This is a genomic window from Gordonia rhizosphera NBRC 16068 (genome assembly GCF_000298195.1).
GTDB classification, from domain to species: Bacteria; Actinomycetota; Actinomycetes; order Mycobacteriales; family Mycobacteriaceae; genus Gordonia; species Gordonia rhizosphera.
In genome coordinates, this window is the sequence record NZ_BAHC01000168.1 from 1 (window position 1) to 51,433 (window position 51,433).

Here is a 51,433-nt window from a genome sequence, read left to right on the forward strand (position 1 = left end):
GATCCCGGCGGCACGAAGCTACCACCAGCAGATCACCGGTGTTCCCAGCGGGTTCGCGTTCGTGGTCGACGATTTCGGGTTCGACGGCCGCGACGCCGACGGTGCGTTGCTGATGACCGGCGGCCCGGGATACGACGCTCATGTGCTGCGCGACGGTACCTTCGACCCGGCGTGGGCGGGCACCGCACAGCTGACCGAACAGGTACGACAGGCGTCCGCTGCGGCGGCCGACCAACCGGTGCGCTGGGTCTTCGCCGAGCGTGCCGCGGCGGAAGCAATGTCGAAACTGTTGGCGGCCAACCGGATCAGCGGGATCGACGTGGTCACCGTACCCGCCGCCGGCTGACGGGACACCGGCTCGTCGTCGAACCGTCGCTGGCCGTTTACCGCTGTAGCATGCTGAGCACGGTGTCGAGCGCCGCGTCGACGTCGCTTGCCTCGATCCGCATCAGCGCCTGCTCGTCGAGTTCCTCGATGCCGATCTCGCCGCTGCTCAACCGGAACTCGCGTTCCTCCTCGGCGGCTTCGATGACGTTGCGGATGAAACGGCCGTTGCCGGCGAGATCGATGGCGCGCCGGACCGCGCCGCCCTGATCGATCCGGGTGGACTCATACAGTGGGACGAGACGTGCCAGCAGTGCCTCGAAAGCATCGTCGGAGATGATCGAATCACGTTTGCGCGCCATGAGTTTACCGATCGCTCCGAGTTCCTCCGGCGAGTAGGAGTCGAAGCGGATGCGGCGCGCGAAGCGCGATGCGAGGCCGTCGTTGGCGGCCAGGAAGCGGTCGATCTCACCGTCGTAACCGGCGATGATCACGACGAGGCGGTCGCGGTCGTTCTCCATCCGGGCCAACAGGGTGTCGACGGCTTCGCGGCCGAAGGCGTCGCCGTTGGCGAGCCCGGTCTGGATGAGCGTGTAGGCCTCGTCGATGAACAGCACACCGTCGAGGGCGCGGTCGATCAGCTCGCCGGTCTTGATCGCGGTGGAGCCCAGATGCTGGCCGACGAAGTCCCGACGACTCGCCTCGATCACCTCGTCGGTCTTCAAAATGCCCAGAGCGCAATAGATCTTGGCGACGATGCGGGCGATCGTGGTCTTGCCGGTACCGGGCGGACCGGTGAACGCGAGGTGCTGACTGCGGGTGGCGCTGGTGAGGCCGCGCTCGACGCGTAGCTTGGCGAGGGTGGCCGCCGACTCGAGTTTGGCGACCTGTTCCTTCACCGAACCCAGGCCGATCTGCTCATTCAGCTCGTCCTTCGCCTCTTTGAGCAGGTCCGGTTTCGCCTCCACCGCTTCGGGTTCCGGCGCGGGCACCGACTCGGGATCCCACCGGTCGGTGCGGGCGTCGATCTCCTCGGCAGTCGTCACCTTGATCCGGAACTTCGGGTCGTTGAGCGCCTTCGCGTTGTCGGTGAATCCGGGGTCTCGTGAGTAGACGGCTTCGAAGACTGCCCGGGCCTCGGGCTCGTTGCCCATCTCGCGCAGGCACAGTCCTCGGGTGAACATCGCGGGGGTCTGCACGGCGGGCAGCGGACCGGCCTCGGCCCCCTCCAGTCGTCGCACGGCTTCCCCGAACAGACCGAGTTGGGCACACGCCGTGCCGACCATCAGATCGGCGACCACTTTCAGGTACTCGTCGGTCCAACTCGCAGACCGGGCGAGCGAGGTGAGCACGTCCGGCCAGCGCTGGGTGCGGAAATGCAGGAAACCGCGGGCGAAGTCGACGATCGGCGGTTTGCCGGCGGTGTCGGCGGCGTCGATCGCCTCCTCGGCGCCGTCGAAATCACCCTCACGGACCATGGCACAGGCGTAAGCGGCGGCGGCCTCGAACGGGTCGGAGACCGGATAGTCGATGTAGAGGCCGGTCGGCACGCGACCGTAGAGGGTGCGTGGCTGCAACCCGAGCCGCCGCTGTTCGACGAACAGCGCCTCGCGGTACTTGTAGATGTTGAACAGCACGTCCGTGGACGTGTCGCCGGTGGCGAGACGTCCCAGCCAGGCGTCGGCCATGGCCGGCGCGTATTCGGTGGCGCGCTTGAACGCCAGCGAGGCGTAGCGTTGATCCCGCTGCGCCTCCTGTCCGTCGACGGGGATGCCCCACGCCAGGACCCCGGCGTCGAACACGCGCCGGGCTTGCATGAAATCTGCCATGGTGAGCGCCTTCTACTGGGGGAACCGGGCATCCGGTTCGGTCGTGAGCGCGAAGTCCTGGGCCGCGGTCGCGGCCAGCTCGACATAGGCGCGTCGAGTTGCCTTGTCCAGCAGGGCCAGATCGACCTCGGCGCCCTCGGCGAGATGATCGTCGTAGGGGATGATCTGTACGGCTCGGGTGCGGGCGAGGAAGTGCTGGGCGAGCTGATCGAGGTCGATCTTGACGTCGCTGCGGCGCGGACCGTTGAGGACCACCACCGCGCGTGACACCAGATGCCCGTGTCCATGCGCCTCGAGCCAGTCGAGGGTCGCGCTCGCACTGCGTGCGCCGTCGAGGGCGGGTGTGGACACCAGGATCAGCTCCTGGGCGAGGTCGAGCACGCCGCTCATCGCCGAGTGTGACAGTCCCGTCCCACAGTCGGTCAGGATGATGTTGTAGTAGCGCTGCAGGATCCGCATCACGTTGCGGTAGTCCTGGTCGGCGAAGGTCTCTGCCGTCGCCGGATCACGCTCGGAAGCAAGCACTTCGAGGCGACTTGCGGCCTGAGACGTGTGCCGTCTGATGTCGGAGTAGCGGAAGATCGAGTCGTCGTGGAGCACATCGCGAACGGTCGACCCGGTCTGTAGGCGTACACGCTGTGACAGGGTGCCGAGGTCGGGGTTGGCGTCCACGGCGATCACCCGGTCGCCGCGGAGATCGGCGAAGGTCGATCCGAGCCCGACGGTGGTGGTCGTCTTTCCGACCCCACCCTTCAGCGACAGCACCGCGATGCGGAAGTCGCCCCGCACGGGCGCGTTCACCTGGCGGACGAGTTCGTCGTAGTGCAAGGTGCGTTGGGAATCGCCCGGATTGATGGTGCCCCCGGACATCCGATGCACGGTGCGGCGCCATCCCGATCGGGGTGCGCGGCGGGCCTTACGCAGCAGCATGGCCGAGTCGAGGCCCGCGCCCGGCTGTCCCTGCTCGAAGTTCTGCGGTCCGAATTGCTGTGGGCCGGTGGGGAACTGTGTGGCCGGACCCGGCTGCGGCGGCAGTGGAGCCGGCGCCGGCGCTTGCGGCGGTTGTTGCACCGGATGCGCATGCGGCGGCTCTGTCAGATGATGCGGGGCCGGGTGCTGTGGGGCCGGGTGCTGAAGCGGCGGCAACTCCTGCGGCGCTCCGGGATACTGCTGTACCTGATGCTGAAGCGATGGGAACTGCTGCGGCGCCGCGGGATGCTGCTGTGGTGGGAAGTGTTGCGGCACTGAGGGATGCGTCGGTCCCGGTGCGGGCGCGGGGACGGCTGCCGACGCGTCCAGACGTGTGGATGGCTGCGCCTGGTCAGGGCGCGGCGGCATTGTCGGGGGTAGCGGGCCGGCCGGTCGAGGCGGCCACGGGGCTTCCTGCGGTGCGCCCGGATGCGGCATGGGCGATGGTGGCTGTGCTTGTGCCGGTACCTGCGCCGCCGGTACGGCGTCGGTCGGTGCGTCGGTGATCGGCAGCGCGCCGTCCTCGTCGGTCGGTACGACGTGCAACGCCGGTCGCGGCGGCGAAGCGGCCGCCATATCGGGCGCCGCCGATGTCATTCGGTCGACGGACGCTTCATCGCTCTGCTCCACCCCCGGTGGCGGTGGTATGTTGGGCATCCCCCCGGCCAACCACGGCGGTGCGGCAGGCATTCGATTGTTGTGCACCATTACGGTTTTCCTCGCATTTCCCCCAGTTTGCCCGCCCAGAATACGCCTGAACATCGCCTCGGAGAATCGTGATTCTCTCCGGCGGCGCTACGACGGTGCGGTGTCGATGTCTGTTGATGTCGCGTCGGCGCTGTGCGAGCATTCGTTCATCGCTGCGGTACTGGCACGTCATCGTGCCGTCGGGGAAGGGGGAGGAAGTGGCAACTGCAGCCAGTAGGGATGGTGCACTCAAGGTGACCACCACAGAGGCAGGTCTTCCGACCGCGGTGACGATCGACGACTCGCAGTTGCGGCGCGAACCCGATGTCCTGGCCAAGGACATCCTGCGGTTGTGTCGGCAGGCGGCACAGCGCGCCGGACTGGAGCGCCGCGCCCAGATGATCGCCGACGGCGTCCCCGCTCACGTCATCGACCTGATGAACCTCCCCAAGCCCGACGACGTCGCCCGCGAGGAGATCATCGCCGAGGTCGAGGACGGCTACGAGCAGACCAGCTGGATGAGGTCGATATGAGTTGGGCCATGGACGAACTGGAGGCACGGGCGCGTCGCCAGCTCGAAAGCCTGGCCGACGTCAACGAGCGGCTCGCGCGGATCATCGAGACCGAGACCTCCCCCGACGGTGAGGTTTGGGCCGAGGTCGACGGTAGCGGTGCCCTGACCGGACTGCGCCTGTCGGATCGGGTGGGCAAGGTGTCCGGCAAACAGCTCGAACAGCTGATTGTTGCAACCGCAAACGTCGCCTGTCAGAAGGCTTTCGCGCAGCGTGCGAAGATCATCGAGGACTTCTCCGAGGAGTTCGCCGGCCTGGTAGCCGTCCCGGGGTCGACCGATTCGCCGCCCTCCGATTCGCCGCCATCAGCTGGCAGCGGGTAGAGTATCTTCACCACAGTGCCGATGGGTGGGGATTCGTTCGGCACGACGACCAGGTGACGCCGACGACCTCGGATGACCACCGTGATGTCGGTCGGTCGACCTACATCACGCGCGAACTCGTCGGAGGGTGCGTTACGGTGTGGTCGGTACATGGACGAATTGGGGGGCGTCATGGACAACGTCATTGCTGATGCAGCGGCCATCTCGGTATTCGGTGACGCCGAGGCAGCCATCGCGGCGGAGATCGCCACCGCCGGAGCCGTCGACGTCGCCGCAGTCGCCGCTCTCATGACACCGGTATTCGGCCTGCTCGGCACCGAGCATCTCATCGCCACGATCGTCGCCATGACCACCAACCTCTTCGAGACCGGCCAGCTCGCTGCCATCCATGCCGGTCAGGCGGCTGCTGCCTACGGCTCGGCCGCCGCCTACACCGCGACCGACACGGGCCAGGAAACCGTGTTCGATTCGGTCGCACTGAATCTCTGACCGCGGAGCTGACTTTCGTCATGACGCACGGAGATCCGCCGTTCGCGAGTACCGATTCGTTGGTGCCCGCACCCATCGACCAGTCGGTCATCGACATGCTCCAGCACAGTGCGCTGGGTCCGATCCTCGACACGCCGGTGTCCGACGTGCTGGCCGGCATGGGTCTGCCACCCATGCCGCAGTTCCCGGCGGTGCTGCCGCCCGCGATGCCGGGTCTACCGCCGTTCCCCACGATCAATATCGAGCATCTTTTCAAGCCGCTGACCGATCTGGCACAGTCGTTCGGTTCGGGTGATCTGGGGGCGAGCGGCTTTGACCCGACGATGCTGTTCACCGGTCTCTCGTCGATCATGCAGTCGATGATCGGACTGTCCACAGGAGCATTGAAGGCCGCGGACCAGGTGTGGCAGGGGCAGGCCGCCACGGCCGCAGCAACCAAGTCCGCGACTGCCGCGGCCCAGGGTGGCATGGTCGCGCAGAAGTCGACCAGCATCGCAGCGAACACCCAGACCGGCGCCGTGGTGGTCGGGAACGGCAACGCGGCCATGCAGGCGGTCATCGCGAAGTTCCAGCTGCAGGCCGGAGTCGCGATCGCTGCGATCGGAACGCCGGCCGGGCTGCCGTTGCTCTTGACGGCGGCGGGCGAAGCGCTCGCCGAGGCCATCGCGATCGTCACCGGCACCAAGACCGCCCTGGCGCCCGAGACCGCGCAGCAAACCGCCAACGGCGCACAGATCCCGATCACCGGCGCCCCGACCAGTCCGTCACCGTTCGGCGTGGCCGCGACGGTCCTCGAATCGGTCGGCCAGCCCCTGAGCGGCTTCTCCAGCTCGGGTATGTCGATGATGGGATCGCTGACCAAGCAGCTCACCGCCGCCAGCAAGTCCAAGCACGATCAGTTCGGCGCCTCCGAGAAGGGCGCGACCACACCCGCCACCCTGCACGGCGGTGCGCTGGGTGCCGGTGGCATCGGCGGCGGCACAGGCGGCAAGAAGGGCGGTGCCGGCGGCGGCGGAGGTATCGGCGGGCTCGGTATGGCGGGCACACCGTTGCAGGGGCGGCCGGGTGCGCCGAATCTCGCTGTCGCGTCGGTCGAGGGAACGACAACCCCTTCATCTTCGTCACTTTCCGGCCGTACCGTCAGTACGACCACAGGGGGCGGGATGATGCCGATGGGCGGGGCGGCGGGCGCCGCCGGAGCCGCGGGTGCCCGCGGTGCCGACGACGGCCACGGCGCACCGGACTTCCTGGTCACCGCCGACCACGGCTCCGAGGTCGTCGGGGCGATGCCGCAGGCGGCGCCGCCCGTACTCGGTGGGGACGCCGACGTCGAGGTCGACTCACCGGACGTCGATCTCCGGCTCTGAGTATCGAACGACACGAGTATCGAACGACACGAGTACCGTACCGACACGAGACACAACCATCAGGGGGATGCAGGACCATGAGTGAGAACCAGCTCGCCGTCGACCCGAGTCAATTGCGCAGCTCCGCAGCGCAACTCGACGCGCTCGCCGAGCGACTCGAGACGACCCTGAGCACTCACGTGCCCGGTCTGCAGGTGCCGGCATCGGGGATCGACGAGGTGTCGGTGCGCGCTGCCGACACCTTCAACTCGGTCGCCGACGGCTTCGGCGCGGACGCCGGGGACGCAGCCCGCGAACTGCGCAAGATCGCGGCAGTGCTGCGTCTGCAGGCCAACAGCTTCGGGCGTGCCGAAGACACCAACACCACTACTTTCCTCGCCTGAACCCTGGCGTCGGGGGACAACTGAGACCAGGTTGGGGAGGAGTGCATGATCGTCGGATTCACCGGTGTGATCTGGGAGGCGCGGCCCGCTGAGCGGCTCGCGCACGACCTGCACCACGGCGTCGGTCCTGCGCGTCTGGCCGAGACCGGAGCAGCGTGGACTGCACTGGCCACCGAGCTCGTCGACATCGGGGTCGCATACGGCAAGATCCTCGCCGACCTCGGGCTGCACTGGGAATCCGGTTCGTACAACCACGCTTTCGAGAAGTTGACGCAGTTCGCTCCTTGGTTCGCCGACGCCGCCAACCAGGCGATGCAGACGGCGGCGAAGGCCGAGGCGCAGGCTGCGGCCAATGCGGTTGCGTTGACCGCGATGCCGAATCCGCTGGAGATCGCCGCCACCAAGGCGATCGCCGAGGCACTGTCGAAGGTGGAAGCAGCCGCGGGCTCGCCGATCATGGCCGCAGCCGCCAACAACGAGCGGGCACACCAGGATCAGGGACAACGCGCATCGCGGGTGATGGAGAGCTACGAACGCGCCGCCACCCCCGTCGCCGATCCGTGGAAGCTGCCGGCGCCGCCGCGCATCGTTTCCGACGCCGCGCTCAACGCCGAGGAGGCCGCCGCCCGCGAAGCGGCCGCACAGGCCAAGGCGGTCGCGCACGCGGCCGGTATCCACGGTGGGCTGGCGACGGCGCCGCTGATCGGCGGGATCGGTGGTTTCGGTGGCGGGTACGACATCCCGCGGGAGAAATCCAATTACGCCGCAACCGAACTGGCTGCCGACGGGCACCCGGTCAGCCCGCTCGTCGCGCCCGGCGGTCCCGCGGAACCGACGCGTGCCGCCGGGCATATGCCGATGGCCCCCATGGGAGCCGGTGCGGCGGCCGTCGGCAATTCGAACGACGACGAGCACCGACCGGCTCCTGTTGCACCAAACGTGAGCCGTGCCGCGGGCGCCGGTGCCGACGTCCATCTCCCCGCCGGATGGCTGCAAGCAGGCGAGCAGGACGCACCGGTGTCCTGGTCGGATATCGCCGACCGATACCAGCCGCCGGCCCTTCCGCCGCTCCCCGAAGGCGTGCTGGATCTCGGCGACGGTTCGGTCGCGCCGGCCGTGCTTGGCGCACCCGAGGAAGGAGACCAGGCCTGATGTGGGACACGATTCCGGATGTGCGGCACACCATCTCGGTCGACTCGTTGTGGCGTCTGGGCGAACTGGTCGATCTGCAGATCTGGCCGACCGTACTCGACATGTCCGCGCGGTTCGACACGATCGAGGCCTATCGTGCGGGTGTTGCCCGCGCCGATGCCGAGCTCCTCACCGCGGGCGTTCTCGGTCCGGAAGGCGTGGCGGAAAACCTACATATGGCACTGAGCATCGTCGGAGGACCCGAATCCGAGTTGCAGGTTCGGGTTTTCGGCGGCGACGGGGTCCGGCGGATCTCGCTGACGCGTCGCGGCCGTGACCACGTGCTGGTGCTGCGCTACGGCGACGAAGTGCGGATCGAGATCGTCTCGGTCGACGGAATCGACTCGGCGGCAAAGAAGATCGTTGACTGCCTGGGAGACGGTGCCGCCGCCGATGTCGCGTCGGTGAGCGTGCCGAGTGCCGAACTCGCCGCCCGCCTTGATGCTGCTACCACCGCGCCGGAGTACTCCGATACGCTCTACGCGCTCGGCGTCGACCAGCGGGAGTCCACACGACTCGGTGCGGCGTTGGCCGATTGCCAGGGCTACGCCGAGATCGTCGCGTACGAGTCCTTTCAGGGCCGTACTCACGAAGCTTCTGGTGCTGTCGCCATCTACGAGACCGCTCGCGGCCGCGTCGTCGGCAGTCCCAGTGTGTCCCCGGACGGCCAGATGTGGACCACATTGTCGGCCGGTTCGGGACATCGCATCAAGCAGGCCATCGGCCTGCTGGTGGAAACCTTGCCGAACCGACGGTGGATGGAATGACCGTGGCGGGGGGAGGCGATTCGGTGTGCCGCGGTGACCGAATCGAACACAGGACTGCGGTCGCACCGGGCGGTCGGAGAAACCACTCACAGATGGAGGAAAGCAGATGGCGGAAGGTAGCAACTTCGAACTCGACCTCGATGCCGGGTTCAAGCACACGGACACGGTCAACGAGGTCCTCGACAGCCTGCGTCAGACCTTGAAGGTCATCAGCAACGAGGTCGACGCGGCACGCTCGTCGTGGGTCGGTGACGCGTTCAACGCATTCCAGACCACCGCGAGCGAATGGGACGCCGAGGCGGCGCGCCTGAACGCGAAGCTCAACGATCTCGCGGAGACGCTGAGCGGCACGGTGTTCAAGGGTTCGGACACCGCGAACCAGGACATCGCATCGAGCTTCTCCGGCATCCACGCCGGCGGCCTGAACCTCTGATCGCCGACGCGTAAACCTGAAAGGAACCCAGAATCATGATGAAGTACAACTTCGGCCAGATCCACGCGCTCGCCGAGGCACTGCAGCAGAACGGCCGGAACCTGATCTCCCAGACCGAGACCCTCGAGTCGGCGGTCAAGCAGCTCAGCGGCACCTTCACCGGCGGCGCCTACGAGGCCTACGAGGTCAAGATGGCGTCGTGGAAGTCCGAGATGGGCGACACCCAGGAGATCCTGGCGCGTATCGCCAACGCGGTCCGCAGCGGCGCCGAGCACATGCAGCAGACCGACGCCGCGAACGCGCGCGCCGTCAGCGGTGCGTAGTCGTCGTCACCACGGTTGACCCACGAGCGCCTGTCCCCCGGCACCGGCCGGTTGTACGGGCGCTCGTGCGTTCACCTCAACGACGAGGCGTATCGGCTTGTCGTTCCGGTGCGTTGAGCGAGGAACCGACGTAGCGCATCTCGTCGTCGGTGGCGACCATGACCACCTGTGACGTCTCGCCGCCGCTGCGGACGGTGACCCACGGGTTGGCGTCGGCGCGCTGCAGAAGCGTGACATCGGCGCCGGTATCGGCGTCGAAACCGGGTGCGGTGACGGTGATGATCGTGGCCTCGGCGCTGATCGCCTCCTGGGCCACACCGTCGAACACCAGCACCGAATACCCCTGCCGCTGACCGGCGACCTGTGAGCCGGCCGCCGCACCGGCCACGGCGAGAATGCGCGGATCACCAACCGCGTGCGCCATCGGCATCCAGTGGGCCGGTCGGTCGGTGTTGACCATCACGCGGGCGCCGAGCGCGATGGCCCGCAGCACGACCTGCTGACACAGGTTCAGCGTGCCGGCGATCTCGACGGTGCGCACGTTCGAACCGACCAGCGACAGCGCGACCGCGCGGCTCTCGACGTCCGCGCCGACCAGCTGACCGCATCCCGCAGCCGGCAGGGCCAGCGCGGCAAGCGATTCGGTGCTGGTGAGGTACTCCATGACCGAGCGGTCGTGGAACGGGTCGGCCAAGGGCAGGCCGGCGACGAAGGCATCACGTTGGCGGCCATTGCACGAGTGGAAACCATCGGGAACCCGAACCGGTTCGGGCGTCAGCGTGTTGAAGCGAGCCAGGACACTGAGGAAGTACTCGCCGCTCTCGGCGGGGCGCAGGTGCAGGGTAAGCACCGTGCTGAGGCTCGGTACCGTCCACGGGGCGCCGAGATCGGTGTCCGACAGCGCGGTTTCGTCGAGGTAGTAGTTGTGCGCGTGCATGGACCCCACCTGCACGTGATCCCACGATTCGCTCATGTTGTCGGGATTCGTGCCCTCCATCAGCGCCGAGAACACCGAGTTGATCTCCGCCGCCGTCAGGATGGTGGCGGCATGGCCCTTGCCCGACAACCGGTTCGCCACCCGGCGCGTCGCCACCACCGCGGTCTTGAGCACACCGGTGGATCCGCCCCCGCGCCGTTCGATCGCGTCGGCGTTGTCGAGCGGGTTAAGCCGCAGCACCACCGTGACCGAACGGAATGCGGTGGCGGGCAACGGGCCCAGGATCTGGCTGTAGATCCGGGCGATGTGCCCGTTACCGTACGCGCGTGCGCCGTGACTGACGATGTCGGCGGATTCAAGCTCGATGTCGAACTGCTGCAGGCACTCGGCGATGAGGTCGAGGGGGACGACATCATCGGTGATGACGCGTCCCGGCACGAATCGGGTCAGCGCACGGGGATTCGCCTCGATGCGCACCATCGTGATCACGCGATCGCCGTCCCACCGCATACCGCAGCTGCCGCCCTCGGCGAGCGGGACGTCGAACGGTGCCTCGTACCAGAACTCCGGGTCGGCGACGCGGCGGCGCAGGAAGCCCATCCGGGCAGAGATCCTGGCGGCTACCGACTCCCCGCGCGAACGGACCAGAATGGGAACGGCGAGCACGACACCGACGATGACGCCGATGCACCAGGGCAGACCGACGATCGCGGCGATGACGGTGACGACCAGTACCACGAATTCGGCCATTAGCAGGACGGGCGTTGGTAACCAGCGGCCGGCCCAGAACGTATCGGGCGCATGCACGTCGAAGGACGATTGTTCGGTCACTCCGCGCAGCCTCCCCGTGCGTTCTACCAGCGCTTCGTCCCTAGTACACTACCGTGCAGCACAAATGCACGGGGACGAGGGGAGGATTTGTGCCGGCACAGTTGACGACGCGACAACAAGTCAACGGCTACCGCTTCCTGCTCCGTCGACTCGAACACGCGCTGATGCGCCGCGATGTGCGGATGCTGCAGGACCCGATGCGATCGCATTTCCGGGCGGTCATCGCCGGCGTGGCCATCTCGGTGGTGCTGACGGGCGGATTCTTCGTCTACGGACTCATCAAGCCGGCCGGTTCGGTCGGGGACAGCAAGATCATCGTCGGGAAGGATTCCGGCGCGCTGTACGTGATGATCGACGACACGCTGCATCCGGTGCTCAACCTGGCGTCTGCGCGACTCATCATCGCGAGTCCCGATAAGCCGGAGTCGGTCTCGGACTCGAAGCTGTCGGGTTACAGGCGTGGCCCCCTCGTCGGTATTCCCGGTGCGCCGCAGAGCCTTCCGGGACCGCAGGATGCCGGACACTCGTACTGGGCCGTGTGCGACACGGTCCTGGTACCGACCGGCTCGGGATCACTGAGCGGCGGCGTGCGCACCACCGTCATCGGTGCGGAACCCGAGGACACCGCTGCCGCCCAGGAACTCTCGGTCCGCGAGGCGTTGCTGGTGCGATCCGGGGATACAACCTATCTGCTCAACGACGGCAAACGCTTCGTCGTGGACACCGACGATCCGGCCGTCGTGCGGGCCTTCGGGATCGACGGTGCGACCGTGCGTCCGATCAGCGGAGGAATGCTCAACGCCTTCCCCGACGGCGACGAACTCACCACCCCGACGATCAGTAATCGGGGTAAGCCGTCGACGACGGGACTCGGGCCGGTCGGATCGATGATCGAGGTCGCCGGCGTCGGTGAGGGCTCGTCCACGTTGTATGTGGTTCTCGACGACGGCATCCAGCAGGTCGGTCAGGCTGCGGCCGACGTGATTCGCTACTCCGACCGGGCGCGGGGCGGACAGGTCGAGACCGTCGCGCCGGCCGCCATCACAAAAGCCGATCAGCTCCAGGACCTTCCGGTGGGCGACTTTCCGGCGGTCGCACCCGAGATCATCGCCCAGAAGGCCGCCCCGGTCGGCTGTCTCGCCTGGGACCGCTCGTCGGCCGACAACGCCCCCGCCACCCTGCGAGTGCTGGCCGGCACCGGACTGCCGCTCGCGGATGGGCAGGAGCCGGTCGATCTGGCCACCAGCGACGGTTCGGGTCCCAGTGTCGATGCCGCGTACATCCCGCCGAGCACCGGCAACTACGTCGCGACCACCGGCAGCGACCCGGAGTCGCCCCGGCGCGAGTCGCTCATCTACGTGAACGACGCCGGCGTGCGGTTCGAGGTCGCCGACGCCGACACCGGCAAGGCGCTGGGTTTGGTTGACGAGCCGCAGGTTTCGCCCTGGCCCATCGTCGGGCTGCTGCCCACCGGGCCGCGACTCTCGCAGCATGACGCACTCGTCGAACGGGACTCTGTCGCCGTCGGTGGGACGGGCTCGGATGTGGAGGCGTCGGGTGCGGGTGGGTAGGCCGGCCGTCGAGTTAAGGCAGGGCTCAGAGGGTGAGCGTGGACGGGTAGCCGGCGTTGTCGTCCGTCGTCTCGTGTCCGGGGCCGGATGTGGGCTGTAGGAGGCCGAGAAGCGCGCCGTGCGGGTCTCGAATCAACGCCGTTCTGCCGATGGCCGTCTCGACGGGCGGTGACACGACATGTCCGCCGATATCGGTGGCCTTTGCGAGGGCGGAGGTGAGATCCGGGACGGAGAAGTACGCGCGCCAGTGCGCCTTTGTAGCCGAGTGGACGACTCCTGCTACCGGAATACCGTCGGATAACAGGACCCGGTAGCGCCGGCCAGGGGTCCGAGTCATCGCCGCGTCGAGACCGATCGCGGCGCCGTAGAAACTCGGTATCGCTGCGAGTTCATCGGCGACGAGTTCGGCCCACGTCAGGGTGCCGGAAAGGTCTGTGAGGAGTCGGTCGGTTCGATGAGGCTGCCAGAGGCTGAACGTGGCGCCCACCGGATCCCGGACGGTGGCAACTGACGCCAGTCCGAGGTAGTCGCCGGGGCCCCACAGGATTGCACCATCTGTTCGGGCGGCTCTCCGGATGGCAGAACCGAGATCGGCGACGTGAAGATAGATGTGCCAGTACGACAGTCCCCGTCCGAGTTCGCCTGAGTCGGGCCATATTCCGCACACGGGTCGGCCATCGATCAGTGCGATCGATTCATGGTCCGAATCCGCGAATTCCCATGCGAACAGTTCATGGTAGAAGTGCTGCGTCTGGGCACGGTCAGGTGTCACCAAGTCGATCCACGCAGGCTCTCCCGCCGTCACGGGACCGCCCAGGAGGCCCCGCCAGATGCCGAAGGAGGCTTCGGGGCAGATTGTTCCGCAGTCGCAGTAGTGGGTGATCCGACTGTCGGCCTACCGTCGGAAATGGAAGCGCCGCCGCTCGACTCAGCGGTCGGCGCAGGAGCGACCGAGTGTGGGTTCTCCACACCGGGCTGCGAGCCCTGGTTCCAGGTCTGCTCGAACCCCGGTCCGATCACGACGTTCTCCGCGAACGTCGTGGCAGGGCCGGTTACCTTGCCGGGGAGAGTTTCTTTGCCCCACCAGTTTCCGGTCCTGACGCCGGCTTCAAGGCCCTCACGGAGGACTATGTTCAACATCCGTCTCGGCGTCGAGGGGTCTTCGGTGTTGATGCGGGCACGAATGATTGTCTGGAGATGGGTGGCCGTGCTGTCGCCTCTCTTGGAGATCAGGGTGTCGGCCTTGGCGGCGATCGGACTGAGTGCCGCGCCGGCGGTGGCGCTCACCAAGGTCTTGGAGATCAACTCACCGGGGTCCATGGGCTTGTCCCACAACGCATTGTCGCGGACCTGGGCGAGCAGCGTGAACCCGAGTTTCCTCGATCCCTCCACGATCGCGCCGTCGAAGGCCTTGGCGCCGAAGCCGGTGACGAGGTCCTTGCCGAGCAGTCTTGCCATGTCCTTCGTCGACGTCGCCGCGAACTCCTCGAGCCCCTTCTCCAGGAGTTTGGCGAGGATGCGCCGGACAACCATGTCGACGGCCTCGGCGAGGGTCATTCGTCCCTCGAAGACGGCCTGTGCGATCTCGATCGGCGCCGACCAGTTGATCTCTGCCGTCGCCAACAGGAACGTCACGTAGAGGGCGAGTGCCACCAACTCGACCACAAAGATCATCTTCAAGACGAAGATCTCGTTGGACATGGTGTTGCAGCAGTGGGCGATGTCGTCGGCCTGCGCGATCAGCCTCTCCAGGGACATGTCGCCCGAGAGGAGGGAATCAAGCTGGGCATCAATTGCTTTCTGCATATCGCCCTCGACGGAATGCCCGATTCCCGCCGACACCGAGTTGAGTTCGGACCGGATCAGCTCCACTCTGTGGGCGAATTGCTCCCAATCGTCGTTGAGTCGGTCCATCGCCGTTTCGTCGCCCTTGGGCCATTCCATCCCGACCAGACCAAGCGGCCAGCTGACGGCGGCGGGCATCTCGAATCCCATGGGGCCTACCGTCCCGCGTTCCGGTTGGCGTCGGCGTTGCCCTGTTCCTGGTTCTCGGCTCGCTTGGCGGATTCCACCAGCACCGCATGAAGGTTGTTGAGGTGTGTGGCGACGCTGTGCGCGTTCGTGAATGCGGTGTCGCCCTTCGGGCCGTAGGCTCCGGCGAAGGCCTTGCCCGGGTCGTCACCGCCCCAGCATTCGCCTTCGTGGTGCAGCGAGGAGGTGAGCATCAGTTCGGAGTCCTTCAGCTTCTCACCGAGCTCGCCGATGAGAGTGGCGTAGCGCTTGAAGTGTTCGGGCTCGAGGAGGAAATGATCTGACATGGTCGTATCCCTGTAGGTCGTGTGACGGCCGGTCACCAGGCGCGATCAGTGAAGCGGCCGCGGGTGGGGTCGGGTTCGCTGAGCTCCTCGTAGTGCGGCTCGTCATCGGCCGCTTTCGTTTCCTCGACTTCCATGTAGACCTCATCCGCTGAGCGGGAGGGTGTCTGCGGCGGCTCCGGCTTTGCGCCGAACAGCTTCCCGAAGTCGGTGAGACCATCGAGGATGTCGGTGGCGCGAGGCAGTGACTTCTGCTTCTCGATGATCGGGGCCCAGAGCTCGTGCGTCTTCTGGGCGACCTCCTGCGCGGCCCTCTGCGTCGCTGCTGTGAATGCGGCGCCGAGGCGGGCCGCGGTGACTTCGCCGAGGATCTCGTCGTCGAGAGCCGTCTCGACGACGAGACCCTGGGCATTGACGGTGACCCGCAGCCGGCCCTCGAGCTCGGTCGCAGTCGCGGTGAGCGTGGCCGCTCTCTCACGAATGACGCCCATCTCACTGATCAGCGAGTTCATGGTATCGAGCAACGGTTCGACGTCGTCGGCGGTGCGCGGAAAACCCATACCTGTCCCCCCACAGATGTTGGCTCCGACAAGCCTATCAACGCAGGTCGGCGACGCTCTGTCGAGCGGACCGAATGTCGATCGGGTGGATGACGGCCGAGTCGTCCACCCGATCGACTCTGTTGGGGATACGCACGACAATTCGGTATCGTGACATTCGGCATTGTCGGGGTGAGGATTGCTGATGTTGAATTTCGGGGGAGATTTCTGAGCGGTGACGTCGCTGCGGTCCGTCGGGGAGTGGGCCGCAGGCATGATCAGAAACCGCTGATCTGAGGAGTTCGTTGAGCTCGCGCGTGGTGCGGATGGCACCCACGTGTGTGCCCGGTCGGCCTACCTCACGTTCAGAACCCTTGGCACGCAGACATTCTCGGACTCGCACGAGGTCGCACACCAACTGCATGCCGCACGACGCGGCGTACTGACTCATGGACACGTGGCCCCCGGGGGAGGCCACGAATGAAAGGAAGTCGTCAGATCATGGCTCACCTACCGAAGCGGTCCCGCAACGACCACCCGGAATGCGCGGGGAGGCGCAGGCCGGTGCTGATGGGTATCACCTCGGCGGCTCTGGTCGCTTCCATCGCGACCGGTGTCGGCGCGGGTATGGCGCAGGCCGCCCCGGAACAGGGCGGCACCAGTCCTAGCGACACCGCCCCCCAGCAGGGCGGCACCACGCCGGCGCCGAGCCCGAGCGCACCCGAGCAGGGTGGCACCACGCCAACCCCCGAGCCGGTTCCGGTGGAGCCGGTGTACACGCCGGGTCCCGGCTCGATCCCCGGCCCGCCGCAGGAGGCGCCGTATCAGCCGTATGTGGCACCGAGTGTCTACACCGCGCCGACCTACGAAGAAAACTACGAGGTCACCCCGATCCAGACGCTGAACGCCCCGAAGCCTGCGGCGCCGGTGCGTCCGATCGCCCCGCCGCCAGAGAAGATCCGTGTCGGCAACTTCATCACCGACATCCCCGAGGGTATGTCCGACAAGGACGTCAACTCGATCAACGCCTGGGCCGCCTACGGCGAGGCCAAGATCGCCCAGGGTCTGATCTCGATGGGCGTGCCCGCCGATGAGGCGTCGCGGCAGGCGGCGTCGACGATCATCGGTGTGGCGACCGGTGGGACTGCGGGAGCTGTTGCAGGGGCCGCACTGGCTGCACCGGCTGGTGCGTTGACGGGGTTGATCGTGGGAGTACCGGTGGGTGCAATCGCCGGCCTCATCTACAACGCGGTCACTTTCGCACCCCTCATCATCACCTCAGCCGGAACGTTGACCCCGGCGGCGCCATTCTGGCTCGGTTTGGGTGCAGCCGGCGGTGCCGGCATCGGCCTCGTTGCCGGACCGGTCATCGGTGCAGCTGTATTCGGCGCTGCCGGCGCGGTCGCGGGTGCGGTGGCCGGTGGTACCGCCGGCGGTGCACTGGCCTACGCACTGGGCGCCGGCGACCCGGGCGCCAACCCAGAGGACCCATGGAAGCAGGGTGAGGCCGAGCCGATGCCGAACCCGGACGCCAACCAGTTCCAGGTCAACCTGCCGGCCGAGGAGGCCAAGCAGGTCGGTCTGCCGGCCGCGAACTATACGGTCAACGTGCGCGGTGATGTGTCCGTGCAGGTCGGCGACATGAAGACCGGCTGGACGGCCGAGCAGGCGCAGGCCCCGTACAACGCTCTGGGAGCCCTCGCCGGGTCGCAGGTGGAGAACGCGGCCCGCACGTTCGTCAAGGACAACGCCCCGAAGCTCGAGAACCTGATCCCGGGTGTCAAGGTCTCCTGGCCGCAGGAGATCGCACCGGTCAACTGAGGCGAACCCGGACCGATTGTCCCACACCGCCTCTCAAATGCGGTGCGGGACAATTTGTTCGTACCGACGTCAGACCGTGACGACGTCGACCAGGTCCTCGAGTCCGACGAAGTCCGCCGCATTGCGGGTGTACAGCCGCGCAGAGTGCGCGTGCGCGGTTGCCGCGATCAGCAGGTCCATCGATCGGGCTCGTGGCTGACGTCCTGCTTCGACGATGGCCGCCGCGACGCGCCCATAGCTTTCGGCGACTGCGTCATCCACGGGGAGAGCGTCAAAGGTGCGTTCGATGAACAGCAACCGCCGCAGCCGCTCTGCGCGTGGCGCTTGGTCCTTGGCGATGAGGACACCGAACTGAAGCTCTGCCAGAGTTATCGAGCTCAAGGCCAACTCGCCGGCCAGGGGCGGGACGTCGGTCGCCACGACGATGCTGGTGTCGAGTATGGCCCTCACGCTCGCGACCATGGGTCCTGCAACTCGTGGGAGATGGTCTCGCGGTCCTTCTCCCAGCCAGGGTCGGGCGTTCCGGAGAAGAGCGCGGCGACCTCATCCCAGTGCCGCCACGCGCGTGGCGTGGCAGGTACCAGCCGGGCGCTCGGACGTCCGGCGACGGTAATGGTGATCTCTTCGCCCGCTTCCACCCGGCGCACGAGGTCGGATGCATCTTGGCGGAGTTCCCGTAGTCCTACAGTCCGCATAACACAAGGTAGCACACGTGCTACCCCGGCCGCGGAGTTCGTTGGTTGTGGAGATTGTCAGTACTCGTCCTCGCCGAGCCGTCGTAGGCGTCGGCGCGGGATGGACACCGCCCACCACGAGACCGCGACGAGCAGGCACACCCCGGTCCCGGCGAGGGCGACGTTGCGGGCCGTCTGATCCGGTTCGCTGAGATCCGGTGGTGCGATCGGCCGACCGGCCGCCAGACCCGAATCGGCTCCGACGACGGTGTCGCCGAGTGCGGCGATCGGGTCGACGACCCCGAAGCCGATCACGTCGTTGCGGCCCGAGCCGGCCCCGTGCGCGGTCGTGGTGATCCGGCGCATCACGTCGGCCGCCGAGATGCCCGGGAAGCGTGCCTTGATCAGCGCGGCGAGTCCGGCGACATACGGACTTGCAAAGCTGGTGCCGTCCAACGTGACCGGGCCGTCGCGACCCTCCTGTCGGTTCACCGCCTGACCGCGCAGACCCACACTGACCAGTTCGGTGGCGGGTGCGGCGACCGAGACCCAGGGGCCGTGCACGGACAGCGACCACGGGGCGCCGGTCGTCGAATCCACACCCCCCACGGTGAGCACGTAGGGGGTGAACCAGGCCGGGCTGACAATCGTGTTGAGGGTGTCCCAGCCCCGCGCCGATGGGTTGGCGGGGTTGACGCCGGTGTTCTGCGTTTCGCACGGGTCGACGAGGTTGCCGGCAGCGGCGACCACCACCACGTTGCGCCGATAGGCGTACTGCAGCGCCGCGCCCAAGGCGTCGTCGCGCATGTCGCTGCCGGCCGGTGCGCAGGCGACCTCGGAGATATTGATGACGTCGGCGCCGCGCTGTACCGCGGCCACCACCGCGTACGCGAGTGTCTGCACCGATCCATAGCTGCTCGAAGCCATCTCGCCGACACCGCCGCCGGAGTTGGTGTCCTTGGGTCCGTAGGCCAACGAGGCCTGCCGGATGGAGATGATCTCGGCGTCGGGTGCGACGCCGGCGAACCCGTCGTCGTCGCCGGGTTGGGCGGCGATGATGCCGGCGACCATGGTGCCGTGGCCGTCGCAGTCGTCGAGACCGTCACCGGTGCTGACGAAGTCGCCGCCCCCGGTCACCTTCTTGAAGCGCTTCGACGGCTGCACGCCGGTGTCGATGACCGCGACCTTCACACCCTTGCCGGTGCTGTAGCGCCAGGCCGCGCGCACCTCCATCAGTTGCTGGGCGGCCGAGGGGTCGCGCACATCGGCCGCGCTGGACGCGAAGGGTTTGCCGCACAAGGCCTTTTGCTCGGTCGGTTCCGGCGGTCCCGGGGGCACCCGCAACACCAGATCCGACTTGGACGGCGTCGGCGGGGTGACCGCGGCGGCGGGCCCCGCCGAGGCCCACAGCGCACAACAGACGGCGGCCACGGCGCCGACCCGCAGCAGCCGCATCAGAGGTTGCGCACGGTGCTGTAGACGTCCATCACCCAGAAGGTCAGCGGCGCGATCACACCCACCAGCGTGTACTCGAGGATCTCCCCGGTCCGTTTGACCACCGGGGAGAACTCCTGTTGCGGTGCCACCACACCGCTCAGTAGTGCGAGTACCGCGAGGGCCACCAGCGCTCCGAAACCGATGTAGATCCAGACCGGGTCACCGACGGCGAGCCCGGTTGTCAGCAGTGTGAACACGATCGCCCCTGCGGCGATCAGGATCGCGGTCTGTGTGACGTCGCTGTGGGCGCGCCCGCGCAGCGCGAGGACGACGGCGATGATGACGGCGAGCGTGGCACTGCGCCAATCGAACCCGCCCAGTGGATCCGCGGCCAGCAACGCACCGATCCCGGCCAGTACGGCCGTGCCCAGCACGATGCCCGTCAGGTACTGGTTGGCGGTGTAGGCGCGGCGCTCAAGCGCGGCCGCCGACGGCAGAGCCATCGCACCGATTGCGCCGATGCCCTCGATGGACGGCCGCACCTCGGCGTCGATCGGATCGATGGGCCCACCCGACGTCGGGACCGGCGGCAGCGGAAGGCGCGCCAACGCGATGGTGAACCGCGGCGCCAGCAACACCAGGAGCACCGCCAGCGCGGCCATCGCGGCACCGACCTTCGCGACATCGGAACCGAAGATCGTCACCTCCCCGGCGGCGACGAGCCCACCGGCCGAGGCGAACAGGATCGCACTGTGCATCATCGGTCCGACCCCGGTCAGGCGGTACACGATCACCGCCGTGACCAGCGACGCGGCGCACCCGAAGGTCAGGTGCGGGGCGCCCAGCGGGTGCGGGGTCACCAGCATCGCGGCGGCGAAAACGAGCGGTTGGGCGCAGAACGCGAGCACCGTGGCCGCACCGTCGTCGCGGTAATAGCGGCTGACGACGGCCGCGGCCACCACGAAGCCGAGCGCGAGCAGCGCGCTGATCAGACCCGGCAGCCACGTGTCGGATTCCTGGCGGGAGGAGCAGAGGATCAGTGCGGCGACGACGCTGGCGACCATCGCGACGACAAAACCCATGATGCGGGCTGACCGAGCCGACCAACTCGTGAAACGAGATTCATTCAAACGACCGACGGCGTCGATGACGTCATCGAAAAGGGCAGGGGTCTCACGGGATACGACGGACTTGAGGATCAACAGGTCGCCGTCGAGGATCTGCGCTTCGCGCAGCGACCGGTGCGACTCGATCGGATCCTGGCCGACCTTGCTCAGCGTCCAGTGTTCCCGCTTCTCGTCGTCGGTGGGATCGGCCCTGTGCCGCTGCGGATTTCGCGATTCGATCAAGGTGACGAGGTCGGGGAGAAGTGCTGCGATCGGAATCGACGACGGCAGTGCGACATCGACTTGGGTGTTCCCGCCGAGGATCGAGATGCGCGTCAGGTCGGGTTCGCCGGTGTGCGCTTCCTGATCGAGATCGGCAAGCGGGTCTCCGATCGTCATAGTTGTGTTCCCCCAGGTCACGTGCGTTCGGGACTCCTGCTCGCGCCCCGGTCGTTTAGGCAATCTACCGGATTCTCGCTAGCATCCTGTCAAGGGTGTTGAGCCACCGTATCGGGAAGCGGTGTGTGAGGGGGACCATTGGCGACCACCGGCTTTGTGCGTAGGCCCCGCATTTCACCGCCTCGGGCTCCGGGTGGTGAGGTGGCCGTCCAGCCGCCGCCCGACGTCCCCCGGGTCATTCCCGGCAGCATGATGATGAAGATGCTGCCGATCGTCATGATCCTCGCGGTGGTCGGCATGATCGCGATGATGTTCGCCGTCGGCGGGCGGTCGTTCTTGACAAACCCGATGATGCTGATGTTCCCGATGATCCTGATCATGTCGACCGTCGGGATGTTCATGGGTGGTGGACGGTCCGGCGGCAAGAAGGCCGCCGAACTGAACGAGGAACGCAAGGATTACTTCCGCTACCTCGCGCAGTTGCGCGACGACGTGCAGGCGACCGGCGCGACCCAGCGGCAGGCACTCGAATGGAGCCATCCCGAGCCGAAGGCGCTGCAGGGTGTCGTCGGCAGTCGCCGGATGTGGGAGCGTCGGCCGGGTGACCACGACTTCGGCCACGTCCGCGTGGGTGTCGGCAGCCAGCGTCTCGCGTCGCGGCTGATGCCTCCCGAGACCGGACCGCTCGAGGACCTGGAACCGGTCTCGACCGTGGCGTTGCGACGGTTCGTCCGTACCTATTCGGTGGTGCACCGACTTCCGACCGCGGTGTCGTTGAGGGGCTTCCCGGCGATCAGCATCGAGGGCATCCGACAGGAGACCCGAGGGCTGCTGCGGTCGATGCTGATGGAACTGTGCGCCTTCCACGGACCCGACCACCTGCGGGTGGTGATCGTGTGTGCCGACCCGGAGACCGAGGCGTGGTCGTGGACTAAATGGCTGCCGCACGTGCATCACCCGACCCGACGCGATGCGGTGGGCGCCGAACGGATGCTGTACGGATCGGTCGCCGAGGCCGAGGAGTCGATCGCCTCCGATTTGCTTGACCGTGGACGTTTCTCACGCACCACCCCGCCGACGCCCGGCCGCCTGCACTACGTCATCGTCATCGACGACGGTTACGTCAACGGCGACGAGCGCTTGATCAGCGACGCCGGTATGGACGGTGTCACCGTGCTGGACCTGACCGCGGCCCCGGACGGGCTCGCCGTGCGGCGTGGTCTGCAACTGGTGGTGCACGATGGAACCATCGCGGCCCGCAGTGCCGTGGGAGTGGAGACCTTCGCCGACATCGACACCGCCTCGGTCCCGGACGCGGAGGTCTTCGCACGGGCGATGTCGCGCTATCGCATCGCCACCGCCGCGCAGATCGTCAGTCTCGAACAGGATTCCACGCCGACCGATCCCGGTCTGATGGCGTTGCTGAAGATCGCGGACGCGAATCTGATCGATCCGAACGTGGTGTGGCGTCCGCGTACTCCGCGGGAACGGCTGCGGGTGCCGATCGGGATCTCCCAGACCGGCAGTCCCGTCGAACTCGACATCAAGGAGGCCGCCGAGAACGGGATGGGCCCCCACGGACTCTGCATCGGTGCCACGGGTTCGGGAAAGAGTGAATTCCTTCGTACCCTGGTGCTTTCGCTGATCACGACCCACTCGCCGGATGCGTTGAACCTGGTCCTCGTCGACTTCAAGGGTGGCGCCACATTCCTGGGGCTCGACTCGGCGCCGCATGTCGCGGCCGTCATCACCAACCTCGAAGATGAACTGGCGATGGTGGACCGGATGAAGGACGCGCTCTCGGGCGAGATGAATCGCCGCCAGGAGTTGCTGCGTTCGGCCGGCAACTTCGCCAATGTAGGCGACTACGAACGGGCCCGCGCGGCCGGCAAACCGCTCGACCCGCTGTCGGCCCTGTTCATCGTCGTCGACGAGTTCTCCGAACTCCTCGCGCAGAAACCGGATTTCGCCGAACTCTTCGTCGCGATCGGCCGTCTCGGACGGTCGCTGCACATGCATCTGCTGCTTGCCTCGCAGCGCCTCGAGGAGGGCAAGCTCCGCGGGCTCGACAGCCACCTCTCCTATCGGATCGGTCTGAAGACCTTCTCGGCCAACGAGTCCCGCACCGTGCTGGGCGTCCCGGACGCCTACCATCTGCCGAGCGTGCCGGGGTCGGCGTACCTGAAATGTGACTCGGCCGACCCGGTGCGGTTCAACGCCTGTTACGTGTCGGGTCCCTACATCACCCCGGACACGGTGGAATCGACGTCGCACGAGCATCGCGGTCAGGGCCGCATGAAGATGTTCACCGCCGGCCCGGTTCCGATCGACTGTGGTTCCGAACCGCCGGCGTCGTCGACGCCGACCGGTCTGCCATCGCTGGAGGAACTCGAGGTGCCGATCGCTGCGAAATCCGCGGTCGGTCCGACCCTTCTCGACGTCGTGGTGTCGCGACTCGCCGGGCGCGGCCGCGCCGCCCACGAGGTGTGGCTACCTCCGCTCGACCAGTCACCGACGGTGGACATGCTGGTGCCGCAAGCGGATTGGCGGGAGGGTGTCAACCGTCTCGGTGACCTGCGGTTCCACATCGGTGTCGTCGACCGGCCCTACGATCAGCGTCGCGACGTGTTGATCCTCGACGTCGGCGGCGCCGCGGGTAACGCCGCGGTGGTCGGCGGACCGCAGTCGGGCAAGTCGACCGCCCTGCGCACGATGATCATGTCTGCCGCGGTCACCCATGTGCCCGAACAGGTCCAGTTCTACTGCCTCGACCTCGGCGGCGGCACCCTCGCCGGCCTCGCCGGGCTACCTCATGTCGGCACGGTCGCAACGCGATCCGATGCAGACGGGGTCCGACGGACCATCGCCGAAATGGCCACACTGCTGCGGGAACGCGAGGAGAACTTTCGCGCGCTCGGTATCGAGAGCATGCGCGACTTCCGTAAACGCAAGGGTGCGATCCTCACGAACGGTGCTGCGCAGAACCAGGATCCGGTGGCGCGTGACGAGTTCGGCGACGTCTTCCTGGTGATCGACGGGTGGGCCGCCTTCCGCGCCGACTTCGAGGCGCTGGAGGGTACCGTCACCACCCTGATCAACCAGGGCCTCACCTACGGCATCCATGTGGTGCTCACCGCGAACCGCTGGGGCGAGATCCGTCCGGCCATCAAGGATCTCATCGGCTCGCGGCTCGAGCTGCGACTCGGTGACCCGATGGAGTCGGATATGGCCCGCAAGGTCGCCGCCCAGGTGCCGCAGGCCCGGCCGGGCCGTGGCATCTCCCCAGAGGCCCTGCATCTGCTCGTGGGACTTCCGCGACTCGACGGCACGAGCAATCCCGAGACCCTCACCGAGGCGGTGGCGTGGTCGGTCGAGCAGATCCGTGAGGCGTATCCGGGGCGTGCGGCACGGCAGGTCCGCAAACTGGACCTGGGACTCACCCGGGCCGACATGTATCGGCGCGCACAGGAACTCGGCCTGTCGTTCTCCTCGCAGCAGATCCCGATCGGGCTCGGCGAGAACGAACTCGTGCCGCTGGTGCTCGATTTCGATGTCCAGCCGCTGCTGTTCGCGTTCGGCGACAACGAATGCGGCAAGACCACCCTGTTGCGCAACATCGCCATGGGGCTGATGGAACAGGGGCCCGGGACGCAGAACAAGATCGTCCTCGTCGACTACCGGCGCACCATGCTCGGCGCCGTCGAGGGCGAGCACCTGGCCGGCTACGCCACCTCGGCCCAGGCACTCGGTCCGATGATGCAGCAGCTCCACCAGGTCCTCTCCGGGCGTCTGCCCGGACCCGACCTCACCCAGCAGCAATTGCGTGACCGCAGCTGGTGGAGCGGACCGAATGTGCACCTGCTGATCGACGACTACGACATGGTGGCGTCGGCGTCGTCGGGCAACCCGCTCAGTGTCCTCGGTGAGCTGCTCCCGTCGGCCCGCGACATCGGTTTGCGCGTGGTGATCTGCCGTCGCTCCGGCGGCGCGAGTCGTGCGCTGTTCGATCCGGTGATCGGCAAGCTCAAGGACCTGTCCGCCGACATCCTGCTGATGAGCGGCGACCGCGACGAGGGCAACATCGTGGGCCGCACCAAGATGCAGAAGCTGCCGCCCGGGCGTGGCGAGTTCATCTCCCGGGTCCGCGGGCACGAGATGGTGCAGATCTGCCGGCTGCCGGCCCTGTTCGACTGACGACTCGTCGGCTCAGAGGTTGCCCCCGGCCGCGGGCGGTGCGGTGGAGTCGCCGGCCTCGGCGCCGCCCAGTTCGCGTTCGACAAAGTTCTCCACGTCGAACAGGTTGCCGCGGGCGCGTTCGGTGATGGTCTTGAGCGTCGTCATCGTCGCGACCTCCTCGACCTGCTCCTTGAGGAACCACTGCATGAACTGCTCACCGAGATAGTCGCCGCAGTCGCGTGCCGACCGCGCGAGCTCGACGACCTGCTCGGTGACGGCCTTCTCCTGCGCGAGCGCGAGTTCGATCGGCGCCTGGTGGTCGGCGAAATCGTTGCGCGGACCACCGACCCCGGGGATCTCCACGGCGATGTCGCGGTCGAGGAAGTACTGCACGATCATCATCGCGTGATTGCGTTCCTCGACGGCCTGCCGATAGAAGTGCCCGGCCATCTGGGGCATGTCGAGGCTGTCGTAGTAGATCGCGACGGCGATGTACTGCTGGGAGGCGGCGAACTCGTTGCCGATCTGCGCGTGCAGCAGTTTGTGGAAGACGGATTCGTCGGTGATGTCGGGCATGTCTCCATGGTAAGAGGCACGCACGACATCCGCCGGGCTCAGTCTCGGCTAACTGAGTTGAGCCTCACCATATTTCGGGCGCCGGGCAGCCGGGCTCAGCCGACCACACCCCCCGAATCCGACAGCAGATCGTCGGGCACCGCGGTGCCGGCACGGATGTGGGCGAAGAACTCCTCGGTGTTGTCGCCCACGGCCAGCGAGTCCCCGTCGTCGGTGTACACGTTTCCTGCGTTGGGTACGGTCGTGGTGATCGGGTTGCCGCTCAACGCGAATGCGAGCCCGGCGAGATTCCAGATGTGATCGCCCGAGTCCACGGTCAGCGCGTCGACCGACCCGTTGGCGAACGGGATCGCGCGGAACGGGTTGGCGAGGACCGACGCGCTCGTCGCCTTGTCCATCAGGGCACTGAGGATCTTGCGCTGGTTCACCACACGCGCGAGGTCTGCGTTCGGAAAGGCCCGCGTGCGGACCAGACCCAGCGTCTGCTGCCCGTTGAGTTTCTGACACCCAGCGCGCAGGTTCAGACCGGCCTTGGGATCGTTGACCGGTTGATCGAGGCAGATCGTGATCCCGCCGACGGCGTCGACGACCTCGGCGAAACCGCCGAAGCCGATCTCGGCGTAGTGGTCGATGTGCACGTCACTGAGCTGTTCGACGGTCTGGACGAGCAGCTGCGGGCCGCCCAGGCTGTAGGCGGCGTTGATCTTGTGCGACCCCTGCCCGGGGATCGGGACATAGAGATCACGGGGGATGCTGATGAGCATCGCCGACCCGCTCGGCGGTTTGTGCACCAGCATGATGGTGTCGGTGCGCGACCCCTCGCTGTCGCCGGTGGACAGTTCGGCACGTTGCTCCTCGGACAGGTCGGCGCGGGAGTCGGTGCCGACGACGAGCCAGTTCGTCCCCGGGGTGTCCGCCGGTCGTCCCGCATAGGCGACGAGCGCGTCGGTGCGATGCAGTTGGCCGTCGTAGTAGAACACCAGCCCGATCGACCCGACGACGAACAGCAGCAACACCACCAGCAGGATGCGTCCGATCCGCAGCTTGCGGCGCCGTCTGGGCCTCGTCGGCGGCTGTGTTTGTGGAGGGGGCGGGGGTGGCGTCGTGGTTCGGGGGGTCGACCGCCCACGCGGTGGGGCGCCGCCCGCCCCACGGTCGCGGGGCGGGTCATCGCGACGCGTCGGAGGGGGCGGGGACGGACGGGGCGGGGATTGACGGGGCGGCGGAGCGGCCGCGGTGTTCGACCATGCCTTCGGCGGCTGATAGCCCGGATTCGGACGACGATCCCGCAGGTGCGCGGTGGCCTCGGGCGGGGGAGGCGTCGGCGCAGGTCGCCGCGGTCCGGCGCGCCGGGTCGGATCGTCGGCGCCGGGTGGTGGCGTTGGTGGGGGTGGCGGCGGGGGTCGCCGCCGGGCAGGGTCCACCCGGCGAGTCGGGTCGCCCGGGCCCGGAGCGGGTCCCGGGGGGACACCGCGCCGGTGCATCATCGGCGGCTCGGGCTCATGCATCTCATCCAATGTACGCATGACAGGTGCGCAAATGACCGCTCCGAGTGTGGCCACCTGCCGCACTGCGTTCCGCGGAACGCGGTGCGGTGTGTTCCGTGAGACCGGGCGAGCGTACGCGACCAGCGCCGAATGTGACATTGTTTGTTGACATATATCGGCACCCGTCCTAGTGTCGTAGGCCACAGACAGTCGAAGCTCGGAGGTCTCCGATGAGCGTGACATCCACGAAGAACGACGGCGGCCGCGCAGCGATCGCCCAGCGGCTGATCACGGGTTCGGTGAAACGGTCGTACGCGCCCGTCGTCGACCTCGACTGGGACCGGGCCCCGGAACCGGACCGCTACTTCCTGCCGCCGCGGGTGTTGACCCTGGTCGGCACCGACATCTGGGACCGGATGTCGCCCGAGCAGCGGATCGAACTCTCGCGACAGGAGATGGCGAACATCCTGTCCGTCGGGATCTGGTTCGAGAACCTGCTGAACCGGACGCTGCTGGCCCGGCTGATGCGTGCCGATCCGGCCGCGGCGACGACACACTACACCCTGACCGAGGTGGGCGACGAGTGTCGGCACATGGTCATGTTCGGCCGCGCGATCGAATGGTCCGGCGCCCGGCCCTTCCGAATGCACTGGTACGACCGTGCCACTGCGGCGATGCTCCCGTTCCTGTTGCGCCGCAGCGTGTTATGGGTCGAGGCCCTCGTGGGTGAGGAGATCTTCGACGCCCTGCAGCGCGAGATGCTCGACGATCCGGCACTGCAGCCCCTGATCGCGCGACTCATGCAGGTGCATGTGGCCGAGGAGGCCCGGCACATCGCGTTCGCCCGCGACGGCATCATGCGGCGCAAGGTGTTTCGGGGTCGATGGGAGAGGTTCGTCGCGGCCAACGGGCACGCTCTCGACGGCATGCTGATGCGCCGGCTCTTCACCAATCCGGAGATGTACCGTCGCGCCGGACTCGACGGCCGCGCGGCCGCACGTACCGCACGGGCCAATCCGCATTTCCGGGATGCGCAGGTCCGCGGATTCGCCTCGCTCGCCGCCTTCCTCGAGGAGGCCGGGCTGATGAGCCGACTGTCCCGGCGAGGCTGGCGCAAGGCCGGGTTCCTCCCGTGACCGCCGCGGTCGCGGTGATCGGCACGGGGCCCGGTGCTGCTGCGCTGCGGGAACGGATAACACGCTCGCCGCTGGCGATCCGGATCGTCGGTGCGCCGGAGGGGGCCGCGCTGGTGATTCGGGAGGGACCGCCCGCACCCCGAAGCTATCTGGGACTTGCCGATGCCGCGCGGCCCGACGAGTTCGTTCTGCACGATGCGCGTGCCGTCGGGTATCTCGCGGATCTGATCGAGCACTTCGTGGTGTCGGCGGCCACGTCGGTGGCGGTGCGCCGCCCGATCCAGGCGGAGTGGGCGCGGATCGGGTCGGACCGTCGGCAACGCAGGCGATTGCGGCACTTCCGGGAGAGTGACTACGACTGGGTCGGACCGGAGTCGATCGAGGAGGGCGTCTTCTCCGGCGAGGGTGTGCTCACCGGCGACGATGCGCCGTTGCGGGTGCGGCTGCGTCTCCTCGGGCATGTCGATCCGCTCGACGGTCACTATCACTGGGGTGGAACCGCTTTCGGCCCGCAGGTGCGCGACTGGAAACAGCGCCGGATCTCGTGGGTCGAGGTATCGATCGACGGCCGCGAACCCGTGCCGGCACGGCTCACCGAGATCACTCCCCTCGGCGACGTGCGCATCGTCGGGGAGGGGGCACCGCCGTACGCGCTCGAGCCCCTGCTGGTCTGAGGCTCAGCCGACCCAACTCAGGTGATCGTGCAGCAACGCGTAGCCGACGAAGGCGACGATGTCCATCACCGCGTGGGCGACGACCAGCGGCCACAGCCGCGAGGTCACCTGGTAGTAGCGGCCGAAGACCAGCCCCATCACGAGGTTGCCGACACCGGCGCCGACACCCTGATAGAGGTGATAGCCGCCCCGCAGCGCGGCGGATGCGGCCAGCGAACCGTTCTCCGACGCACCGAGTTGCCGCAGCCGCGTGACGAAGTAGGCGACCACGACGATCTCCTCGGCGGCGGCGTTGCCGACCGCGATCAGGATGAGAATCGGCCAGCGCCACCACGCACCGTCGGCCTCGGCGGGGACCAGATGCGCGTTCAGGCCGAACGCGCGGGCCACCGCGACCAGCGCCAGCCCGGGCAGCCCGATGAGCGCCGCCAGGCCGAGCCCGGCGGGGACGTCGCGTCGGGGCACCCAGCGACCCAATCCGACGCGGCCCAGTCCGATCCCGCTGCGCCACAACAGGTAGATGCCGAGAGCGCCGATCGCCAGCAGCCGCATGGCGCTCATCAGCTGCCGGGTGAAATCGATCCACCCCACATCGGAGCGGCTCGGGTTGAGCGCGACCGTCGAGTTGCCGATGCCGCCGGTCAGCTGCGCCTCGATCAGTGACAAGACCGCGGCGAGCGCGGAAAAGGCGAAGGTCAGCACCCCGACGATGACGAGTTCGACGACGATCGCGCGGCGCTCGGTCGGGTCGGTGACCACCTCGATCCCCTCCGGCCGGGACGGGCGTAGGAGGGTGTGCAGGCGGCCGTTCATGACCGACAGCCTACGAGGCGCGCGGACCCCGGTCGGGCAGGCTGTTGAGGAACGGGCACCCGGCCAGGCTGCGCAGGGCGTGCGACAGCTCGGACACGTCGGTCACCGGCCGGGGAAAGGACAGTCGTACGTCGGAATCGCCGGCCGGCCCCTCGATGCGGAAACGGATGCCGAAGCGGTCGAGGCCCAGCGGGCGGATGCGCCCGGCGTGCAGATGCCCGGGGATGCGGCGGGCGAGTCGGCCGACGGTGTCGCCGTGCTCGGCGTCGAGGTGCGCGATCCAGTCGCCCTCGTAGGGCCAGAACGGATCGGGGAGGGCGTCGGCCAGCTCTGTCACCGACACCGCCGAGGCACCCGACGACGTCGCGATGACCGCGGAGTCGAGCGCCAGACGCAGCATCGACGATCCGTGCCCGAGGTCGAGCAACCCGTCGTCGGGATGCTCGGTGGCGATCTCGATCGCCAGCGCGCGCTCGAGGGTCGCCGGCACGGCATGCAGGCGACCGGACAGCCAGATCAGCGACCGGACCCGTTCGCGCAGGTCGATCGGTGCGCAGTCGGTGACCTCGACCATCGCGGACAGCCCGTCGGAGCATTCGCCGGCGAGCACCGTCGCGACGCCGTCGGTCGGGACCAGCAGGAAGGCCTCGGACTCGAACAGATGCACGACGCCGACCGGCGTCGTCTCGGTACCGTCGACGGCCAGTGTCGCGGCGCGGACGCGTCGGCAGGCGGTCTGGATGATCTCCGCGTCCGTGGGGCGGTCGGTGATTGCGCGGGTCATGCGGCCTCGCTCTCTGCTCGGGACGATCCATAAACATGGGAAATAAAGGTAACCCTAACCTAATTTCGGAGCGTATGTCCGGACCGTGTCCTGCGTCAACGATTCGTTCATCGGATCGCCTGCCGAGGACGGCCGAGGGGGACAGTCGTCTCGACTAGGATTTGTTCGTGACTGTGTTCGCGTATTTCGGCCCGTCGGGGACCTTCACGGAGATGGCGCTCGACAAGATGTTGGCGTCGTGGCTCGGCGGAGATCGATTGCCCGTCGACGGGGACGTGCACAAGGTCGCGGCGAACAGTCCGGCGGCGACGATCGCGATGGTGCGCTCGGGGGCGGCCGACTACGGCTGCGTGCCCGTCGAGAGTTCGGTGGAGGGTTCGGTGCCCGCGACCGCCGACGCCCTGGCGCCGCCGGGTGACGGAACCGACGGACGGGTTCAGGTCTTCGGTGAGGTGACGCTCGACATCGCGTTCACCATCGCGGCGCGTGCGCCGATCCCGGCAGGCGAGGTCCGGACCGTCGCAGCGTATCCGGTGGCCGCCGCGCAGGTGCGGGAGTCGGTCGAGAAACTCTACCCCGGCGCCTCGTTCCAGACCGCGTCGTCGAATGCGGCGGCCGCGCAGGATGTTGTCGCCGGGCGCGCGGACGTCGCGGTCACGACGGCCCTCGCGGTGCAACTCGCCGGACTCGTCGTCGTGGCCGACGGGGTGGCCGATGTCGAGGAGGCCGCCACCCGTTTCCTGCTCGTCGGGCCGCCCGCGCCGCCGCTGCCGCGGACCGGCGCGGACCGGACCTCGGTGATCCTCGATCTGCCCAACGTGCCGGGCAGCCTGATGTCGGCGATGAACGAATTCGCCTCCCGTGGTATCGATCTGACTCGAATCGAGTCCCGACCGCGGCGGGGGATGCCGGGGTCGTACCGGTTCTATCTCGACGCGGTCGGGCATCTCGACGACGACGCCGTCGGCGAGGCGTTGCGTGCGCTGCACCGTCGCTGCGAACGTGTCGTGTTCCTGGGTTCCTGGCCGGCCGCACGGTCCTCCGGGGCGGTGCCGCCCGATACCTCGGCGAGCAGATCCTGGTTCGAGGCCCTGAAGCGGGGCGAGGGCTGATGGCGCGGCTGCACCTCGTCCGGCACGGTGAGACGACGTCTAATGTCATGCGCCGCCTCGATACCGCCCTGCCCGGTGCGGCCCTCACCGATTTCGGTGTGCGCCAGGGTGTTCGGTTCGCCCTGGAAAACCCGCCGTCGCAACCGATGGTGCTGCTGAGCTCGGTGGCGCTGCGGGCTCAGCAGACCGCCGAATTGATGGCGTCGGTGTGGGGTGTGGAAACCGTTGCCACCGAAGGCATTCATGAGGTCCAGGTCGGAGAGCTCGAGGACCGGTTCGACGACGACGCGCACGGCGTGTTCAAAGACATCATCGACCGGTGGCATCGCGGGGAACTCGACGCGCGCATCCCCGGCGGGGAGTCCCTCGCCATGGTCTACGACCGTTACCTACCCGTCGTCGACGACCTCATGCGGCGGTACCTGATCGGACCCGATCAGCGGGACGTCTACGTGGTCAGCCACGGGGCGGCGATCCGGCTGATCGCCGCGCGGCTCAGTGGCATCGACCAATCCTTCGCGGCCAGTACACATCTCCGCAACACCGGCAGCATCGAACTCGAGTACTCCGACGGGACGTGGACCTGCCATCGCTGGGGTGCGGTCACCGGCCCGTTCGGACCGCGGATCGACGAACCGTTGGTCTCCGACCCCATGGGCTGATCCGGCTCGTCCCCGCACGTCAGTTCGTCCCCCGGAATTCGGGTCGTCCGACCTCTGCAGCCGGGGGAGGACCCGAGACGTGGGGGAAGAACCGACAACCGGGCCGGCGCGACCGGGCCGGGCGGGTCAGCCCCAGCCGTTGGCGTGCAGCCAGGCGTCACTGATGCCGAAGTGGTGGGCGATCTCGTGGATCACCGTGACCGCCACCTCGTGGACCACCTGGTCGCGGGTGTGGCACATACCCAGGATCGGCTCGCGATAGATGGTGATGGTGTCCGGGAGATAACCGCCGTACTCGTGGTCGCGCATGGTCAGCGCGATACCGCTGTAGAGGCCGAGGATCGACGGTTCCTCCTCGTTGTGCGGCTCGACGAGGATGACCACATTCGACATGTTATCGGTGAGCTCGGAGGGGATGGTGTCGAGTGCGTCGGACACCAGACCGTCGAACTCGTCATCGGACATGCGTACTGCCATTACATCACCCGGCCGGGGCGGGGACTTCGGCCGGATTCGGTGCGATACCCGGAGGCAGTGGCACCGGCGTCGGCAGCGCGCGCCCCGGCGGGGCCGCGGGCGGGGGGACGGGCAGCTTGCCGTTGATGAGCAGCGTGGAGCGTGCGTCGCCGACGAGGGTGGCGAAACCGCCACCATCGGGCAGGCCGAGATAGCACACGACGGTACGGCTGCCGGCCAGCCAGCTCGGTTCCGACAACACCGACCACTGGACGTTGAGCGTCGTGGCGTCGAGTTTCTCCTTGCCGCCCATGAAGCGTTGCGCCTGCACCGGGCAGATGGACTTCAGGTAGTCGTTCTGCGCGGCGACCGCCGGCCACGGCTGGCCCGACGCCCGGTCACCGAACTTGTGACTGAGATCGACCGTGCCGGTGGTCTGGAAGGCGTGCGGCTCGGTGCAGTTGACGGCGAACCCGGTCGGCTTCTTCGTCGCGGGGTCGATACCGATGCAGGTGCCGGCCGACCAGTGGAACGACTGGTCCTGGTCGGCGACCCGTCCGACGACCTGGTCGGGCGAACCGTCCGGACCGGTCTGCTGCAGGCCGCACCGCAGTTCGCGGGCGCCCTTGTCCCACTGCACCTGCGACGGGTACATCATGCCGATCGAGAACCGGCCCTGCGGGTCGAGGCCGCCGGTGAGGTAGCCCTCGACGATGACCGGGCACTGTTCGTCGCGGATGGCGGTGAAGCGCTCCGCACCCGGCCAGGTGGCGGATTCGCCGAACTCGGAGCCGGGGAGCAGCCCGGTGTCGAGCGGTCCGGCGACCTCGAACCGGTGCTGTGCGGTGCAGGCGACCTTGGTGGGATTGCCCGGATCGCCGGCCGCCCAGTCCAGGCAGTCGCCGGTCACCGACTGGGTGAAGGCGTTCTCGGCGAGTCTCTCGTTCTCGCCGATCTCGGTGGTGCCGACGCTGCCACTGTCGTTGAAGACGCCGGTGGCCAGGGCGATCGCCCCGGCCACGATCGCGCCGATGACCACGGCGGACAGCACCAGGCGCATCGGATGGGCGAGCAGGGACTGCCGCCAGCCGCCGCCGTCGGTGGGGTAGGGCTGTTCGGCGGCCGCGTCGTCGGTCGTCGGGAGTGCCTCGTCGACTTCCCTGACCGGCGCGATCCGGGCGGTGTCGTCGTCAGCAGAGGTGTCCGTCTCACGGGTGTCGATCTCGCCGGTGTCGTTTTGACCGGTGTCGTGTTCACCCGTGGCGTCGGACTCCACCGCGTCGGTGTCGGTTCCGGCGTCGTGAGCCGTGTCGTCGGCGGCGGAGTCGCGGGTCTCGCCGCCGTCCTCGTCGGTACCTGCTTCATCCACCGGCGGGGCGGCGTCGTCGGGCAGGTCCACCCAGTCGCCGTCGTCCCGCGTGGTGTCGTCGTCGTTCATCGGGATCCATCATGCCTGCTCCCGCGCGGGAGCAACGCCACGATGTCCGTCGCACCCGCCGGCCCGGCGCCCCGAACGCACAACCCGAGCGGACGTGATCGGCTCCGATGCCCTCCAGTAGGGTTTCAACCGTGATCGACCTGAAGATTCTTCGTGATAACCCCGACCTCGTGCGGACCTCGCAGCGGACCCGTGGTGAGGATCCGGGCATGGTCGACGCCCTGCTCGACGCCGACGCTGCACGCCGCGCCGCCATCGTCGAGGCCGATGCCTTGCGTTCGGAACAGAAGGCACTCGGCAAGCAGGTCGGTCAGGCGCAGGGCGACGAGAAGACCGCGCTGCTCGCCAAGGGCAAGGAACTCGCCGAACAGGTGAAGGCCGCGGTCGCGCGTCAGGGGGCGGCCGACGAGGCGGCGGCGACCGCGCACCGGGCGATCGGCAACATCGTCGAGGACGGGGCTCCGGCCGGCGGTGAGTCCGATTTCGTGGTGCTCGAGCACGTCGGCGAGCCGCGGTCCATCGAGAACCCGAAAGACCACCTCGAACTGGGCGAATTGCTGGGCCTGATCGATATGGAACGCGGCGCGAAGGTCTCGGGCTCGCGTTTCTACTTTCTCACCGGTCCGGGCGCGATGCTGCAGCTCGGTCTGCTCACCATGGCGGCGCAGAAGGCGGTGGCCAACGGCTTCACCCTGATGGTCCCGCCGGTGCTGGTCCGTCCGGAGATCATGAGCGGCACCGGGTTCCTCGGCGCGCATTCCGACGAGATCTACCACCTCGAGGAGGACGACCTCTACCTCGTGGGCACCTCCGAGGTGCCGTTGGCCGGGTATCACTCCGACGAGATCCTCGACCTCTCCTCCGGCCCGCTGCGCTACGCCGGTTGGTCGAGCTGCTTCCGGCGCGAGGCCGGCAGCTACGGCAAGGACACCCGCGGCATCATCCGCGTCCACCAGTTCGACAAGGTCGAGGGCTTCATCTACTGCAAGCCCGAGGACGCCCACACCGAACACCAGAAGCTGCTCGCCTGGGAGAAGGAGATGCTGGCCGCCATCGACGTGCCGTATCGGGTCATCGATGTCGCCGGCGGTGACCTCGGGTCGTCGGCGGCCCGCAAGTTCGACTGCGAGGCGTGGGTGCCGACACAGAACACCTACCGGGAGCTGACCTCGACGTCGAACTGCACGACCTTCCAGGCGCGTCGCCTGTCCATCCGGTACCGCGACGAGTCGGGCAAGCCGCAGGTCGCGGCGACGCTCAACGGCACCCTGGCCACCACGCGGTGGCTCGTGGCCATCCTCGAGAACCACCAGCAGCCCGACGGCTCGGTGAAGCTGCCGCCGGAACTCGCCCGGTTCGTCGGTACCGAAGTCCTCGAGCCGAAGTAATCCGGCGCCGGCGATGACCGTGACGCGATGACCGCAATGACGATGACCGGAACCCGATGACCACCGGCATCGTCATCGCCGTGATCGGCTCGTTCGCCTTCGCCGCGGCCGCGGTGTTGCAGGCCCTCGGCGCCGATCAGGTCGCGCAGCGTGCCGCGACCCGCGACGAGCGTCGCCGGTCGCGCCGCGCGCATCCGTCGCTGCGCTCGACGATCGCGACGATGCTCACCCGCGCCTTCCTGATCGGCTTCGCCTTCGACATCGTCGGGTTCGTCGCAACCATTCTCTCGGCGCGGCTGATCCCGCTGTTCCTGTCGCAGACCATCATCTCCGCACGCCTGGTCGCGACCGCACTGCTCGCGATGGTCGTGCTGCACGTGCGGCTGGCCGTGCGCGACTGGATCGCCGGTACGGTCGTCGTCGCCTCGCTGGTGTTGCTCGCCGTGTCCGCCGGCCACGAGGGCACCGTGAACGACTGGTGGATGCACTGGGCGGTGCTGGTGGCCGGGCCGGCGCTCTTCGCGCTCGGCATCGTCGTCATGCGGCGCATACGCCGGCACCTCGCGGCCGCGACGGGTTTGATCGCCGGCACCGTCTTCGGTGTCATGGCCGTGGCATCGAGAATCCTCGACGGCCTCGACCCCGTCGACCTCGGATCACTGTTCACCGATCCCGCGCTGTACGCGCTGCTGTTCAGCGGGATCGGCGGGTTCTACCTGTTCACCGTCGCGCTGCAGACGGGTTCGGTCAACGGCGCCGCCGCCGCGCTGGTCGTCGGGCAGACGGTGCTTCCCGGTGCGGTGGGGATCATCTTCCTCGGCGACGTGACCCGCGCCGGCTGGGGCCCGGTGGCCATCGTCGCGTTCGTGGCGGCCGTCGTCGGCGGGGTCGTGCTCGCGTCGTCGGGGGCGGTCACCGCGGTGGAGAGCGCGGACGCGACCAACATGCCGACCGGTTTCGGCCATTCCCCGCACGAATCGAGTCCCTGACTCCGGCCGGTGGCGGATCGTATGAAGGTGGCACCGTTTCGCGGAGCCGACTTCATACGATTTCAGGATCTGGTCGGAAGGAGACACACCATGGCTGTCATGAGGGGACCGCGACAGCAACGCATGCTCGGCGCCGACGCCGTGGGCGACTACTTGCTCGGCCTGCCGTTGCTGATCGCTCCTCGCCGCTGTGCCCAGCTGCTGGCACTGCCGGATGCCGGCTCAACCTTCTATCCGAGGGTGCTCGGTGGCGTGCTCGCCGGGACCGCCACCGCGTCGGTCATCGAGCGAGTGCGGAAGGTCGACAGCTCGGCGGGACTCGGTGTCGCCGGGGCGGCTGCCGTCAACACACTCGGCGGGGGTGCCGTCGCGTTCTGGCTCACCACGCCCGAGGCGGCGGGGCTTCCGCGGCGGGGCCGAGCCCTCCTCTGGGGCATCGCTTCCGGAGTCCTCGCGCTCGGGGCCGTCGAGGCCTGGGCCCTGCGACGGTAGTACGGGATTGGTCATCGGGCTCGTCGCGGCTGTCTTCGCGGCACTCGCCTACGGCACCGCGTCGGTCCTGCAGGCCCACGGGGCGCGGAGCGTGGCCGATAGCCACGGCCCCGACGACCGCGCAGCATCACATCCACCGCCGATGCGATCAACGCTGACCGCGATGGTGACGGTGCCCTTCCTGGCCGGCGTGGTGCTCGACGGCTGCGGTTTCGTCGGCAACCTCGTCGCGGCCCGGCTGCTCCCGTTGTTCCTCGCACAGCCGATCGTCAGTGCCAACCTCGTGGTGACCGCCGTGCTGGCGTCGCTGTTTCTGCACGTGCGTTTGCGTGTGCGCGATCGGGTGGCGATCGGGGTGGTGGTCGTCTCGCTGGTGATCCTCTCCGTCGCGTCGGCGACGGAGGGGCACGGCCACGACGGCGTCTGGCTGCACTGGACGGTGCTGGTGCTCGGGGTGGCCCTGATCGTCGGCGGGCTGGGACTGCTCCAGATGACGGGGGCGCACATCGCGGTGATCGCGGGTCTCCTCGCGGGCGTCGACTTCGGTGTCATGGCCGTCGCGGTGCGGATCGTGCATGGTCTGGACCCGATGTCACTGTCCTCGATGCTCGCCGACCCCGCGTGCTACGCCATCGTCGTGTGCGGCGTCGGCGGGTTCTACCTGTTCACCGTCGCGCTGCAGACCGGCTCGGTGAACGGCGCGGCGGCCGCACTGATCGTGGGGGAGACGGTCGTCCCCGGTGCCGTCGGAATCGCACTGCTCGGGGACGTCACGCGGACCGGATGGGGACCCATCGCGTTGATCGCGTTCGTCGCGGCCGTCGGCGGCGCCGCGACGGTGGCGACGTCACCCGAGGTCCCGCGGGGCTGAGTGGAGGGCTTGATCGTGGCACCGGAGCGGTGCGTACGAATCCGCTGCCGCTCCGGTGACCTCGACCCACCTGCCTCCTCCCCTCCAGGAGACAGATGTGTGAGAACCATCAGTTCCACATCGACTGCGAACTTAGCAGTGCTACGGACATGTGTCAATGCGCGTTGTCGAGTAGTCGAGGAAGTCTTCGACGCCGCCGTCAGGGCTAGTCCCGAATGCCGCACACCCGGAGAATGGTTGATTTGAGTTCGGCGTAGCTGGTCTCGAATTGTCGGCGAACATTACCGCGGTCAACGGCTGGTAGACCACCCCATCGACTCAGCTTGCTCACTCCTATCCCTCACTCGCCTGCCGAACCGCATGCCCCGCCGTCGATCATCGGTGTGGCGCCCGCCGATGCTCATTCAGCGGTGGGAGCGTCGCTCCAGCCGGGCGTTGAGGTAGGTAACGAGGATCGTCACACCGGACAGCAGGTACCCCACCGTGAAGAGCTTGGCCGCGTCACTGGTCGGCGTGAGGTCACCGAACCCCACGGTGGTCAGTGCGACCGTGCTGAAGTAGAGCGAGTCCACCCAACTCCACTTCTCCAGAATGTGGTAGACGACGGTGCCCGCCACGAGCAGCGCGATCGCGGCGATCTGGAGGCGGTAGTAGGCGTGAGGCTGGGGCGACCGGGACGGATCGGGGGTGGTCGGCTGGGGCATGGAACCTCCGGTGGCGGTGTGGGACGAGTTAGGAGACGGGTGCCTGGTGCGCCCCCAGTCTTGCGTGCGGAGAGCCGACGGGCGAGTGTCTGCGCCACGGCGGCGGCGACCAGGCCGCCACCGACGACGATAGGCACCGCGCAGACCGCAACCCACCGCCAGTTCGAGAGGTCCGGACCGGGGCCGGAGAACGTGACCAGCAGCGCAGTCACCGACGTCGTCGCGCCGAGTGTCGACACGGAACCGGACACCGCCGCCACCAGGGGCGATAGGACCACACCCGGCAGCAGCCGCACCGTCAGGTCCCACCTCAACGCCGCCGCAAAGGGGGTCGAGGACTACCGAATTTCAGGACCCTTAGCGCGAATCCCAGCCCGGTCATCGAATGCCCGTCTCCCGCCCCTCGAAATCCGGGCCGGGGCCGTCCTGAGAGCGCGGGGCCGAGGACTCACCGCGCGCCGGCCTCTGACGTCTCCGGCCCATCGCAGTTCGTCAGGGTCCATGGACCCTAGCCTGTGCACGCGATCAGTGACACCGTGTTTATGTATCGGTCGCCACTGGGAGGTGCACCGACGTGAACGCTCAGAGTTCCACCGCGGCGGCTGTCCACGGACTGAGTCGGGCCGAGCGGTACGCGGCAGGCGCCGCACTCCGCCACGGGGTTCCCCTCGAACAGCATGCCGAGGTACCACGCGAAGCCGATCGGCCGGACCCGGTGGAACTGCTGGTGCAGCAGGACGCGGCACGCCTGTCCGAACTCGTCCCGATCCGGCACGGGCGGATGAGCGCCTCACCCTTCACGTTCTACCGCGGCTCGGCGGCGGTGATGGCCTCTGACCTCTCGCGGGTGCCTAACTCCGGTCTGCGGGTTCAGTTGTGTGGCGATGCCCACGTGTCGAACTTCGGGTTGTTCAACGGCCCGGATCGGCGTTTGGTGTTCGACCTCAACGACTTCGACGAGACACTCCCCGGTCCGTTCGAGTGGGACCTCAAGCGCCTCGCGTGCAGCGTGACTGTCGCCGGGCGCAACAACGGACTCAAGCAGGCCAAAATCAGGTCAGCCACACGGTCGGCGGTGTCCGGGTACCGCTCGGTGCTCGCCGAACTCGCCCACCAGGACCCACTGTCGATCCACTACTACCGCATCGAGATGGACGCGATCATCGAGGCGACGCCCGAGAAGTACCTGAGACAGGTCGACAAGGCACAGCGCAAAGCGCTCGGTCGCACCAGTCTGCGAGCGTTTGACAAGCTGACCGCCACGATCAACGGCAAGCGGCGGATCGTCGACGACCCTCCGCGGGTGTTCCACCTCGACGTAGCCAGCGACGAGAAGAAACAAGTCGAGGCGTTCTTCCACGCCTACCTGTCCACCTTGCCGCTCAACCGGCGACACCTGCTGGAGAGATACCACCTGATCGACCTCGCGGTCAAGGTCGTCGGCGTCGGGAGCGTGGGCACACGCTGCCTCATCATCCTGCTGGAAACCGGCGACGGAGAGCCACTATTCCTTCAGTTCAAGGAGGCGACCACGTCCGTGCTCGAGCCCTACCTCGGGCCCAGCCAGTTCGCCCAGGCCGGCGAACGCGTCGTTCAGGGACAGCGACTCATGCAGGCAACCGGCGACGTCTTCCTCGGGTGGGCGCGGTTCACCTCCCCGCAGCAAGACCATCGCGTCGACTTCTACTTCCGCCAGTTGTGGGATGGCAAGGGCTCTTTGGTCGTGGAGGAGATGGGCGCGAGGCTCCTCGCCGGGTACGCCCGCATGTGCGGCGCGACGTTGGCGTTGGCCCACGCCCGCAGCGGCGACGCCGCGTCGATCCAGGGCTACCTCGGCGACGACGACATCTTCGACGATGCCGTCGCCGATTTCGCCTCGGCCTACGCCGACATCACCGAACGAGACCACGCCGCACACCTGGCCGCGATCGCGGCAGATCGAGTCCATGCCGTCAGCGATGTGTGACCGACGCGGCAGGACCCGCCCGATCACAAACAACTCGTGCAAGGCGACGACGTCGGCCATGTCTGCAACTCCAGTCGCCAGAACTCGATCGGGGTACCTCCGTGCCGCTCCACTGATGGGTCGAACCCGGAAAACCACACGGCAGGAACAGCCGACTTACGATCGTGGCGGGTACCAGCAACCACTTCATACTGCATCAGATGAATCCCTACTCGCGCTCGGGCAGGCCACCGCTCCCACTGTCGTCTTCGCCTGTCGCTGAAGAAGTCCGATACCGGGATCGGCGATCGAACGTCGATGGTCTACTCGGGAACAATCGTGGCCAGCGGCACGGCCGTCGGCGTCGTGACGGCGACCGAAACCACCACCGAGATCGGCCGGAGGCCAAGGCCCCATCACGGTGGCCGCGCTGGCGGACCTCGCGGCGCTGCCGGAGGCGCCGACGGTGGAGACGCCGAGCCTCAAGCATCTGCTGGTTCCCCTGGTACATGACGCCCGCGTGCCCTAGTCCGGACTCGACCGCCCGGCGGCGAGCGCGAGGATGATGCGCAGCAGCATGTCGACGACGACGTCGCGATCGGGCCGGGGATCGCTCGAGGTCCACAGGTGTCCGGCCGCGGTCAGCGCCCCGATGAACGCGGACGCCTCGTAGTCGAAACCGAACTCCGAGGACGACAGGCCGGTGAACTCGGCCGCCGCGGCCGAGAAGAACGCGGTCCACTCCGCGCGGGTGTTGATGCGGTGCTGTTCGACACGCGCGCTGACCCCGCCGACCTCGACGAAGGCGATGCGCATCCGTCGCGGATCGACCGCCACGGAGTCGAAGAACGCAGCGATGGCCGGCCGGGTTCGGTCTTCGATGCCGGCGGTGCCGTCGACCTCGGTGAACGCGCGCAGCACCGCGTCGCGGGCCTCCGCATGGATCCGGTCGTAGACCGCGATCAGCAGGTCTTCGCGACCGCCGAACAGTTCGTAGAACTGTCGGCGGGACAGGCCCGCCTCGGCGCAGATCGCCGAGACGGTACCGCCGGCGTAACCCCGGGTGCCGAACACCTCGAGTGCGGCGTCCATGAACCGGTGGTGCCGGTCGGCTTGGCGGTCCTCGATCGACAGGCCGCGGTAAACACGTTGTGACACAGGAGCTTCCGGTCCTGTCGTTCAGGATCCGAGCTGCTTGGCGCGCAGCTCGTGCCCCCTGGAGGTCAGGCACCGTCCGGTCGGCAGGTCCCATTGCCAACCGTGCAGGTTACAGGTCAGCTTCTCTCCCTCGATCACGCCGAACTTGGAGAGGTCTGCCTTCAGGTGCGGGCATCGCCGCTGCAGTTCCCAGCCGTCCTTGTTGATCGAGGCCGAGTCGTCGTGGGCCTCGGCGAACCAGCCGTCGGCATAGGCGATCCGCTCGTCGGTCAGGCACTTGAAAAACGTGTACAGGTACTCGTTGTAGCCGCCGATGCGCCACGTGGTGAACCGGGTGGACAGGAAAATCGTGTTCACCCAGTCGGGCTCGTCGTCGCGCAAAACGGTGCGCACCAGCTCGGGTGCGATCCGGAATCCGTAGCGGTACTTGCCCTCTCCCTCCTTCGGCTCGCGCACGATGCGGTTGGGGAAGTCGAGTACCACCGTCTGGTCGCCCAGGACCAGTCCGACCGGGTAGCCGATGCCGTCGCAGATCAGATCCGACTGCGCCATGATCGGCTCGAACAGTTGCTTGAGCGGTTCGAGGAGCGGCTCGCCGTCGTCGACCGCCCAGGTCGCCTTCTGCGCGGCGATGACCGGCGCGAACTTCTCCTTCATCCGTTCGAGGTAGGCGCGCTTGTGCTCGCCGAAGACCTGCTCGGGCGGATACGGGTGGGAGACCTCGTTGAGGGTCGAGCCGGTGAAATCGGCCACCGATCCCGACACCATCATCAACCCGCGATGCCGCTCGCCGTCGTCGGTGCCATGGATCGTCATCTGCTCCAGGAAGGTCTCCTGGTCGGGGAAGATCGAGGTCACCTCGCCCGGCACCGGATGCGAGCCGTCGTCGATCCCGGAGCCGAAGTCGTTGAGCGCGAACAGGTCCTCGTCGAGGAACATCGGGGGACCCGCCGACGGCACGACCCAGGTCGCGCCCACCTGCTCGATGTAGGAGCGGGCCCGGTCCATGCCGCGCTGCCGTTTCTGCGCGGCGAAGTTCGCCTTCGACTTGCGCGGGATGTCGTAGACCATCGGGTACCAGATTGCGCCCGAGTACTGCAGCAGGTGCACGTCGACGTGCCCGAAGGCCTCGGAGATGACGTCGAGGTCGATGGGCCGCGCGTCGTTCATGTTGAACACGGTCGTCTCGCCGTCGGAGACGACGAGGCCGCTGTCGCCGATCGGGCCGTCGGCCGGGGCGCGCAGCGCGATGATCATCACGTCCAGCGAGCCCTTGTCGCCGGTGATCGTGGTCTTCACCGAGTCCGTGGTCTCGACGAACTTGCGGAAGCCGAGCTTCTCGAGTTCGCCCTGCAGGTCGGGCACCGGGTAGTCGGGCAGCAGGACGGTGGCGTCCTTGTTGACGTTGTCGCGCAGATTCTGCTCGTCGAAGTGGTCTCGGTGCAGATGCGACACGTAGAGGTAGTCGCAGTCACCGAGTGCCTTCCAATCCAGTTCCGAATTGTCCGGGAACGGCACCCACGAGGAGAAGTAGGCGGGATTCACCCAGGGATCGCAGAGGATGGAACCGGCGCTGGTCTGGATGTGAAAGCCGGCATGTCCGATGCTGGTGATCTGCACGTGGGGCCTTTCGTGGGCGTGCGCGCGCTGCGCGGGTGGAGCACTCGGCATACCAATCTATCGACCCGATGTCGGACGCGTCGTGTGCCGTTGGTCCATTGACGCGACGGAGTGGGTCCACAGCTGTCACCGGCCGGTCCCAGATCGGTCACGTCAGTTGTGAGATGCCTCCTGCGCCGGGCGTGAGAATGCCTCCAGCAGGGTGGGAACGAGGAGGCGTTCCAGCAGCTTGGGGCCTGTGGCGGTGCGCTCCACGTAGGCCTGCGCGCCTGCGCCCTCGCGTACCGCGATCGCCATCCGGGCCAGGAGCACGGCGTCGATGACCGGTTCCCTGCCTGTTGCCGCGAGGAGCTCGGCGAAGACGGTGGCCAGCTCGTCGCGCAGCCGCGCGTCGTACGCCGCCAGTGTTTCGGCGGCCCGGGGCTCGCGGATGGCGTAGAGGGTGAACTCGGTGGTCACCAGGTACCACCTGCGTTCCTCCTCGTCATCGGCTCGCGAGTTCACGGCCTCGATGAACCGGGCGAGGGGATGCTGGTCTGCCATCGCCAGGGCGAGCGCGTCGCGCAGGCGGGTGAGGATCAGATCGGTGTGCTCCTCGAAAAGCGCGTAGAAGAGTTCGTCCTTGCTGCCGAAGTTGGAATAGAACGCGCCGCGCGTGAAGCCCGCCCGTTCACAGATGTCCTCGATGCTCGCACCGTAGTAGCCGCGTTCGGCGAACGCGTCCATGGCGCTGTCGAGGAGCCGCCGACGGGTGATGGACCGCTTCTCGGTGGGGCCTTTCGGCACGATGAATCCTTCCGTCTGGTTGACAAACCGTTGTGGGTTAGCTCACCATAATCCGCATCGGATACAGATCTGTATCTGATGTCGACGACACCATGGCGTCGACGCAAGTGTAATAGCGGTCGATATCCGTTACCGACTGCCGTCTGATATTTCATCCACACCTCGATCAAATACATGTCTGTATCCAAACATCTCTGTATCCACAAGGGGAAGAACATGACCACCGCACCGATCGCCCCCGAGGTCCTTGATCTCATCCGCTCCGCCGTCGGCCCCATCCCCGACGACTTCGATCTGCCCCTGCCCCCGATGAACCTCACGGTCTCCGAGGAGCGTGAGCGCCGCAAGCGTGAGCTCGTCGCGGCCTTCCGGATCTTCGGCAAGTTCGGATTCTCCGAGGGTGTCGCCGGCCACATCACGGCGCGCGACCCGGAGTTCCCCGACACCTTCTGGGTGAACCCGTTCGCCATGAGCTTCAATCAGATCAAGGTCTCCGACCTGATCCGCGTCGACCACGACGGCAACCTCCTCGACGGCCGCCGGCCGGTCAACCGGGCCGCCTTCTGCATCCACGCGGAGGTGCACCGTGCGCGGCCGGACGCCGTCGCCGCGGCGCATGCCCACTCCCTCAACGGCAAGGCGTTCGCCGGCTTCGGTATCCCGCTGCCGGCGATCACCCAGGACGCCTGCGCGTTCTACGAGGACCAGGGGCTCTACACCGACTTCCGCGGCATCGTGTCCGACAAGGAGGAGGGCCAGCGGATCGCCGCTGCCATCGGCAGCAACAAGGCCGTCATCCTCAAGAACCACGGCCTCCTGACGGTCGGCCAGTCGGTCGCCGCCGCGGCCTGGTGGTTCATCACGATGGAGCGCTCCTGCGAGGCGCAGCTGCTGGCGATGGCGGCCGGCACCCCCGACGAGATCGACCACGAAACGGCCACGATGGTGCGCGGGCAGCTCGGCGGTGAGCTGGCCGGCTGGTTCCAGTTCCGCCCGCTCTGGGATCAGATCGTGGCGCAGTCGCCCGAGATGTTCGACTGATCCAACACCGGCGACTCCAACACCGGCGACTCCAACACCGGCGACGGTCGGCACCCGGCTCGGCCCGGGCGCACACCTTCCGACCGTAATCAGAGGTGGAAGCCGCGCATCTCCTGCATCCCCAGGAACATGTAGGCCATCGACAGGGCCATGTAGGCCATCGTGGCCCGGTCGAGCCATCCGGGCGCGACGTGGATGGCGCCCGGATCGGACTCGGTGTCCCCGTCGGGATTGCCGCACGCGGCCTCGTCGGGGGCGTCGATGACCGCCGTGCCGGTGCGGGTCTCGCTGACGGCCGCGTCGGCGAGCGTGTCGGTGACGGCTGTGCCGGTGCGGCCCGCGGCGACCGCTGTGCCGGCGTGGGTGTCGGTAATCGCCGTCGTGCCCGGGGTGATCTGGTAGCCGCGATAGGCATCGGTCAGCCAACCGAGCATCTCCAGCAGGAACCACACGGTCACCAGGGCGGTGATCAAGCCACTCCACGACCGCATCGGCAACCACATGTAGACCATCCCGGCCTGCTGCGCGAACAACAGGAACCACAGGATCGAGAAGCTGCGGCGCCGGATGAGCAGACTGATCAGGTAGATCAGCACGAGTGCGCTGGTCGCGACGAAAAACCACATCTGGGCGCGGGCCACGGTCGGCCCCCACGAGCTCGGCGGCCGATACGACATGTTCAGGTACATGTAAATCATCGAGGCGCTCATCGCGATATGACCGAGGTGGAACCACCGGTTTCCGTGACCGCGGATGACACACGGCAGGTGATGCAGGATCGCGCCGAGCAGCAGCACGGACGCGATGATGGTGAGCCAGCCGGGAAACCAGGGCCCGCCCTGGGTGAGGAAATTGTCTCCGCCGCCGGTGTGGGACTGGTGATCCATCGGCATCGCAAGGGTCATTGTCGCGCTGGTGAGCATTCCTAGGCTTTCGTCGATCGTCGCGGTGGCGCGGGAAGGCAATCCCGCAGGCACCCGGAGAGCGGTGATGTCCCCCGATTCAGTGGTCGGTGGCGATCACCGATCGGTTCCCGGAGCCTGGTTCGCCGGTGCGTGGGCCCGAAGGGGCGCGGCTAAGCTCGACCCATGGAACCCGTCTACTCCACCGTGATCACCGCCGCGCGCATGCTCTGGCTGGCCGAGGGACTCAAGTTCGAGATCTCGGGCGTGGAGAACGTGCCGCAGTCCGGCTCCGGGGTCATCGCGATCAACCACACCGGTTATCTCGACTTCACCTATGCCGGAATCCCGGCATACCTGCAGGGCAAACGCTATGTTCGCTTCATGGCCAAGAAGGAGGTCTTCGACTCCAAGGCCACCGGGCCGATCATGCGTTCACTCAAGCACATCCCGGTGGATCGGACCCAGGGTGCGGAGAGCTACCGCGCGGCCGTCGAGTACCTCAAGCGCGGCGAACTGGTGGGTGTGTACCCGGAGGCGACGATCAGTCGGAGCTTCGAACTGAAGGCGTTCAAGTCCGGTGCCGCGCGTATGGCGCTGGAGTCCGGCGCCCCGATCATCCCGACGGTCATCTGGGGCGCGCAGCGCGTGTGGACCAAGGGTCACCCCAAACGGCTCGGGCGCAGCGGCTACAAGATCAAGATCGGCGTCACCGAACCCATCGAACCGGTCGGTGACGCCGAGGCTCTGACCGCGAAGTTGCACGCGGTGATGAGCGAGAAGCTCCTCGAGCTGCAGGACGCCTACGGGCCGCATCCCACGGGCGAGTTCTGGGTGCCGGCCCGGCTCGGCGGCTCTGCGCCCACTCTCGAGGAGGCCAACCGCATGGATGCCGAGGAACAGGCCGCGCGCGCGGCGAAGCGGGCCGAACGCGAGGCCCGGGAGACAGACTGAGGAGCACCATGGAACCGGTTTACCGGACCCTGGAGATCATCGCGAAAGGCCTCACGAGGGCACAGGGAACCGACCTGCGATTCCGCGGTCTGCACAACATCCCACGCACCGGCGGGGCCGTCCTCACCGTCAATCACACCGGTTACGTAGATTTCCTGCCCGTCGCACTCGGCCTCTACCGGGTGGGTCGCCGGGCCCGGTTCATGATCAAGTCCGAGGTGATGGACGTGGCGATCATGCGGTTCCTGGTCAACCACACCAAGACGGTGCCCGTCGATCGATCCGCCGGCGCGGATGCGTACCGGGCGGCCGTCGCGGAACTGCGCGACGGGGAGATCGTGATCGTCTACCCGGAGACGACGATCAGCCGCAGCTTCGAACTCAAGGAATTCAAGACCGGTGCGGTCCGGATGGCGGCGGAGGCCACGGTGCCCATCGTGCCCGCGATCGTCTGGGGTGCACATCGGCAATGGACCAAGACCGCGACCGGGAAACGCGACATGGGCCGGAGCCACATCCCGGTCGCGGTGTGTTACGGGCGACCGATCACCGTCGGGGCCGACGTGCCCGCGGAGGAGGCCACCGCGCGGCTGCGGGAAACGATGCAGGACCTGCTGCACGGGGTGCAGGACGACTACGGTCCGCACCCGACGGGTGCGTTCTGGGTGCCGTCACGGCTGGGCGGAGGCGCACCGACGCCGGAGGAGGCGCGCGTGATCGAGGATGCGGAGGCCGCACAGAAGGCCCAGGCACGGGCCCGTCGGAAGGCGAACAGGTGACCCAGACCGACAGCGCACCCGGTACGCCGGGTGCGGCGGTGTTCGGTCCGCCGACGCTCATCGCGAGCGACGTGGACGGCACCCTCATCGATGATGCGAACCGGGTCAGCGCACGCACGATCGGCGTTCTGGCCGCAGCCGCCGACGCCGGCGTCGAGTTCGTCCTCGCGACCGGCCGGCCGCCGCGCTGGATCGCCGAGATCACCGACCAGTTCGACGGCACCCGTGCGTGCGTGCGCTATGCGGTGTGCGCGAACGGCGCGATTCTCTACGACGTCACGCACGACCGGATACTCGAGTCGGCGACCTTGGCGCCCGATCTGCTCGCCGACCTCGGCGAGATCGTCTACCACGCACTGCCCGGCGCTGGGATCGCCGCCGAACGCGTGGGGCGCTCGGCGCACGACGCCGCGACACCGCCCTTCGTCGCCACCGCCGGATATCGGCACGCCTGGCTCAACCCGGACCACATCGAGGTCGGCGACGACGAGGTGTTCTCCGAGCCGGCGGTGAAACTCCTTGTGCGCCAGCCCGAGCTGCCCAGCGGCGAGATGGCGCAGCGGCTTGCCGGGCCCGTCGGGGACCGGGCACAGATCACCTTCTCCACCGACAACGGCCTCATCGAGCTGTCGGTGCCCGACACCCACAAGGCGTCCGGGCTGCGGCGGCTCATCGCCGAGGCCGGTCTGAGTGGTAGTGCCACGATCGCCTTCGGCGACATGCCCAACGACGTCGAGATGCTGACCTGGGCGCACCACGGCGTCGCGATGGCCCACGGTCATCCGGCGGCGCTCGCCGCGGCCGACGAGGTCACCGTTGTCGACAACAACGCCGACGGGCTCGCGCGTGTGCTCGAGCGCTGGTTCGGCGCCGGCGAGTAGCGGCGCGCCGCAACCCCAACGGTTCTTCCCCCGGACTTCGGGGCGTCATCCATCTGCAGAGGGCGACCATCGAAGTGGCGGGGGAAGAACCGTTGGGATCAGGGGGCGGTTAGGCCCGGCTAGGCCGGGGGGGGGTTAGGCGCGGCCCTTGAGCATGAAGTTCCAGTAGAGGAACGGCAGACCGTAGCGCTTCACGTACCACATGTCACGACGCGGTTTCGTCACATCGATCAGTGGGAACGACGGGGTGTGGTTGAGGTCGTAGTCAAACTCGGCGAGCAGCATCGCCTTCGCTGATGTGGTCAGCGGGCACGATCCGTACCCGTCGTAGCGGGCGGTGAGTGGTCGGCCCTCCAGCGACGCCATCAGGTTCTCCACCAGCACCGGAGCCTGCTTGCGCACCGCCGCGCCGGTCTTGGAGTTCGGTGTCGAGCCGACGTCGCCGAGGGCGAAGATGTCCTCGAAACGGTTGTGCTGCAACGTGTATTTGTCGACGTCGACCCACCCGGCAGGATTGTCGGGATCGGAGATCTGGGACTTCTTGATCCAGTCCGGGGCCGACTGCGGCGGGACGACATGGAGCATGTCGTAGGACACGGTGTCGCGGGTCTTCGCTTCGTTGTCGGTGATCGTCAGCAATCGGTGATCGGGATCGACATCGGTGAGTTCGCTGTTGGTGCGGACCTCGATCCCGTAGTCCTTGACCACCTCGTCGAGCGCGTCGGCGAATGCCGGGATGCCGAACGTCCGCGGCGTCGGCAACACCAGGATGACGCGGATGTCGTCGAGAACACCCTGCTTGCGCCAGTAGTCGCAGGCGAGGTACGCGATCTTCTGCGGTGCGCCGGCACACTTGATCGGTCCCGCCGGCATGGTGAAGACGGCGGTGCCCGCCCGCATGTTCCGGATCAGCTCCCACGTCTTGGGAGCCATCTCCGGTGCGTAGTTGCTCGACGCGTGCGAGCTCGCGAGAGCCTCGCGCGTGCCAGGGATCGCGTCCCAGTCGATCTGGATGCCCGCGGCGACCACGAGGCGGTCATAGGTGACCGAGGAGCCGTCGTCGAGGCGGACCTCTTTGGCCACCGGGTCGATCTCCTCGGCCGCATGCCGGATCCATTCCGCGTTCTTCGGCATGACGTCGGCCTCGGGGCGGCCGGTGTCACCCATGTCCGCCTGTCCGCCGCCCACGAGGGTCCAGAGCGGTTGGTAGTAGTGCGTCACCGCCGGATCGATGACGGCCACCTTCTTGTGCTTGCGGCCGAGTCGTGCCGCAACGCTGATCCCGGCACTACCGCCGCCGATGATGACGATCTCGTGGTGTGTGGAGGGGGAGGGAATATTCATCGTTCCTCTTTCCTTGTCTCTGTCGTACAATGTACGTACATTGATTTTTCAAATGTCCGTATATTAACCTCCAGTGTGACACAGAACAAGACCTCAGGTGGGAAGTGATGGCAGCAACAGAGGGTGCCCCTCAGCGACAGCTGCGGCGGGTCGCGGGGAAATCGTTGTGGCAGCAGCTGCGCGAGGACCTGCTGCGCCGGGTGGCCGACGGTGAGTTCGTCGACGCCTTCCCCGGTGAATGGGAACTGCGCGCCGAATATGGCGTGAGTCGCCACACCGTGCGGGAAGCGCTGCGCGCACTGCGGGAAGAAGGGGTGGTCACCGCCGAGCGCGGTCGCCGGCCCCGAGTCGCCGGTCAGACCGAGATCACCCAGCCGCTGGGTGCGCTCTACAGCTTGTTCGAATCGGTCGAATCCCAGCACCTGGTCCAGCGCAGCATCGTGCGGCGACTCGACCGGCGCCAGGACGCCCACGCCGCGGTTCACCTGGGCCTGGAGGAATCAACCCCCCTGATCTACCTGGAGCGCCTGCGCCTGGCCGACGACCGGCCCCTGGCCCTCGACTGCACGTGGCTGCCGGCGTCGATCGCCGAACCGCTGCTCGACGTGGACTTCACCCACACCTCGCTCTATGAGGAACTGGCCACCCGTTGCGACGTACGGCTGACCGGTGGGCACGAGAACATCCGCGCGATCATCCCGACCACCGCGCACCGCCGGCTTCTCGACCTCGACCCGAACACCGCGGTCATGTGCGTCGAGCGCACCGGGCACCTCGACGGCAACCCCGTCGAGTGGCGCATCACCGCCATCCGCGGCGACCGATTCAGTGTCCTCGCCGACTTCTCGGCACGGACCGGATACACGACCCAGATCGCCGTGGCGACGACAAGCCCGGCGGCGTAGGAGCTATCGATGCAATCACTCACAACGAACCGGAGCACACGGTGATCGCCGTCGCGATCGCGCTCGGGTTGCT

Annotated in this window: 49 protein-coding genes and 1 pseudogene; 27 read left to right on the forward strand and 23 right to left on the reverse strand. The window is 67.5% G+C overall.

Translation table 11 applies throughout. The features are described from left to right. A pseudogene (locus GORHZ_RS20485) lies at positions 1-346 on the forward strand (Tox-REase-5 domain-containing protein); the annotation flags it as partial. A 37-nt stretch (positions 347-383) separates the two neighbouring features. On the opposite strand, the gene eccA reads toward GORHZ_RS20485, so the two are convergent. Together eccA and GORHZ_RS30230 are read right to left on the reverse strand one after the other, a co-directional pair. Beyond that, positions 384-2,153, reverse strand: a complete 1,770-nt coding sequence (gene eccA / locus GORHZ_RS20490; RefSeq protein ID WP_006336386.1) for a type VII secretion AAA-ATPase EccA — start codon at positions 2,151-2,153, stop codon at positions 384-386. Positions 2,154-2,165: 12 nt separating this feature from the next. Further along, positions 2,166-3,560 carry a MinD/ParA family ATP-binding protein gene (locus tag GORHZ_RS30230; protein ID WP_444542628.1) on the reverse strand — a complete coding sequence of 465 codons (1,395 nt, stop codon included), beginning with the start codon at positions 3,558-3,560 and terminating at the stop codon, positions 2,166-2,168. Positions 3,561-4,027: 467 nt separating this feature from the next. Here GORHZ_RS30230 and GORHZ_RS20500 point away from each other — a divergent pair, with 467 nt between their 5' ends. From GORHZ_RS20500 to GORHZ_RS20540, 9 genes are all read left to right on the forward strand, one after another. Then, positions 4,028-4,342: a YbaB/EbfC family nucleoid-associated protein gene (locus tag GORHZ_RS20500; RefSeq protein WP_051999010.1), complete on the forward strand. Its 315-nt coding sequence runs from the start codon at positions 4,028-4,030 to the stop codon at positions 4,340-4,342. Beyond that, the gene (locus GORHZ_RS20505) at positions 4,339-4,704 is read left to right on the forward strand and encodes a YbaB/EbfC family nucleoid-associated protein (RefSeq protein WP_006336398.1); all 366 of its coding nucleotides are present in this window, start codon (positions 4,339-4,341) and stop codon (positions 4,702-4,704) included. The genes GORHZ_RS20500 and GORHZ_RS20505 overlap by 4 nt, the downstream gene beginning before the upstream one ends. A 150-nt stretch (positions 4,705-4,854) precedes the next feature. After that, positions 4,855-5,193, forward strand: a complete 339-nt coding sequence (locus tag GORHZ_RS20510; RefSeq protein ID WP_006336399.1) for a hypothetical protein — start codon at positions 4,855-4,857, stop codon at positions 5,191-5,193. 62 nt (positions 5,194-5,255) lie between these two features. After that, positions 5,256-6,560: a hypothetical protein gene (locus GORHZ_RS20515; protein ID WP_169330684.1), complete on the forward strand. Its 1,305-nt coding sequence runs from the start codon at positions 5,256-5,258 to the stop codon at positions 6,558-6,560. Positions 6,561-6,637: 77 nt separating this feature from the next. Continuing rightward, complete coding sequence (locus GORHZ_RS20520; protein WP_006336401.1) at positions 6,638-6,943, forward strand: PE domain-containing protein; 306 nt, start codon at positions 6,638-6,640, stop codon at positions 6,941-6,943. A gap of 45 nt (positions 6,944-6,988) precedes the next feature. After that, positions 6,989-8,095, forward strand: a complete 1,107-nt coding sequence (locus GORHZ_RS20525) for a PPE domain-containing protein (RefSeq protein WP_006336402.1) — start codon at positions 6,989-6,991, stop codon at positions 8,093-8,095. Then, positions 8,095-8,901 carry an ESX secretion-associated protein EspG gene (locus GORHZ_RS20530; protein WP_006336403.1) on the forward strand — a complete coding sequence of 269 codons (807 nt, stop codon included), beginning with the start codon at positions 8,095-8,097 and terminating at the stop codon, positions 8,899-8,901. The genes GORHZ_RS20525 and GORHZ_RS20530 overlap by 1 nt, the downstream gene beginning before the upstream one ends. Before the next feature lie 106 nt (positions 8,902-9,007). Continuing rightward, positions 9,008-9,334, forward strand: a complete 327-nt coding sequence (locus GORHZ_RS20535; RefSeq protein ID WP_006336404.1) for a WXG100 family type VII secretion target — start codon at positions 9,008-9,010, stop codon at positions 9,332-9,334. 35 nt (positions 9,335-9,369) lie between these two features. Continuing rightward, positions 9,370-9,657, forward strand: coding sequence for a WXG100 family type VII secretion target (locus GORHZ_RS20540; protein ID WP_006336405.1), 288 nt, complete (start codon positions 9,370-9,372; stop codon positions 9,655-9,657). A 76-nt stretch (positions 9,658-9,733) separates the two neighbouring features. Here GORHZ_RS20540 and eccE read toward each other — a convergent pair whose 3' ends face one another. Then, a complete protein-coding gene (gene eccE, locus GORHZ_RS20545; RefSeq protein WP_006336406.1) occupies positions 9,734-11,425 on the reverse strand; it encodes a type VII secretion protein EccE in 1,692 nt (563 codons plus the stop codon). An 89-nt stretch (positions 11,426-11,514) separates the two neighbouring features. On the opposite strand from eccE, the gene eccB reads away from it, so the two are divergent. Continuing rightward, on the forward strand, positions 11,515-12,996 hold the full coding sequence (gene eccB / locus GORHZ_RS20550) for a type VII secretion protein EccB (RefSeq protein ID WP_006336407.1): 1,482 nt from the start codon (positions 11,515-11,517) through the stop codon (positions 12,994-12,996). A 25-nt stretch (positions 12,997-13,021) separates the two neighbouring features. Here eccB and GORHZ_RS20555 read toward each other — a convergent pair whose 3' ends face one another. Genes GORHZ_RS20555 through GORHZ_RS20570 form a run of 4 tightly spaced genes read right to left on the reverse strand, consistent with a single transcriptional unit; the run spans position 13,022 to position 15,871 of the window. Further along, a complete protein-coding gene (locus GORHZ_RS20555; protein ID WP_040532720.1) occupies positions 13,022-13,768 on the reverse strand; it encodes a VOC family protein in 747 nt (248 codons plus the stop codon). 29 nt (positions 13,769-13,797) lie between these two features. Further along, a complete protein-coding gene (locus GORHZ_RS20560) occupies positions 13,798-14,991 on the reverse strand; it encodes a WXG100-like domain-containing protein (protein ID WP_040532723.1) in 1,194 nt (397 codons plus the stop codon). 5 nt (positions 14,992-14,996) lie between these two features. Beyond that, positions 14,997-15,314 (reverse strand): hypothetical protein, encoded by a 318-nt coding sequence (locus GORHZ_RS20565; protein ID WP_006336411.1) that lies wholly within the window; start codon positions 15,312-15,314, stop codon positions 14,997-14,999. A gap of 32 nt (positions 15,315-15,346) precedes the next feature. Further along, positions 15,347-15,871 carry a YbaB/EbfC family nucleoid-associated protein gene (locus GORHZ_RS20570; RefSeq protein WP_006336419.1) on the reverse strand — a complete coding sequence of 175 codons (525 nt, stop codon included), beginning with the start codon at positions 15,869-15,871 and terminating at the stop codon, positions 15,347-15,349. A gap of 480 nt (positions 15,872-16,351) precedes the next feature. Between GORHZ_RS20570 and GORHZ_RS20575 the strand changes: the two genes are divergently transcribed. Next, positions 16,352-17,671, forward strand: coding sequence for a hypothetical protein (locus tag GORHZ_RS20575; RefSeq protein WP_006336421.1), 1,320 nt, complete (start codon positions 16,352-16,354; stop codon positions 17,669-17,671). Between the two features lie 69 nt (positions 17,672-17,740). Here the strand turns inward: GORHZ_RS20575 and GORHZ_RS20580 are convergent, their stop codons facing one another. From GORHZ_RS20580 to eccD, 4 genes are read right to left on the reverse strand one after another with little or no spacing between them, the layout of a single operon-like run. Continuing rightward, positions 17,741-18,121, reverse strand: coding sequence for a type II toxin-antitoxin system VapC family toxin (locus GORHZ_RS20580; RefSeq protein ID WP_217998348.1), 381 nt, complete (start codon positions 18,119-18,121; stop codon positions 17,741-17,743). Further along, the gene (locus GORHZ_RS30235; RefSeq protein ID WP_083877382.1) at positions 18,118-18,366 is read right to left on the reverse strand and encodes a type II toxin-antitoxin system Phd/YefM family antitoxin; all 249 of its coding nucleotides are present in this window, start codon (positions 18,364-18,366) and stop codon (positions 18,118-18,120) included. The genes GORHZ_RS20580 and GORHZ_RS30235 overlap by 4 nt, the downstream gene beginning before the upstream one ends. Before the next feature lie 57 nt (positions 18,367-18,423). Further along, positions 18,424-19,800, reverse strand: coding sequence for a type VII secretion-associated serine protease mycosin (gene mycP, locus GORHZ_RS20585; protein WP_006336427.1), 1,377 nt, complete (start codon positions 19,798-19,800; stop codon positions 18,424-18,426). Continuing rightward, complete coding sequence (eccD, locus tag GORHZ_RS20590) at positions 19,800-21,287, reverse strand: type VII secretion integral membrane protein EccD (RefSeq protein ID WP_006336429.1); 1,488 nt, start codon at positions 21,285-21,287, stop codon at positions 19,800-19,802. The genes mycP and eccD overlap by 1 nt, the downstream gene beginning before the upstream one ends. Before the next feature lie 138 nt (positions 21,288-21,425). On the opposite strand from eccD, the gene GORHZ_RS20595 reads away from it, so the two are divergent. Then, complete coding sequence (locus GORHZ_RS20595; RefSeq protein ID WP_006336431.1) at positions 21,426-25,481, forward strand: type VII secretion protein EccC; 4,056 nt, start codon at positions 21,426-21,428, stop codon at positions 25,479-25,481. Positions 25,482-25,493: 12 nt separating this feature from the next. On the opposite strand, the gene GORHZ_RS20600 is transcribed toward GORHZ_RS20595, so the two are convergent. Continuing rightward, positions 25,494-26,039 (reverse strand): ferritin, encoded by a 546-nt coding sequence (locus GORHZ_RS20600; protein ID WP_006336433.1) that lies wholly within the window; start codon positions 26,037-26,039, stop codon positions 25,494-25,496. 95 nt (positions 26,040-26,134) lie between these two features. After that, positions 26,135-27,055: an LCP family protein gene (locus GORHZ_RS20605; protein ID WP_245551479.1), complete on the reverse strand. Its 921-nt coding sequence runs from the start codon at positions 27,053-27,055 to the stop codon at positions 26,135-26,137. A 701-nt stretch (positions 27,056-27,756) separates the two neighbouring features. Here GORHZ_RS20605 and GORHZ_RS20610 point away from each other — a divergent pair. Continuing rightward, the gene (locus GORHZ_RS20610; RefSeq protein WP_006336436.1) at positions 27,757-28,662 is read left to right on the forward strand and encodes an AurF N-oxygenase family protein; all 906 of its coding nucleotides are present in this window, start codon (positions 27,757-27,759) and stop codon (positions 28,660-28,662) included. Beyond that, positions 28,659-29,336 (forward strand): DUF4873 domain-containing protein, encoded by a 678-nt coding sequence (locus GORHZ_RS20615; RefSeq protein ID WP_006336438.1) that lies wholly within the window; start codon positions 28,659-28,661, stop codon positions 29,334-29,336. Before GORHZ_RS20610 ends, GORHZ_RS20615 begins: the two co-directional genes overlap by 4 nt. Before the next feature lie 3 nt (positions 29,337-29,339). Here the strand turns inward: GORHZ_RS20615 and GORHZ_RS20620 are convergent, their stop codons facing one another. Beyond that, positions 29,340-30,149, reverse strand: coding sequence for a CPBP family intramembrane glutamic endopeptidase (locus GORHZ_RS20620; protein WP_006336446.1), 810 nt, complete (start codon positions 30,147-30,149; stop codon positions 29,340-29,342). Positions 30,150-30,159: 10 nt separating this feature from the next. Next, positions 30,160-30,933, reverse strand: a complete 774-nt coding sequence (locus GORHZ_RS20625) for a DUF2470 domain-containing protein (RefSeq protein ID WP_006336447.1) — start codon at positions 30,931-30,933, stop codon at positions 30,160-30,162. Between the two features lie 167 nt (positions 30,934-31,100). Here GORHZ_RS20625 and pheA point away from each other — a divergent pair, with 167 nt between their 5' ends. Beyond that, a complete protein-coding gene (gene pheA / locus GORHZ_RS20630) occupies positions 31,101-32,045 on the forward strand; it encodes a prephenate dehydratase (protein WP_006336448.1) in 945 nt (314 codons plus the stop codon). Continuing rightward, positions 32,045-32,707, forward strand: a complete 663-nt coding sequence (locus GORHZ_RS20635; RefSeq protein ID WP_006336449.1) for a histidine phosphatase family protein — start codon at positions 32,045-32,047, stop codon at positions 32,705-32,707. Before pheA ends, GORHZ_RS20635 begins: the two co-directional genes overlap by 1 nt. Before the next feature lie 126 nt (positions 32,708-32,833). Here GORHZ_RS20635 and GORHZ_RS20640 read toward each other — a convergent pair whose 3' ends face one another. Further along, positions 32,834-33,184, reverse strand: coding sequence for a metallopeptidase family protein (locus GORHZ_RS20640; protein WP_006336450.1), 351 nt, complete (start codon positions 33,182-33,184; stop codon positions 32,834-32,836). A 4-nt stretch (positions 33,185-33,188) separates the two neighbouring features. Then, the gene (locus GORHZ_RS20645) at positions 33,189-34,601 is read right to left on the reverse strand and encodes a septum formation family protein (RefSeq protein ID WP_006336451.1); all 1,413 of its coding nucleotides are present in this window, start codon (positions 34,599-34,601) and stop codon (positions 33,189-33,191) included. A 131-nt stretch (positions 34,602-34,732) separates the two neighbouring features. Between GORHZ_RS20645 and serS the strand changes: the two genes are divergently transcribed. From serS to GORHZ_RS20665, 4 genes are all read left to right on the forward strand, one after another. Continuing rightward, positions 34,733-35,989 carry a serine--tRNA ligase gene (gene serS / locus GORHZ_RS20650; RefSeq protein ID WP_006336452.1) on the forward strand — a complete coding sequence of 419 codons (1,257 nt, stop codon included), beginning with the start codon at positions 34,733-34,735 and terminating at the stop codon, positions 35,987-35,989. A 56-nt stretch (positions 35,990-36,045) separates the two neighbouring features. After that, entirely contained in the window at positions 36,046-36,978 is a 933-nt protein-coding gene (locus tag GORHZ_RS20655; protein ID WP_006336453.1) for a DMT family transporter, read from the forward strand. 90 nt (positions 36,979-37,068) lie between these two features. After that, a complete protein-coding gene (locus tag GORHZ_RS20660) occupies positions 37,069-37,470 on the forward strand; it encodes a hypothetical protein (protein WP_006336454.1) in 402 nt (133 codons plus the stop codon). Positions 37,471-37,477: 7 nt separating this feature from the next. Next, a complete protein-coding gene (locus tag GORHZ_RS20665) occupies positions 37,478-38,341 on the forward strand; it encodes a hypothetical protein (protein ID WP_006336455.1) in 864 nt (287 codons plus the stop codon). Positions 38,342-38,745: 404 nt separating this feature from the next. Here the strand turns inward: GORHZ_RS20665 and GORHZ_RS29625 are convergent, their stop codons facing one another. Then, positions 38,746-39,045, reverse strand: a complete 300-nt coding sequence (locus GORHZ_RS29625) for a potassium channel family protein (protein WP_006336465.1) — start codon at positions 39,043-39,045, stop codon at positions 38,746-38,748. Positions 39,046-39,619: 574 nt separating this feature from the next. Here GORHZ_RS29625 and GORHZ_RS20675 point away from each other — a divergent pair. Further along, positions 39,620-41,011: a DUF2252 domain-containing protein gene (locus tag GORHZ_RS20675; protein ID WP_006336476.1), complete on the forward strand. Its 1,392-nt coding sequence runs from the start codon at positions 39,620-39,622 to the stop codon at positions 41,009-41,011. 504 nt (positions 41,012-41,515) lie between these two features. Here the strand turns inward: GORHZ_RS20675 and GORHZ_RS20680 are convergent. The 3 genes from GORHZ_RS20680 to GORHZ_RS20690 all read right to left on the reverse strand — a co-directional run bounded on the left by GORHZ_RS20680 (position 41,516) and on the right by GORHZ_RS20690 (position 44,554). Then, positions 41,516-42,148, reverse strand: a complete 633-nt coding sequence (locus tag GORHZ_RS20680) for a TetR/AcrR family transcriptional regulator (protein ID WP_006336477.1) — start codon at positions 42,146-42,148, stop codon at positions 41,516-41,518. A gap of 21 nt (positions 42,149-42,169) precedes the next feature. Continuing rightward, complete coding sequence (locus GORHZ_RS20685; RefSeq protein WP_006336486.1) at positions 42,170-43,768, reverse strand: Rieske 2Fe-2S domain-containing protein; 1,599 nt, start codon at positions 43,766-43,768, stop codon at positions 42,170-42,172. A gap of 153 nt (positions 43,769-43,921) precedes the next feature. Beyond that, on the reverse strand, positions 43,922-44,554 hold the full coding sequence (locus GORHZ_RS20690; RefSeq protein WP_006336487.1) for a TetR/AcrR family transcriptional regulator: 633 nt from the start codon (positions 44,552-44,554) through the stop codon (positions 43,922-43,924). Positions 44,555-44,770: 216 nt separating this feature from the next. Between GORHZ_RS20690 and GORHZ_RS20695 the strand changes: the two genes are divergently transcribed. Next, positions 44,771-45,595, forward strand: coding sequence for a class II aldolase/adducin family protein (locus GORHZ_RS20695; protein ID WP_006336488.1), 825 nt, complete (start codon positions 44,771-44,773; stop codon positions 45,593-45,595). An 89-nt stretch (positions 45,596-45,684) separates the two neighbouring features. Here the strand turns inward: GORHZ_RS20695 and GORHZ_RS20700 are convergent, their stop codons facing one another. Further along, complete coding sequence (locus tag GORHZ_RS20700) at positions 45,685-46,488, reverse strand: DUF5134 domain-containing protein (protein WP_169330685.1); 804 nt, start codon at positions 46,486-46,488, stop codon at positions 45,685-45,687. Between the two features lie 195 nt (positions 46,489-46,683). Here GORHZ_RS20700 and GORHZ_RS20705 point away from each other — a divergent pair, with 195 nt between their 5' ends. The 3 genes from GORHZ_RS20705 to GORHZ_RS20715 are packed head-to-tail and all read left to right on the forward strand — an operon-like array spanning position 46,684 to position 49,111. Continuing rightward, entirely contained in the window at positions 46,684-47,451 is a 768-nt protein-coding gene (locus GORHZ_RS20705) for a lysophospholipid acyltransferase family protein (protein WP_006336490.1), read from the forward strand. Positions 47,452-47,459: 8 nt separating this feature from the next. Then, complete coding sequence (locus tag GORHZ_RS20710) at positions 47,460-48,230, forward strand: lysophospholipid acyltransferase family protein (protein ID WP_006336491.1); 771 nt, start codon at positions 47,460-47,462, stop codon at positions 48,228-48,230. After that, a complete protein-coding gene (locus tag GORHZ_RS20715; protein ID WP_006336492.1) occupies positions 48,227-49,111 on the forward strand; it encodes an HAD family hydrolase in 885 nt (294 codons plus the stop codon). Before GORHZ_RS20710 ends, GORHZ_RS20715 begins: the two co-directional genes overlap by 4 nt. A 135-nt stretch (positions 49,112-49,246) precedes the next feature. Here GORHZ_RS20715 and GORHZ_RS20720 read toward each other — a convergent pair whose 3' ends face one another. Next, positions 49,247-50,455 (reverse strand): NAD(P)/FAD-dependent oxidoreductase, encoded by a 1,209-nt coding sequence (locus GORHZ_RS20720; RefSeq protein ID WP_006336493.1) that lies wholly within the window; start codon positions 50,453-50,455, stop codon positions 49,247-49,249. A gap of 107 nt (positions 50,456-50,562) precedes the next feature. Here GORHZ_RS20720 and GORHZ_RS20725 point away from each other — a divergent pair, with 107 nt between their 5' ends. After that, the gene (locus tag GORHZ_RS20725; protein WP_006336495.1) at positions 50,563-51,360 is read left to right on the forward strand and encodes a GntR family transcriptional regulator; all 798 of its coding nucleotides are present in this window, start codon (positions 50,563-50,565) and stop codon (positions 51,358-51,360) included. Positions 51,361-51,433: the final 73 nt, after the last annotated feature.

What these genes read in the sequence shown, in the direction of transcription:
- eccA (WP_006336386.1), bottom strand. Translation starts at nt 2,153, where the DNA reads ATGGCAGATTTCATGCAAGCCCGGCGCGTGTTCGACGCCGGGGTCCTG.
- GORHZ_RS30230 (WP_444542628.1), bottom strand. Translation starts at nt 3,560, where the DNA reads ATGCCGCATCCGGGCGCACCGCAGGAAGCCCCGTGGCCGCCTCGACCG.
- GORHZ_RS20505 (WP_006336398.1), top strand. Translation starts at nt 4,339, where the DNA reads ATGAGTTGGGCCATGGACGAACTGGAGGCACGGGCGCGTCGCCAGCTC.
- GORHZ_RS20510 (WP_006336399.1), top strand. Translation starts at nt 4,855, where the DNA reads ATGGACGAATTGGGGGGCGTCATGGACAACGTCATTGCTGATGCAGCG.
- GORHZ_RS20520 (WP_006336401.1), top strand. Translation starts at nt 6,638, where the DNA reads ATGAGTGAGAACCAGCTCGCCGTCGACCCGAGTCAATTGCGCAGCTCC.
- GORHZ_RS20525 (WP_006336402.1), top strand. Translation starts at nt 6,989, where the DNA reads ATGATCGTCGGATTCACCGGTGTGATCTGGGAGGCGCGGCCCGCTGAG.
- GORHZ_RS20530 (WP_006336403.1), top strand. Translation starts at nt 8,095, where the DNA reads ATGTGGGACACGATTCCGGATGTGCGGCACACCATCTCGGTCGACTCG.
- GORHZ_RS20535 (WP_006336404.1), top strand. Translation starts at nt 9,008, where the DNA reads ATGGCGGAAGGTAGCAACTTCGAACTCGACCTCGATGCCGGGTTCAAG.
- GORHZ_RS20540 (WP_006336405.1), top strand. Translation starts at nt 9,370, where the DNA reads ATGATGAAGTACAACTTCGGCCAGATCCACGCGCTCGCCGAGGCACTG.
- GORHZ_RS20560 (WP_040532723.1), bottom strand. Translation starts at nt 14,991, where the DNA reads ATGGGATTCGAGATGCCCGCCGCCGTCAGCTGGCCGCTTGGTCTGGTC.
- GORHZ_RS20565 (WP_006336411.1), bottom strand. Translation starts at nt 15,314, where the DNA reads ATGTCAGATCATTTCCTCCTCGAGCCCGAACACTTCAAGCGCTACGCC.
- GORHZ_RS20570 (WP_006336419.1), bottom strand. Translation starts at nt 15,871, where the DNA reads ATGGGTTTTCCGCGCACCGCCGACGACGTCGAACCGTTGCTCGATACC.
- GORHZ_RS20575 (WP_006336421.1), top strand. Translation starts at nt 16,352, where the DNA reads ATGGCTCACCTACCGAAGCGGTCCCGCAACGACCACCCGGAATGCGCG.
- GORHZ_RS30235 (WP_083877382.1), bottom strand. Translation starts at nt 18,366, where the DNA reads ATGCGGACTGTAGGACTACGGGAACTCCGCCAAGATGCATCCGACCTC.
- mycP (WP_006336427.1), bottom strand. Translation starts at nt 19,800, where the DNA reads ATGCGGCTGCTGCGGGTCGGCGCCGTGGCCGCCGTCTGTTGTGCGCTG.
- eccD (WP_006336429.1), bottom strand. Translation starts at nt 21,287, where the DNA reads ATGACGATCGGAGACCCGCTTGCCGATCTCGATCAGGAAGCGCACACC.
- GORHZ_RS20600 (WP_006336433.1), bottom strand. Translation starts at nt 26,039, where the DNA reads ATGCCCGACATCACCGACGAATCCGTCTTCCACAAACTGCTGCACGCG.
- GORHZ_RS20610 (WP_006336436.1), top strand. Translation starts at nt 27,757, where the DNA reads ATGAGCGTGACATCCACGAAGAACGACGGCGGCCGCGCAGCGATCGCC.
- GORHZ_RS20620 (WP_006336446.1), bottom strand. Translation starts at nt 30,149, where the DNA reads ATGAACGGCCGCCTGCACACCCTCCTACGCCCGTCCCGGCCGGAGGGG.
- GORHZ_RS20625 (WP_006336447.1), bottom strand. Translation starts at nt 30,933, where the DNA reads ATGACCCGCGCAATCACCGACCGCCCCACGGACGCGGAGATCATCCAG.
- GORHZ_RS20635 (WP_006336449.1), top strand. Translation starts at nt 32,045, where the DNA reads ATGGCGCGGCTGCACCTCGTCCGGCACGGTGAGACGACGTCTAATGTC.
- GORHZ_RS20640 (WP_006336450.1), bottom strand. Translation starts at nt 33,184, where the DNA reads ATGGCAGTACGCATGTCCGATGACGAGTTCGACGGTCTGGTGTCCGAC.
- GORHZ_RS20645 (WP_006336451.1), bottom strand. Translation starts at nt 34,601, where the DNA reads ATGAACGACGACGACACCACGCGGGACGACGGCGACTGGGTGGACCTG.
- GORHZ_RS20655 (WP_006336453.1), top strand. Translation starts at nt 36,046, where the DNA reads ATGACCACCGGCATCGTCATCGCCGTGATCGGCTCGTTCGCCTTCGCC.
- GORHZ_RS20660 (WP_006336454.1), top strand. Translation starts at nt 37,069, where the DNA reads ATGGCTGTCATGAGGGGACCGCGACAGCAACGCATGCTCGGCGCCGAC.
- GORHZ_RS29625 (WP_006336465.1), bottom strand. Translation starts at nt 39,045, where the DNA reads ATGCCCCAGCCGACCACCCCCGATCCGTCCCGGTCGCCCCAGCCTCAC.
- GORHZ_RS20695 (WP_006336488.1), top strand. Translation starts at nt 44,771, where the DNA reads ATGACCACCGCACCGATCGCCCCCGAGGTCCTTGATCTCATCCGCTCC.
- GORHZ_RS20700 (WP_169330685.1), bottom strand. Translation starts at nt 46,488, where the DNA reads ATGCCGATGGATCACCAGTCCCACACCGGCGGCGGAGACAATTTCCTC.
- GORHZ_RS20705 (WP_006336490.1), top strand. Translation starts at nt 46,684, where the DNA reads ATGGAACCCGTCTACTCCACCGTGATCACCGCCGCGCGCATGCTCTGG.
- GORHZ_RS20710 (WP_006336491.1), top strand. Translation starts at nt 47,460, where the DNA reads ATGGAACCGGTTTACCGGACCCTGGAGATCATCGCGAAAGGCCTCACG.
- GORHZ_RS20720 (WP_006336493.1), bottom strand. Translation starts at nt 50,455, where the DNA reads ATGAATATTCCCTCCCCCTCCACACACCACGAGATCGTCATCATCGGC.
- GORHZ_RS20725 (WP_006336495.1), top strand. Translation starts at nt 50,563, where the DNA reads ATGGCAGCAACAGAGGGTGCCCCTCAGCGACAGCTGCGGCGGGTCGCG.